We start from the raw sequence: 57671 nt of genomic DNA, 5'->3' as shown, positions 1-57671 counted from the left end.
CACCAGGAGTTCCAGACAGGGGAAGAACTGGCTGAACTTGATACTATCTCGAAGGAGGGGGGACTGGAAAGGGAAGGCAGGGTGGATGTGGCTGGAGTACGGGCCAGACATGCTCCCATATCAGTTGAAAAGGATTTCAGGCGGGAGCAGGAGCTTAAAGATGTTCGGGCACAGATTGAAAGAGAGCAGCGAGAGGACGAGGCAGATATCAAGGCGGCCCGTGAGGCATTGAAGCTAAAGGAGGAGATGCACCTTTCAAAGGCCAGGGGTATGCGTGCCGAGCTTGAGGTTGAGCAGGATATGAAGGATAGAGAGCACGGCCGGGATATGGAGTATATGAAGACTGTTACTGAGGCGGACGGTGCCGATGTTGCGAAGACTATTAGTGAAGGGCGTGAGTTGAGTAATCTTTCGGCGGAGCAGATCGAGGCGCTGGCTAAGGTTAGGGAAAGCGAGGCAAAAGCGAAAGATGAAAAGGTTGAGTTTATGAAGGGGGTTGAGGACAGGGAGCGCAAGGATGCTTACCGAAGGCAGGAACTGGATGCTAAATTGATGGATGCGGCCAAGCCGGTATCGGCAGGGGTAGGTGCAAGTTCTGGTGCGAAGTTGAGGAAGTGTCCACACTGCGGGGCTATGGTGCCGGTGCAGGCGAAGTTCTGTGGGGAGTGTGGGGGGAAGATGGATTGAAAAAAAAAGGGTATTGATATTTGGAAATAAATCTATATATTGGTAGTAAACACGTGTTTTTAAGTAAAATATACGACATCTAACGGTTAAATATTGGTATGGGTGTCCGCAAGTGTATAAACTGTGGGAAGAACATAATAAGACTTGAAATTAAACCAACTTCATGGGGTATTATGAATATGTCATTAAGTAAAAAATCACTATTTTTTTTAATTCTTATTATTTGTCAAGTCCAAGGTGTAGTAGCTACAGAGCCAATAGATTACTTCGATTGGAATTATGAACTTGATCAGATTGCTTGGGATGTCGCCATGTCTGCTGACGGTTCCTATATTGCGGTTGGTAGTGGTGATAGCTATGGTGAACAGATGGGTAATGTTATCCTCCTCAATAATAATGGTGAAAAATTATGGAACTATAAAATGGAATATGCTGTTTGGGATGTCGCTATATCCGACGATGGTTCTTATGTGGCAGCGGGAGTTGGTTGGGATAATAACAATGTTTATCTGTTTAATCTTGATGGTGAGAAACTATGGAACTATAATATATCTGATAAAGTTAATGGCATCGCAATGTCCTCAGATGGAGCCTATGTGGCAGTCGGTAGTGGTGACTGGCGAAACCATCCAAATGGGACCATCTACCTTTTCAATCTCAATGGTGAAATACTTTGGACTTATGATACAGTTCATGAAGTAGACGACATCGCTATATCTGCAGATGGTTCTTCTATCGCCGCTGTAATGGATTCTGATATATATCTCTTTAATGGCGATGGTAAAAAACTCTGGAACTATGATTTATATGCTATAAATGATGACAGAAGTGTCCAAAAAATTTCCATATCTGCTGATGGTTCCTATGTGGCAGCAGGAGGTACGAATGGAAATATCTACCTATTAGACCATAATGGCGCTGAACTCTGGAATTATAATGCGAAGAAAGATTTCTGGGGAAATATAAAGCATGAGGATATCTGGGGAGTTTCTATCTCAACAGATGGCTCCTTTGTGGCAGCAGGAGGCAATGGCGGCTTAGTCCACTTCTTTAACCGAAATGGCAAAAAACTATGGACTTATAACACACCTTTTTTTGTCCATAGTGTTTCAACCTCTCCTGACGGATCTTTTCTTGCAGTTGGGGGCAATGGTGTCCATCTGTTAAACGTTAATTCCATACCAGCCACAAGTGATATAAATGATACAAACTGGTTATTTATTGGGGTAGGCGCTATGATTGTATTAGGTGGCATTGTCGCTGTTGGAAAAAGAAGGAGAATGGCGCCGGAAGTGATACAAACTTCATCCCAAAAGTCACATAAGCCAGCAAAACGTTCAGCATTAGAACCTAATTTTATACCTACTAAAAACTATTCACCGCTAGAAAAAGCAAAGTCAGCCATTCAAGATGTAGAAATTGATTTACAGGATGCGATGAACAGAGGCGTGAATATTCAACAGAGTATTCAACAATTGTTGCAGGACGCACGAAAAGAAGTTGATGCAGGACATTTTGCAACTGCTAAAGAGTATGCACACAAATGCAGTGAAAATATAAATATTGCAGTGAAGGATTATGAACAACAAAAAGCAGAACAGGCACGCAAGCAGAGAGAGTTAGAGCAGTTGCGAACTGATACAGCAGAAAAAATAAAAATTGCGAAAAATTCACTGGAAAAAGCCAAAAAGCTTGGCGTCACAGTGCAGAGTGGTGAAGAACTAAACACCAAAGCACAGTCTGCTTTTGATGCAAATGATTACAACAGTGCGATAAGTTACGCTAATAAGAGTAGGGGCACAACTGAACAATTAATTGACGAAAGCAAGCCTTCAATTAGCATAGAACTGCCACCAAAGATGGAGTACAAAGCCTGGAAACATCGGGATTTAATAGTAACAAACAAGGGAACTGCTCATGCCGTAGCCATAACGATTACTTTCTTAACAGCTCTTGAGGTGCGAGACTTTAAAATTATCAAAAGACTTGAGGCTGGTAAGCAAAAAACTATAAATGTTAACATAAAACCAACTGAAAAAGGAGAAGTTCCAGTCGACTACGTTGTAGAATTTAAAGATATTTTGGATAGAGTCTACAAGACTGAGGATACAGCAATAATCCAGATAAGTACAGACATAGAGACGGCAGGGGAAAGTGTTACGAGTCCAAGTGAAAAGGTTATGACTGATTCCAATAAGTTTGTGGTTCTCCGAAAAGATGATTTCTTCAATGGGTTTATCCGTCTTAAAATATCAGTACAAAACAAAATGCAGCTTACAGCCACAGATGTCTCCCTTGATATCGAGCATGATGAGAACGTCTTGAGATTCGATCATCACGAACCAAATACTTATGCTATGAAAAAGGAAAAGATTCAGCTTGGAAATATAGCATCAAATGGCGATAAAACAATCGTATTGTATTTTGAGGGCTTAATCTGCTCGAAGGGTGGGGTAATTAATTGCAGGATTGACTACAAAGATGCTTATGGTAAACCTGATTTGGTTAGAATGGAACCTGTAAAAATTCCAATCGTATGCCCATTGTTCAAAACCGAGCAGGACATAAATATTGGCAGGCTGAAGGAACTTGTTGCCTCGCTTCCTGCCCAGAGCAGTAAGGAATTTTTACTGCCCAGTGGAGTTAGTATAAATAAGGCACTGACACTGTGCCGCGAGGTCATCCAAATGCATGATGTGCGCCATGTGAGGACTTTTAAGACTACTGATGACAAGACCTATGAGACATGGTACTACGGAAAGACAAAGGTTAAGATGATCGATCTTGTAATCAAGGCAAGTGTAAGCAAAGAGACTGAAAGAATTGAAATCTTTGTGGCAGCTCCGGATCAGGAAGATATAATAGGTTTGTTTGCTGAGCTTGGACGAAATTTTTCAAAAAGAGGAGAAGCTCTTGGAAAACTCGCACCTGTATTCAATGTCTCCATCAAAGATTCCCAAATAATGCGGAGCAACCTTTTAGGCGCCTGCGATATTAATGGAATATGCGATGGAAATGTGGTAATAGAGGATAGCTGGGTGCGTAGGAGTAGTATTGCAAATAATGCCAACAATGTAAGCATCCACATTAAGGATTCTAATGTCGAGCGGTCAACTATTGGCGCAGGTACGAAGAAGTGCCCAAACTGCGGCATAGAGGTTGAGGATGAACAGAAGTTCTGTCTTGAGTGCGGGGCAAAATTGTGAAAAGAGGAGATTATACTGAGTATGAAAGGAGGACAAGATCATATTTATGAAGGATAGGGAGCGCAAGGATGCCTACCGCAGGCAGGAGCTGGATGCTAAGTTGATGGATGCGGCTAAGCCGGTTTCGGCAGGGGTAGGGGCAGGTGCAAAGGTGAGTAAGTGTCCACACTGCGGGGCTATGGTGTCGGTGCAGGGGAATGCCGGGCTTGTCGCAAAGTGGCATTTCGATAAGGGTCAGGGAATGATTTGGTGGATAGTTCAGGGAATGGGGATAATGGGGTGATCCATGGGATGAGCACGCCCGGATTCGTGGTGGTTGGCGCGATCATCGGGTTGCTGGCGGCATACATGAGGAGGGAAAGAATATGAGACGAATTGAATTTTACGATAGGGAAAAGGAGACGAAAGAGATCATGGATATTCTGAATGCAGAGCCATCCCTGATAACGTTTGTCTACGGTCCGATCAACAGCGGAAAGACCACAATGATTAGCCATCTGGTTAAAGAACTGCCAGATGATTATGCCCCTTTCTACGTCAATCTGCGTGGGAGGTTCATTACTGACTATGAAGACTTCTTAAACATCCTATTCGAGATCGACGAGAGGGGCGGGGTTGATAACGTTTCCGAGTATGCGAAATCGATAATAAAGGATCTGGGAGCAGTCAGTGGAATTCCGATACCAATAAATCTGTTTGAGCGGATATTTGAAAAGAAAGATAAAAGCAAAGATATGTTCAAATACATCGAGCAGTTCTTTACAGAGATATCAAAAAACCGCATTCCGGTGTTGATCATCGATGAGCTGCAGGTGATTGGAGACATAAAGATCAATGAATTATTGATGTATAAATTATTTAATTTTTTTATCAGACTGACAAAGGAATTACATCTGTGCCACATTTTTGCTGTTTCATCGGATTCACTCTTCATCGAGCAGGTTTATAGTGAGGCGATGCTCTCCGGGCGGTGCAGATATCTGCTGGTGGACGATTTTGATAAAGATACGACAATGGGTTTTTTGGAGAACTATGAATTTAGCGAGAAAGAGAAGGAACTTGCATGGAATTATTGCGGGGGTAAGCCAGTTTACCTTGTAGAACTAACAAGGGTAGAAGATGTGGAGAAAATGGTTGCGAAGATGCTAAAGGTCAGAATGAGCCAGATAAGCGAATTATTAAATTCTCTTCTGGCTTACGGAGAGGAGATCGAGTTTCGAGGAGAACTTCACGAAGTTGTCTATGATAACTTAGTAGAGGAGTTATCAAAGTTAAAAGAGAACGTGAACCATGCGTATGGGCATATTACGCCAGAGATAAGCTATCTTGTAAGAAATAACATTATTTTCGTAGACCCATCAGAGAATATGATGAGGGCCCAGTCGAGACTGGATTTGCTTGCGGTGCGAGAGGTGATTGCGGATACGTAGAATTGGGGTCGCAGTCCGGTGTTTATTGACATCAAAAAGAAAATGATAAGCATTGTCTGCCCGGTCCTGAAAAGAAAAGATATCGACGAGGACAGCTGGAGAAATGCAACCGAAGAACTGATAAAAGCCGAAGAGAACACCAAAGACCTTGACATCCCGGCAGAGAACCTGTTCAATATAGCCACCCGTATACTGAAAGATATGAGCATGTACATGATACCGCCGGAGATCACATCCACACCCCAGTTATTCACAGGCGTGGGCATGTTCTATGCCGAAGGTGCTGCCGGACTGCGTTATGCCGCCTATATTGAAGTAGTAGGCGGGCGCAGATCCAGGATGATACTCAAGGCATGGGCTGAGAAGGAGGAAGCTCTGACTGGCTTTTATCACAGGATTCTGGATGAGATCGAGAAAAGGCTTGACATCAAGATATTCATTGAAGAGGGGATAATCCAGTATCATGTACACAAGACTGAAATAAAAGATAACATCATCCAGCGCTCAAACATCGACCTCGGTGCAAGGGCACAATGTCCCGAATGCGGCAGGGAAGTGGAAGCTAACGAGAAATTCTGCCTTGGGTGCGGGGCGAAACTTGGAGGAAATAGCTGATGGAAATGCAAAAATACAGGAAGCTATACGAAAAGGAAATGTAAACATCTCAGACCATGCAGATGATGAGCTTGCAAATGATGCTATCGAAGATAATGACCTGTATTTTTCAGTACTGCATGGTGAAGTGATAGAAGACTATGCTGACGATAAACCATTTCCAAGCTGTCTTATATGTGGTAATGATAAAAATAACAGGCATATCCACAGTGTTTGGGCACATTCAGAAAAGCATGAAATCGCAGTGCTTATAGCTGCATATATACCTGACCCTGAAAGGTGGATTAATTATAAAATGAGAAAACCAAAGAGGTGAAATAAATGAAAAAGATAATCCCGGTCTGTCCCCACTGCGGAGGCGAGGTGGTCGAGAAAACAGTAGAAAAGGTCGTTATAGGAGGCTGTAATTCAGCAGTACTCACGATCGAAGCTGGTGTATGCACGAAATGCGGAGAACGTTACTATGCAAAAAAAACTAATGAGAATATGCAGAAAATCCGAAAAGAGCTTGAGCAGGGATTTACTGAAGCATATCGCTTGATCGGGCATACCTACGCATACGAGGAGGTTGTTGCCTGAAATATATGGTGAACCGATCTGGAATCACGGTGGTGAATGGATTGTTTCAGAGAAAGTCGAAGAAAAGGGTGCTATTATCCAGTACAAAGTTAAAATAATAAACCAGACCCCATGGGCTGAAAAGTAGGTAGATATGGCAAGATTAAAAAAATGTCCTGATTGCGGTGGAAAAATGGAACGAAGTAAAACCAAATTCATCACCGAATCTGAACAAGGATTAATTGCGATTGAAAATGTTGATGCAGATATTTGCACGATCTGCGGCATGGAATACTTAACAGCAGAGTCGGATGAGTACATAGAAAAAACAGTGGAAGAAATATCTGTAAAAAAAATAAAATCTCATCAAGAATCGGTATTTCGAATTGCTGCGAAAGCATAGTTCGTTAAGTAGCGGTAGTAGTAGATGCAAACCTTATGGATCATGGCAAAGAAGATCAACCACGGAGAACACAGAGGGCACAGAGCGTTATTGTTTTCTCTGTGCTCTCTGTGCACTCTGTGGTTATAAACCGTTCCAGGAAATAATAAAAACTATCTGAGTATGAAGCGAAATTAAGAGCGGTGAAATATTATGACAATACGAATGCGTTCTGCGGTGCACACCTTTGCGATAGGGATTATTGCGTTGGTGCTGATAGCAGGTCTCATAAGCACGTGGCATCTCCCACATTGTCGAATTCGGGAGGTGGATCATGGGAGGACTATGAGGAGATAAGCGTACAGGAAAATAGTGGAAAAACCCTTGTAGATTTTCAAGTGCTTGTAGAACTTTCAGGAACGAATTTCCCACTTGAAGCAAAACCCGATGGTATTGACATAAGATTTGCAGATGAAAATAGTAAGGAACTCACTCACTGGATCGAATTGTGGGATTACAGCAGCAATAAAGCAATAATTTGGGTAAAAGTACCAAGAATCCCGGCAAATGGTGAAACCAAATTGCTGATGTACTATAACAATCCGTCAGCAATCGAAGTAAGTAATGGCGAAGCAACATTTGATTTCTTTGATGATTTTGGCGGGACCGGAATAGACGAATCGAAATGGCATATAAATTACGGAAAACCTTCAGTTTCTGATAGTGTTTTGAGTTTAAATGGTGATTGTATTGTATCTGAGAAGGTCGAAGCCTTTGGATATGATCATATTTTCGAATCATTCTCAAAAATAAGCGATACTGGCAATCTGCCAAAGTCCTTGCTGCGTTCAACGAATGACTATAATATACTTGATGCAAACGACAGATTTGAGTTTGGTAGCTGGGAAAATACTGATGAAATGCTTTTGGTAACACTTAATGATAAGATATTTCATTCGAATACAAATAACGAAAGATTCCCAACTTCCTTTGAAGTTCTCGGAATGACAAGGTCATCAGAAAAAATAGAGACATTCCGGCAATATGATCCTAAAATAACAGTTACAAAAAATATACCAAATGATCAACTCTATTTGCAGTTATATTCATGGGGTGGCGAAATCCATTATATAGATTGGGTACGTGTCCGTAAATATACTTCTCCGGAACCTACAGTTATAATTGGAGCTGAAAATCCACTAGGTTCAACACCTCCCGGAACTTTGTCAATACCACCCGGCTGGGTGTTGATCGGTAGTATAATAATTATTTTACTGTTAATCGGTTTACTTCTTCGATATAAGCGAAAGCCTGAAGCAATTGAGAAACCTGCGACCAATGGCACAGTACAATATATTCATATAGGCGATAAAATCGGGAGTCAAGTAAGTGATTCCGTAATCCAGCGTTCCAATTTAGGAGCAGGTAAGATCACGTGTTCAAATTGTGGTAAGGAGGTTGAAGGTGATGAGAAATTCTGCTTTGAATGTGGAGCGAAATTGTAAGAAAAGGAGATTATATGGCCAGTAAAGCTCGACAAGGATGAAATACTAAGTATAGCACATGAATCGACAGTCAGGATCAAGTGTGATCACAATATCCAGGTCGTTATTGATAAGGGAGAGATTGGAGAACTTCTTAAACGAGGCGGAACATTTTGATTAAAATAATAGAATTTCAATGGGATGAAGAAAATGAAAAACACATTCAGTGGAGGCATAACGTAACCAAATTCGAAGTTGAAAGTGTGTTCATTGGTGATCCATATTTCAGGATCGGGAGGGATGGGACGCGGTATGTTTATGGTCAAACAAGTAGTGGGCGGTATTTGTTTGTTGTATATTTATATCTCGGGACAGGAGTTGTCCGGATAATTACTGCAAGAGATATGACAAAACGCGAAAAAAAATTATATCTTAAGAGGTGAATAGTATAATGATGAAAAAAATTCCACAGTTCAAGACGGAACAGGAAATGAGGGACTTCTGGGACACCCACGATTCAGCTGATTATTTTGAAGACATGGATGATGATGAGATATCTGTTGAATTTAAGCGGGATAAAGGTGTTCTGGTCATTCCACTGGGTGAGGAACGTGCAAGGTCAGTGCGGGGAATTGCGCTTGAAGAAGGTATCAGTTCAAATGTTCTTCTGAAAAACTGGATCGATGAATGTATAAAAGCAAGGGAAAAATTGAAAAAATATTCCCGGATCACATAAGGTGTTTTTAAAATGACCTATGAAGCACGAAGTATGCTCCACGGATTAGCAGTAAGGGTACGGCAGACGGCAGGACATGCAAAAAAGCCGTTCGAAACGCCCTTATTGTAATTGAAGAATGGATAGAAACAGCCAAAGAACTGGGATGGAATATTCCAACATCAAAGGGCAGATTGATCTACGCCTGATAAAGACAGGCAGTCATAGCATGCGAATAGGTGGCAGGATTCTATCAGCAATGCTTAATGAAATCTAAAAGGGCATGCAGGTCAAATAATACATTGATAATGGCATCATGCAGAACATATTGCATCTGGTTCCCAGGTCGCACATAGGGATGTAGATGATAATCCAAACATTCTTGCCAGCAACACATCAAGCAAAGGCTTCAAAGGTTTTATCTTGAATGGGGGTGAAAAGTTGAAAATTTTAAAAGTGGAGGGTGAAATTATGCAAGATAATGCCCCGGAAATAAATTCACTTGTAAATGTCCAGGCTGTAAATACTGAATGTGTAGTGAAGAATATAGAATTATCAAATCAAATCCTTTATAAATTGATCCGGAGTTTTGAAAAACCGCATGAACTTCGAAAGTTACGAAAAAAACTATCAAACCTATCCGCGGAAGTTCAAGATAAAAACCTTACAGCATTTAAGAAAAAAATATATTCATACGACAATTTCATAACTGCTGAAAACCAATTACAACAAGCATCTTATGAACTTATTTCCGGATTAGAAGAACATTTGAATGGGAAAATTCATGTTAAAAGTATCTCAATTTTAGTTGATAATCTTGAAAACAGCATCAATTCAAGGCTCATTCCAACCGATGAACTGAAAAACCAATCCCAGGCATCCACAAATAAAGAGGAGTCCCCTATTGGATTGATACCCCGGGATCTGAAGAACGAATTACATCTTTATCTGAACATGCTTCAGACTAAGTACAGCAAGAACAGGCCGGAAATCCTGTTTGGCGGGGATTATGCCGGAGATTTGAACTGGAAATATATCCAGGAACATGATAACATAAAAGCAAAATTAAGTTCATTACTTGAGGTTCCGCTGGTATTGGAAGCCCGCTATCAGAAAAAGGATGTTCGGTTGATCGAGCTGATACAAAAAGATGCAAATAAATTGAAAAAAGGCCAGCATAAATGTGTATGCCTTTTCAGCAGGTCATGGGATGAGGAAATAAAAGATTTTACTCTCAGATTTGTGCATCCGAATTTTGTCCTGTATCTCTATGACCTGAATGAGGAGCTAACTTTTAATAGGAAAAATGAAATGGCACAACATTATGCCTGCTGGTTCAATACAGAACATGACAAACAGAAACTGGACGAGATATTCGAAAGTTTCCTGGACAGCCATGAACATTTCACTGTGCAGGAACTGGAAGATGCACTTGGTTTGAATTATAATGGGGCTGAAAAACTTATCAAAATACAGCTTAGGAAAGGTACTATCCTGGATGTGACCTTTGGCGAGAAAAATCCAAAATATATTAAGGCAAAACCAAAAGAGACAAAAAATAACAATATATAGTATGTGTTGAAAATGCTGATACAAACTCATAAATTAATTTCAATTGCAATACTCATTTTGTCCCTTATTTTTCTCAGTCAAGCCAGCGGGCAAGACAGCATTTACATGCTTTATGAAGGGGATTCAATCGAGATCGCCCAGGGGTATTACCTGAATGTGGTGGATATCGATACATATTATGGTGAGGTTACTTTTTCTTTAAAAACAAACAGCGGAGAGGTTCTATATCAGACTTACAATCTGGAGTCTGAGTTTTATTATGATGACAGTTATTTAACCCTCAGTTTTGATATCGAGAATATATTCACAGGCATTTCAGGTAATGTTGTTAAGATCTCCAATGTTCACCAGTATGTCATACCGATCAACTACGGTACTATTTCCATTTATACAGACCCTGCTTATGTGGATGTGTACCTGGACGGTGAATATCAGGGTGTAAACACCGGCTATTTGTGGATTGATAACTTGAATGAAGGTTACTATGAAGTAGAACTGGTAAAGGACGGCTTCTACACTATTACAGAAGATATCTATGTGTATGCAGGGGAGACCACATACTATACAAAGTACCTGACAACAGTAGGTGAAACTGCTATCAGTGACGATTATTATGTGGATAACGGGGATGAAGATTTTTTTGTTACCATCTTGAGTTTGATCTTTCTGGCAACCATTATACTGGTACCATTATTCTTCCTGCTCATTCTGGTACTTTTATTGCGGAAGAAAAAATCCAGGAAAACAGCGTCCAAATCGGAGCCGCTGCCGGCCGCCTCCCAACCGCCGGCACCACCAGCATCACAACTCAAGTCAGGGGAAGAGCCTATTGAAGTTAAATCAGCTTTTGAATACCCGGGCGCTGTAATCCATTATAAGGTTAAGGTGGAAAACCACGGTCCTGAACCTATCGGGGATATTAAATTTACATTATTTGTCCCTGATGTTTTCTTTATGAAAGATAGGAAAAAATCCATCTCAATGCTTGAATCAGGTGAGGGGAAGACCGTTACCTTTGAGATCAGGCCAACAGGCGAATGCGGTGATTGCATAGTCTCAGGCAGCATCGATTATTACGATTACAGCACAAAGAAACGAATCAAGATGGATATGGAGAATAAAATGGTCAGTATTGTGTGTCCCGTTCTCACCAGAAAAGAGACTGATGAGAAAGCATGGAGGGAGGCAGTCAATAAAATGATCATAGCTGAAGAGGATTCAAAGGATCTGGAGATACCTGCCGAAAACCTGTTCGATATATCAACAAGAGTGCTCAAGGACATGAACCTGTTCATGCTACAACCTGAGACAACTTCAACCCCCCAGTTATTCACAGGTGTTGCCAGATTCTATGCAAAAGGGGCGACCGGATTGCAGTATGCTGCTTATGTTGAGGTAGTGGGTAAGCGCAAGTCACGGCTTATCCTCAAGGCATGGGCAGAAAAGCAGGAGGCACTGATTGGTTTTTACCATAAGATGCTTGAGGAGATCGAAAAGAGGACTGATATTAAGATATTTGTGGACGATAGTATTACTCAATATAATATCAGGAGTACTACCATAAAAGACAGTGTTGTCCAGCGCTCGAACATTGAGACCGGTATGGATGCAGGTGGGCGCACTTGTCCAAATTGCGGCAGGGCTGTGGAGGAAGGGGAGAAGTTCTGCATGGAATGCGGGGAGAAGTTACAGTAAACAGGAAATGCCAAAAAATCGATATATAGTAACCGGGACGGTGCGAGCTGATGCAAAATAGTGGTGATTTCTCGAACTCCTTAAACGCAGGCATATCACGAATCCCTTCAACCCCATTACCAAATGCATCCAGCATAGAAATGTAATACCATGCAACCGAGTCCTTTAATGCATTGAATATATCCCACACACCATCTCCCAGCCTATCGATAAAGTCAATGCTATGTGCCTTGCACTCATTCCAGGTATTACTTATTCCCACGTCCGCATTTATCAGTTATTCCGGCTCAAAAACCACATCTATCAGGGTCGCCACCTCAACCCCTAACTCATCTTTAATATCGGGGAGTGTGTAATCCTCATCTTCTATAACATCATGCATCAATCCCGCGATAACCACATGTTCTGGTGCATTATTTTGGTGCATTATTCTTCATGAGGGTGGAGGCAACATCCAGAGGATGGACAATATAGGGTGTATTGGAGGGGTGGGTATTCTTATTCTATTTTAATAAACGGCAGAATTCCTTCTACATCTCCCAGCTTCTCGGCAAGATCGTCCTCATCCCAGTAAGGTCTTCCCCTGATAATATTCCTGGTACGTTTTTTCCCCACACCCGGAAGCTGGCTTATGAGCTTGGCCCCTGCACTGTTGATGTCAAGTGGATACGGTATTGCGGTTATTGACCGGTGACCGTGACCGGTAACTGTAACATCAATGAACTTGCCGAGTGGCAGCCTGTCAGGTATACCCACCAGCAGGGGATATGATGCCATCTGCCTGCCAAAGGTGATGCCGTCATGCACCTCGCACATAACTTTCTTAAGCACTGTTCCTACAGGTACTAATCGCTCAAGCATGGGCAGGTCTATCTCCTTGCGGACCTTGTCCTTGGATCTCATAAACAGGTCATGATATTTGCCTGTTCCTTCATCCTGCCACATGGAAGTGCCGGGAAATGCCATGACCTGCCTGATATTGATCCTCCTGACCATAAGACCGCTATCCAGCAGCATCTTAAGGAACCGGAAGTTATGGTCGAAGGTCTCTTTATTCTCACCCTTTAATCCGTGGATGATATTCAGGCCCGGCAGTAGTTCGGGCAGGCCGTTATCACCACGCCGGTCCCCTACCCGGTTGACCAGCTTGATTGCTTCCAGCACATCCTCAGGCATGGCCTTCAGGCAGTTTGCCCTGACCACAGCAGGGTCGGCAGATTCCATACCCATGGCCGCCACATCCCCGGATGTGTGGTATTTCACGATAATCCGGGCGATCTGTTCTGATTCCACAGGATAGGCGGCAATGGTACCGGGATTTGCATTGTCCATATGCAGGACTTTCAGTCCCGGCGCAGAATTACGGATACCCCTGTACAGCTGCTCGATGGCATCCGGGTCTGGTACAAGCAGTTCCCCGCCCCAGTCCCTTGCATGATAGGAGAACAGGTCTGGCTGCCTGCCTATCCTGAAATACCTGGCTCCGTGATGGTACAGTGCCCCAACCTCGGATACTACATCCTTGATGTCCCTGAAATTAGGTTCACCATAGAAGGGTTCGGTGCAAAAGGAGCAGTGTTCTGGCCGGGCGCATCCCCTGTAGGTCTCTAGTTCACACATAACATTGGGGTAGTCCGGATGCTGCCTGATCATGAATGCACCTTTGACTCCCCACCGTGCAATCTCCTGTGTGGTGCGCTCCCTGTGGTCTACTGAATCCGGGTCTTTCAATCCCCCCACCGGAGCGAGCATGTCATAGACGAAAGCCTCGATATCTGACTGTGCCAGGGTCAGCCCGGCAAGTTCGAAGCCTGATGCCCGCATGCCGCCCTGACTGCCGTATCCCAGCCTGATCGGGCCGCCGAGTATGACGGGAGTGCCAGCTGCTGCCCTGGTTATATCGCTGATCTCGGATAGGTTGATAGGGGTTCCCCGCAGGTACTTTCCGGGCACGGTCATGCCTGCGATAATGACCATTAATCCGGCGGCATTGAGCATGTCATGGCCCTGGCCTTTGCGTATCTGGTCTATGGTTATGTAATGGATATGTGCCTGGGGGATGCCCTGGTCGATCATGGCGCCGGCAATGTATCTCGGGTAGGGTGAGATGTACGGGGGGACGCCTAAACATGCGGGCTCGTCTACGTATCCGTCGATGATCATTGTGTTAATGGTCAGTGTGTCAATGGTCAGGTACCTCCAAATTTAACGTGTTGTGAATATTTGTGATATTTATATAGTCGTACAATCTATATATTTCACAGTGATTGTCATGGAAATCATTACAGAATATATAACATTCGATACCAAGGGTCACTCAGATATCATCGATATCACCCAGCAGGTGCAGCAGAAGATCAGAAATTCAGGGCTGAACAATGGTTCAGTATTGATATTCGTGCCGGGCGCCACTGGTGCGATGACCACCATTGAATATGAATCGGGCCTGGTAAATGACCTGCAGGATGCACTTGAGAGGATCGCGCCCAAGGGACTGGAATATGCACATAACCTCAAATGGGGGGACGGCAACGGTCATTCTCACGTAAGGGCATCACTGATGGGCCCCAGCCTCACCGTTCCTTTCGTGGACGGGAAGATGACACTTGGAACATGGCAGCAGATCATATTTATTGATATGGATAACAGATCACGTTCAAGGAAACTGGTAGTCCAGGTGACAGGTAAATGAGGACGAAATGGATAAGGGGCATGTATTACGAAAATACATTATGTATAGTTAGAAGCCAAACAATATTGACTAATAAAATTCAAATTCCAACAAGTGATAAGCAATAAACCACAGAGAGCACAGAGGGTACAGAGAGTGAAATCAGATACAAGCTCTGTGTTCTCTGTGGTTAAATTAAAATTATCTGAAGATCAAAATGTCAAGACATTAGTATTAAATATTATGATCTTGACTATAATTACCTCTGGCACATAAGTACAAAAATATATATACTGTATGTATAATATCGGCATCAGTGATTCAATGAACCCTAATATTTCCGGCAAAGTATGGAAATTTGCCGACCACATCGATACTGATGTGATAATCCCAGGGAAATACCTGCGCACCACAGATATGAAGGTATTTGCAGAACATGCCATGGAAGGCATTGACCCTGATTTTTCAAAAAAAGTAAGTCCCGGTGACATCATAGTTGCGGGTGAGAATTTCGGGTGTGGTTCTTCGCGGGAACAGGCTCCCCTAGCTTTGAAATATGCCGGCATATCATGTGTAGTGGCCAGGTCGTTTGCCAGGATATTTTTCAGGAATGCCATAAATGTAGGCCTCCCAATTATCGAGGCAGATGTCAGGTGCGAGCAGGGTGATATATGCACCGTCGATCTGGGGCAGGGCAGGGTTCAGTGCAATGGGAAGGATTATAGAGGCACAAAACTTCCTGATTTCCTGCAAGAGATACTATCTGACGGCGGCCTTGTCGCACACAGGAAAAAACATGCAAAGAATTGAGGGCGGAAAAGTACAATGATGGTATTTCCGGAAGATTACAAGGTGGTAGGCATCTCATATGAGGACCCCATCGAGAAATTGAAAAAAAAGGCTCCAATCTATTTTGCAACAAAATACATGGTCGCTTATCTACCTGACGGGAATATCAAGATAATAAAGGTAGAAACCGAACCGACAGAAACCCTGCTCACAAAACCCATAAAGCTGGAGATTATTGCAGAAGGTAAAGAGGTAATACTACACAAGGCCGAGCATGATGCCCATAACAGGACCAAATTGATACTACTTGCAATTGAGGATTGTAAAGGTCCGGTGAACACAGTGATCTTCACAGGCAGGGACAAACACATAACTTTTGTACACAAACCCACGATGCTGGATGTCATAAAGATCGAGATCATCGATCTCATCCCGCCCGAACCCCCATGGTTGTCATTTGCCATCCAGCGTCTTGTAGATAGTGGCATCCTGGGTGAATTGAATATTGTCTTTGAAAGAACATTCATTGATATACGGCAGTTCGAAGGGGATAAAATAGTGTACCCCTGTAATGCATCTGAATTAAACGGCAAGTACCTTGACTCCGACGATGATATTGAAGACGGTTCGTTATTGGTGGGCTGCGATATATCCAGGGAGCTATTTGAACTGCGGTTCCCTGATTATACATACAAACAGATCAACATGTGTCCACTTAGGACTGAATTTGTCAAACCTTCAAAACCTTTTATTACAAGATGCTGCCAGACAAAAAAGACCGGACTTATCAATATCAACGGCCATGATGGTGTGGTAGTCCACTGGGGGGCATCAGAATATGATATTGTGGATGCCATACGACTGCTGGTAAGTAGACTGGACGAGGACCTATGAAAATAGCAGTGATTGAGGGCGACGGTATAGGAAAGGAAGTAATTCCTGCTGCTGTCGATGTATTGAACGCTGTGAACCTGGATTTTGAATCGGTACCTGTAGAAGTTGGATCTGGTAAATGGGAGCGCACCGGCCTGGCAATGGATGATGCTGACCTGGAATTAATGCGCAGCTGCGACTGCATCTTGTTCGGTGCAATTACCACACCAAATGACCCAAATTACCAGAGTGTCCTGCTGCGTATCAGGCAGGAACTTGACCTGTATGCCAATATCAGGCCTTTCAGGCCGTTGGGTATTACCATGGACATTCCCTACCACCCCCTGGAACCATTTGATATCATTATTGTCAGGGAGAATACCGAAGGACTTTACGCAGGCATAGAAGATGTGACCCAGAACAGGGCCTGCAGTACCCGTGTGGTAACCAGGAAGGGATGCCTTCGTATTGCAAAGACTGCATGCAAGCTGGCAAAGGGGAGAGGGAATAGTATAACCATCGTCCACAAGGCAAATATACTGAAATCATGCGGCTTTTTCAGGGAGCTTTGTATTGAAGTGGCCAATGAGAACAGTGTATGCTATAATGAGATGCTGGTGGATGCCATGGCTTACAGCCTGGTCCTTAACCCTGAAAGATATGACGTGGTAGTAACCACCAACCTGTTCGGGGATATACTCAGTGATCTTTGCGCTGCACTGGTGGGCAGTCTCGGCCTGTGCCCCAGTGCAAATATTGGTGATAAGTATGCCCTGTTTGAGCCTGTACATGGCTCGGCACCCGACATTGCAGGCAAGGGTATAGCCAATCCACTGGCAGCCATCCTGAGTGTAAAAATGATGCTGGAATGGGCAGGGGAATTTGAAAAAGCTGGACTTGTGCAGTCAGCAGTTGATGATGTACTTCATAAAGGTTTAAGAACTGCTGACCTGGGCGGTTCGGCATCCACAAATGATATAGCAAAAGCAATTGTGGAATATATCAGGTCAGTGCAGTAGAAGCTGTTTTGCAGTTATGGCCACGCTCTCAAAATAGCAGACACCAGTATGCAAATAGGCGGAGTTAATGGTCTGGTTATCGAATATGCACAGCATATGGGAATAAAAGGAATAGTTCTATTAGGCGAGACTGCTTTTCCCGAAACACTGGACATAAAAGCATGCTATGCTGGATTGAAAAAAGCTTCTGAGTCGCTTGGAATTGAAATAGACCTGAGAGGAATCGAGATGTTCTAATATTCAGAACATTTATGGATTCGTATAATTATTAAGCACTTGAAAAAGTGTAAACGATGTATTGAGCCTTTCAAATTAAGGAAGTAAAAAGTATCTCAGAAATTTGTTTATGAAGATTTTAATTTTTATTTCGACTCATGACTATTGTGCTGAATACCAGTAAAAGACACAAAATTGCAGTTGATCCATGGAATCCCGGAGTTTCTGCATCTGCCGGAGTGGGCACAGGTGCTTTGCCTTCCTCGACGATTCTGTAGGTCATGGGAGTATTGAACATTATTTCATTAAGTCTTATTTTCTCATCAACGTTCCCACTGACAACTGTTTTTCCATTTTCTTCTATATTTATGGAAAATGAATACTCACTATTTTTCGGAAGGATAAATTGGACATTGCCTCTGACCCGGCCGGAACCCTGGATCATACCCATTTCATCGCTCTTTGTATAAACAGAATAAGGATCGACCATTGCCCTGACCTCCATAGTGAGAGGTCCGGAATCCCCTCCCTGGTTATATATGCCAGGGGAAACATCCACTACAACTTTCGATACACCGTCCACATATTGTTTGATCACCAGGTTCATATCAGTAAGCAGAATATCTGCAGGTTCTTTCGCATCTTTCCCGGCTTTGACGGTTATAAATTCTCCGTTACTGCTAAGGACATTCCCGTTTTCAAGCAGTTCAACTTCTATTAAGTATTCACCAGGTTCCGGAACACTCAGGGATACACTGTAGTGTGTTTGCGATTTGCTTTTAATGTACCCGATACCTGTTTCCTTTTCAGCCACATTGAGATTAGTGGAAGGATCTTCTACCGTGACCTTCAAAAAAAGAGAACCGCTATCAGTGTTCTGGTTATTCTGTATGTAAGAGGTAATTGTCAGTTCGGCCCCTATGTCTTTTGGAACAGACATTATATCCATATCTGTTATGTGGATTTCATCATATTCCCTAAGACATCCGCTAAAAATGAGACATATAAAGATAAATATTAAAATTAAAATTGAAAATTTCATATGTCTCATAATATCTACTTCACAGTTTTACCTTAAGTAGCAGCACTTCAGTATCTATCAAAATATCTCCATACAGAAGTGATACAATAACATCTGTTTCGCCATTGGGTGCATCCTTCATCACAGGAACTAATAATCCACGTGTATAGGATGTCCCGCCCTTTGCCATCGCCTGTTGAATAGTAAAGCTGTCATTGCCGCCGATTCTTTCATTTTCCACATTGTAATGTACGACCAGGGTATTTTCGTCTATCGTGGTCTGTCCATTGTTCTTCACAAAAAAGGATATTGTGGCATTTTCACCTTTTTTAAGTTCCCATTTTTCCACAGGGGAATCAAGCAGGTTTTGCATATCCTTTACAAAACCAACGGACTGGAGTTCAGCATCTGGAAACACAATGGTTTCAACAGGAACGGTTTTTGTTTGAACTATAGGCTTTCCTTTCCCATCCCTCCCGGAAGCATAGGATATGGTAAGGTCATTGGTATCTGAGGCTATTTGATAACCAGGTGACTCGATATTAAAACCTAACGGTAATGCAACTGTAACATCATCTGTTTTTCCAGGAATATTTAACATCCCGCTATCAAGGACCTTAAAATTTCCAAACGAGGTTACTGTAACAGAATCAATGGGTTCATTGGCGGTATTAACAATAGTCACACTAACATACTGTTCCTGGTATTCTGCCATAGATATATAAATGCTGTTTACTGTAATGTTATCCGGATTAACAGGATCAACAGGTTGTGTACCTGATGTGCAACCTGAGATTAAAATTACTGATAAGATCATAAGACCGATATAAATTCGATTCATAGTAGACACCTAAAAGGTAAATTACAATCATACAATATATACTTTTTTAATCTTATGTGAAACTAACCGTGAAATATTTGAATTTCTTTTTGTATAAAATAAGCTGAGGCTGGTATATATGCTGCTCAGGAGGGAGGTTATAGAGTGAACCTGGCTGAATCTCCAAATCCATATCCCCCATCCTTAAATACTTCCTTAAACAATTATGTTTAATGGCACAAACTAACAACCCGATCATGAGTCCCACCATCGCAAAGATCCTCTCAGGATACGACCGGGACAACCTCACCATTGCTACAGTAACAAGTCACACCAGCCTTCAATTATTCGACGGCGCACGCAAGGAAGGCTTAAAGACCATCGGCATCTCCATCGGTAAACCCCCTAAATTCTATGACGCTTTTCCCCTTGCAAAACCCGATGAATTCATAATCGTGGACAGCTATGCCGAAATCCTGGATAAAGCCCCGGAACTGGCAGAGAAAAACGCTATAGTCATCCCTACCGGCTCATTTGTGGAATACCTGGGGCACGAGAAATTCATGGACCTGGAACTGCCCACCTTCGGCAACCGGCACGTACTTGAATGGGAATCGGACCGAGACAAAGAACGCCACTGGCTGGAAGGCGCAGGCATATCAATGCCAAAAAAGATCGATGACCCAAAGGATATCAAATCCCCTGTCATGGTCAAGTACCACGGTGCCAAAGGCGGGCGTGGCTTCTTTGTAGCCAAGAACAAATCAGAGTTCTACCAGCGTCTTGACGAATCCCAGCCCTACACCATCCAGGAATTCATTGTGGGCACCCGCTACTACCTGCATTACTTCTACTCCCCCTTACCGACCGAAGGATATACACTGAGCAAAGGCACCCTTGAGCTAATGAGCATGGACCGGCGTGTGGAATCCAATGCCGATGAGATATTCAGGCTGGGCTCGCCCCGTGAACTGGAGGATGCGGGTGTGTATCCCACCTTCGTGGTAACAGGCAACATACCACTGGTCGCCCGCGAGTCCCTGCTGCCCAAGATATTTGAACTGGGCGAACAGGTAGTGGAAAGTTCCCTTGACCTGTTCGGAGGCATGATAGGACCGTTCTGCCTTGAGACCGTGTGCACAGATGAACTGGAATTCCGCATCTTCGAAATATCGGCACGCATCGTTGCAGGCACCAACCTGTATATGTCAGGTTCACCCTACTCAGACCTGATAGGTCCCAACTTTTCCACAGGACGCAGGATAGCCAGGGAGATCAAAAAGGCAGTGAAGCACGATAAACTTGAAGAGGTACTGTCTTGAATAAGACGCATGATACAATCCATGATATTATCAATGCAGCAGTCACTGGCGTACTGGCTGCCAGGGGGTTAAAGAACAATATGCAGGGATATTATGGAACTTAAAAATTTTTTACAGCAGAACGGTTTTGATGCCTACCTGCTGCATGCCGACAGCCACCGCAGCCCGGATATATACTATGCCACCAGGTTCCTGGCACCTGACGCTTTCACATACCTGCATGCCGGAGGGGATATCCTGCTGGTATCAAGTATGGAAAAAGGCCGGGCTGAGAAGGAATCCGGGATAAACGATGTCAGGTCTTCGTCCGATTACGGACTCATGGATGAATTGAAGTGGCACAATGACAGCGGCGTAGTATACTGCAAAGTGCTGGCCAGGCTGCTGGAAAAAGAAGGGTGCAGCACCATTGCAGTGCCCAGGGACTTTCCACTGTTCTTTGGTGAATGCCTGAAGGCTGAGGGTTTCAAGATCACAAGTGTCAAGAGCCCTATTGCAAGGTTGAGGGAAAATAAGACCGGATCAGAGATCCGGGCCATCACGGCGGTCCAGCGCATATGCGAACAAGCTGTGGCACTGGCCATTGAATTTATTAGCAGGGCACAGGTCAGTGATGATGAATTGATCCATAATGGCACCCCCCTCACTGCCGAAGCAGTCAGGGCAGTCATACACCACTCTTTGCTGGATCACAGCTGCGAGGCTGATGACACTATTGTGGCCTGCGGACCCGGTTCTGCTGACCCCCACTGGCAGGGAAGCGGAGTACTGAAGGCCCACCAGCCTATCGTACTGGACGTGTTCCCCCGTCATATGGTGAGCCGGTATTACTGCGACATGAGCAGGACCGTTGTCATTGGTGAGCCGGATCCCAGGATCGTAGAAATGCATAGCGCAGTAGTGGAAGCACAGGAGACCGCATTTGGGCTTATCAGACCCGGGGTAAATGGCAGTGATGTGCACCAGGCGGTATGCGATACACTGGACGATGCCGGTTTTAAGGTTGGGGATGATGAAGGTTTTATCCATTCTACGGGTCACGGCGTGGGGCTTGAAGTACATGAAAAACCGGGCCTGGGTTTGCAGGATGTTGAACTGGAGGTGGGGAATGTGGTGACAGTGGAACCCGGACTGTATTATAAGGACGTGGGTGGCGTACGTGTGGAGGATATGGTAGTGGTCACTGATGTCGGATGCAAGAATTTAACTATATTTGATAAGAATCTACAGTTATGAATAATCACAGGTGATGTTAGTAATGGACGAAAACGAGTTGGTCAAGGAAATCAATGAAATAGTCACGAAATACACAACTGCCGGTAAGATACTTGCCCGTGTCAGGAAAGAGACCGCAAAACAGGTTCAGGTGGGTGCGTCCCTGCTTGATGTGGCAAACTTCGGCGAGAACATGATCCGTAAAGAAGGGGGTGAGCCGGCATTTCCAATAAACATATCCTGCAACGAGGAGGCTGCCCATGCCACACCCACAAAGGAAGATACTGATGTGTTCGGCGAGGATATGGTCAAACTGGATATCGGTGTGCATATCGATGGATACATTGCCGATACAGCCATCACTGTGGACTTATCAGGGCACCCTGAACTGGTTGATGCAGCCGAAGCAGCCCTTGAAGCTGCCATCCAGGCCGTACATGCAGGAATTAACACAGCAGAACTGGGAGTGATCATCAATGATACCATTACAGGTTTTGGGTATAAACCCGTGGCTAACCTGACAGGGCACGGTCTGGCCCAGTATATGCAGCATGTGCCGCCTACTATACCCAATATCCCTGTTGATTCCGGTGTTATCCTTGAAGTGGGGCAGGTGGTGGCCATAGAACCTTTTGCCACCGACGGCAGGGGATATGTGAGTGAGGGGGCAGGTACTGAGATATATAATAAGGTTGGCAACAAGCCCATCCGGGCTCCCGCTGCCAGGGCCATCTTAAAAGAGATCGAACCATTCAGGACACTGCCCTTTGCAAAGCGGTGGCTCAATTCAAAGCACCTGGACTTTGCAATGCTGCAGCTTGAAAAGAACGGGAACATTTCCTCTTATCCGGTACTGAAAGAGGAAACTGGGAAACTGGTCTCCCAGGCAGAACATACCTTAATGGTCGAAGAGGACGGCTGTACGGTAATAACCAGGTGATCATGGTACGTCTTAGAATAATTGCAGGACTATTTGGAATAACAATATTTGCAGCCCTGGTTACCGGAAGTGCCAGCGCCGAATATAACTGGAGCAACCAGGTCATTATTCATTTGGACGGCATGGAATGGCAGTACACAGAAGAGCTGTCTGATATGGATTCCTTTGTATTCAAATACGATATCGATAACAAGCAGGGGAACAAGGACGATTTTGTCAGTACATCGGAACTGATGAAGGCAGACAAGCGGATGAGGGAACGTTTCAGGGATGCTATTGAACGTGAAACGGATGTCAGGATAGACAATTCTTCACTTGGTATTGAGGTACTGGATATCGATGCTTCACTTTCTAAAAATGCACTGGGCCCCGTCAAGAGCATGACAGAATTGACAAACACCTACAGGGTAACATACTCATTTTCGGGAGGACTGCTGGAAAATGGCAGTACCATATGGTTCCTTGGAGAACCCGGGTCGCTGCTGTCAGTTAGTTTCCCTGAAGGTATGCAGATCATATCGACCAAGGGTATTGATAATGTGAGCATCAGGACATCTGATCTTTCTGGTAGGTTCGGTGCAATAAATGAGAGTATTGATGCGACTAACAATGTAAGTGCAACTGTTGAAGGTGCGACTGACAATGTAAGTGCAACTGTTGAAGGTGCGACTGACAATGTAAGTGCAACTGATGAGGGTATGACTGACAATGTAAGTGCAACTGACAATGAAGGTGCCGATGCAGAGGGAGCAGAAATAACTTACATTATAGATATAGTTCCGCCACCGCAAAACAACCTGTCAGAAGAGCCGGGAGAGAACGAGTCCACAATCCCTGTTCCCACTGAAATGCCATTCATGGGGGCCGTTTACGTGCTATTGGTGATAGCAGCCGCGGTATTATTATTAAAAGATTGAATACATTTAATATTGATGAATATTGATGTAGTGGCGGGTAGTTGGAATATAATGAAGCGAACGACAGATATGAAGAGTATTCAGCCGGATGAGGTACAGAGCATCCAACCAGATGAGGTTTGCATCTTCATCCCCACAATGAATGAATCCCATACCATAGGTGATCTGGTCGACGAATTCATGTCAATGGGATTTTCCAATATCCTGGTACTGGACGGCCACAGCAAGGATGGTACGGCAGATATTGCCAGGGAGAAGGGTGCCAATGTCGTAATGCAGACCGGTAAGGGAAAAGGACAGGCTGTTATGCAGGCCTTTGACATTATCGACAGCCCGTATCTGATCATGATAGACGGTGATGGTACATACCTGCCTGGTGAAGTTAACCTCATCATGGATGCACTTGCAGAAGGGGCCGGACATGTTATAGGTAACAGGTTTGCAAACCCGGGTAAAGATGCCTTCACCAGATTGAACAAGATAGGGAACAGGATCCTTAACAAGCTCTTTGGATTCGCTTATGGGGAATGGCTCAGTGATATATTATCCGGATACAGGGGTTTCACAAGGGAGACAATCTCAAATATGGTACTGAACCAGACCGGGTTTGAGATAGAGACCGAGATCACTGTTGAATGTGTCAGGCAAGAGGTTGATATCAAAGTGGTACCCATTACTTACCTTGCCAGGCCCGGAGGGGCAGCCACTAAGTTAAATCCTATAACCGACGGGTTCAGGATAGGGAGGACGATATTCAAAATGGCAAAAATGAATAATCCTTTATTTTATTTCAGTGTGATGGGAGGAGTGACCATTCTTATCGGATTGGTCATCGGTATATACGTTGTGAACGAGTGGATGGCCGGGGTCACACATGTTTTGCTGGCGATGTTGACCACACTTATCATAATAGGCGGGATACAGATGTTCATCTTTGCTATGATGGGTGATCTTATCGCTTCTCTTCACAAGGAAACAATGAGGGCTCTTAGAAAACAGAAGTAACAATAGGAGTTGTGGGGACACCATCACTATATCTGGCAAGTTGCATCAAAACACTATCATTGCATCCACAAATTCATCAGCAAGAAAAACATATTAAGAAGTAGTTGAATATTGTTTTAATAGGATAAGATCCCTCAGATGGGATTTATCAGTACATTAACAGGAGGTTAAGAATGGTAGTAAAAAAGTATGAAGCTAATGGTATTACGCTCGAGATAGATAATGACAAATGTGTAGGTGCTGGCGAATGTGTGGACGTATGTCCGGTAGAAGTATTTGAACTGGTTGACGACAAAGCCACAGCGCCCAATATCGAAGAATGCACTGAATGCTGCCTGTGCGTGGACTCATGTCCGGCAAGCGCCATTAGTCATAATTCTTGTTGATCTGCTGTAACTTTACCGGAACATGTTCATTCCGGACAATTTCCTGTATTTCCGGATAGCTTTGAGTTTTACGGGTATTCAAGGGTATTGCCGGATCTAAACGTAACCGTTAGTTATTTTGTGGGAATAAATCATCATCCGATCAAATCACCAAACTTATCTTTTCTAATGCTGTAACTACTTCAGGTTTTAAGATGGAAAGAAAAGAGTTCAGGGAACTGATATCATCACAGCATGCCAGGCAGGTTATCAGCCAGATACACCTTGAGCCCGGGATATTGGAACTGGGATTGAAAGAAGCCCTGGGTAGAGTGCTGGCTGAGGATATTACTGCAGAGGTGGATGTCCCGGGTTTTGACCGTGCCTCTATGGATGGATATGCCGTACGTGCAAAAGATACATATCTGGCAAGAGAGGACAAGCCGGTAACACTAAAACTTGCAGGCAGTGTTGATACAGGCTCTGTTCCTGATGTTAAGGTAAGCAAAGGTACGGCAGTGGAGATATCAACCGGTGCCATGATGCCTGTCGGTGCCGATGCGGTAGTGATGGTAGAATACACCAGGACTGAAGGCAGCAGCGTCCATATTATGCGTCCGGTCTCTGTTAATGAGAATGTTATCCATGCGGGCTCGGATATCATGGTGGGAGAAAGAGTGCTGCAGGCAGGTACCAGGTTGACACCAAGGGAGATCGGTGTGCTGTCTGCAGTAGGAGTGCAGCACATTAAGGCCAGGAATCTGGTCGTAGGAATAATATCAACAGGGTCGGAACTTGTCCCGCCAGGCAGCAAACTGGGGTCGGGTATGGTCTATGATATCAATTCATATTCTATTGGTGCAGCAGCCAGGGAATGTGGTGCAGAGGTCAAGTACTATGGTATTGTCAGGGACAACCGTCCCTATATGGAAGAGATACTGGGCCGTGCCGTGGATGAATGCCAGCTCGTAATAACATCGGGCAGCACTTCGGCTGGTGCAGGTGATATGATGTACCGTATCATAGGTGAGCGTGGCAAGGAACTTATCCATGGTATCGATATCAAGCCAGGAAAACCAGTAATAGTTGGCATAGTGGATGACACACCAGTCTTCGGGCTGCCAGGTTATCCAACATCCGCACTCACAATTTTCAATGAATTCACTGCACCTCTTATCAGGCATACCCTGGGATTATCCAGCTCAAGGTCCACGGTAAGGGCACAAATGGCAGTGGATTATCATTCACCAGGGCGGCGGCAGTTACTAACAGTGGGTCTTGTAAGAGGCCAGGCATATCCGGTAGATAAGGGGTCCGGTGCCATAACAACACTGGCAGATGCAGATGGTTTCATTGAGATAGACCCCAGGGTAGAGATGCTTGATGCAGGTGATGAAGTGGTAGTTACCCTGATGGGGGATGTAAAATCCCCTGACGTGCTTTTCATAGGCAGCCATTGCCTGGGTTTTGAGGCACTGATGCGCCTTTTGCCCTTTAGTGTGAGAATGATAAATACCGGCAGTACAGGAGGAATGATAGCGGTAAGGGATGGGATCGCTGACATGGGCGGAGTGCATCTGATGGACGAAACAGGGAAGTACAACCTCTCGTTCTTCAAGACCTTTGGACTGGATAATGCCGTGCTTGTCAAAGGTTACCTGCGGGACCAGGGACTTATTGTAGAACCTGGCAGTGACATTGTGGGATTTGAAGACATTGTGGGCAGAAGGATGATAAACCGTACGCGGGGTTCGGGCACAAGGGTGTTTACGGATATGAAACTAAAGGAAGTGGCCAAAAAGAGAAAAACAGGATTTGATGAACTGTGTGCTGCAATCGAAGGATATGATACAGAGGCCAGAACACACAGTGCAGTTGCGGCGTCCGTTCGTTTGGGAAGAGCTGATGTGGGTGTAGGGATCAGGTCGGCGGCTGAATTGAACGGGTTGAAATTCATCTATATTGCTGATGAGGAATATGATTTTGTCGTACAGGAAAAGTTCATTGAAAGTGAGATGGGCAAGATATTCCTTGAAGTACTGCAAAGTGACGAATTTTGTGACAGTTTGCCTGCAGGTATGAGGACATATAACATGAGCGGTAAGGTCATGGATAATGATATGTAAATCATACATTATTACAGTCGAAAACATTCTGAACTACACGATTACAGCAAGAAAATGCTCCCTTCGGTCACATTTGCTTGGAGTCATAATCTTATAGATTAGATACAGCAGAAAACCGCAAATTTAATCTTAAGGGCAGATAATGGCATACAATCAATTAATATAATACAGGGGCAATTGTTTTATCTCTTTGTGCTTAAATAACCATATCAGGTAAACTTTATGTACATATGAATTATTAATAAAAGTTTGAAATTCTATTGGGCTGGATGTATCTCCCCTTTGAACAAAGTAAAAAATGGTGGAAACTACGGATGGGAAATATTAAAATCGGGATTGTAGGGATCGGTAATTGTGCAAGTTCATTGATCCAGGGCCTTGAGTACTATAAAAACAGGGACAGCAATGATTCAAATGGATTGATGCACTGGGATATCAGCGGTTATAAGCCTTATAATATCGAAGTAGTTGCTGCTTTTGATATTGACAAGCGTAAAGTGGGTGTGGATGTTTCCAAAGCCATTTTTACATTGCCGAACTGTACAACAACATTTTGCAGTGAAATCCCAAAAACAGGTATCAGGGTAAGTATGGGAAAGGCACTTGACGGCTATTCTTCCCATATGGCGGATTATGACGAAGATCGTACATTCATACTGTCCGATGAGAAAGAACCATCAAAAGAAGACGTAGTAAGGATATTACAGGAATCCGGTGCTGAGATGCTCCTGAACTACTGCCCGGTTGGCTCAGAAGATGCTTCAAAATTCTATGCTGAATGTGCCCTGGAAGCAGGTGTGGGTTTTATTAATAATATTCCTGTCTTTATTGCCAGTGACCCTGTGTGGGCGGCAAAGTTTGAGGAAAAGGGTATCCCAATAATCGGGGATGACATAAAGGCCCAGATCGGTGCCACTATCACACACAGGACACTGGTGGACCTGTTCGAAAAGAGGGGAGTTAAACTGGATAGAACCTACCAGTTGAATACAGGCGGCAATACTGACTTTCTTAATATGCTCAACAGGAACAGGCTTGCTTCTAAGAAGACATCAAAAACAGAAGCAGTCCAATCAGTACTTGGTGAAAGACTTGATCCTGACAACATCCATATCGGGCCAAGTGATTATGTTCCCTGGCAGAAGGATAACAAGGTTTGTTTTATCAGGATGGAGGGCAGGCTTTTCGGCGATGTTCCCATGGACCTGGAACTGCGGTTGTCTGTTGAGGACTCCCCTAATTCGGCAGGAGTATCCATTGATGCCATCAGGTGCTGCAAGCTGGCGCTCGAAAGGGGCATTGGTGGTGCACTTTTATCTCCTTCATCCTTTTTCATGAAGCATCCTCCGGAACAATATACTGATGATGTGGCATACCAGTACACAGAGGATTTCATAGCAGATAAAAGAGAGAATTAACTTTGGTACACATCTGAATTAGTATACATTTTGTCCCATGGCATAGAATTCATATACATTTTATCCCATGGCATAGAATTCATATACATTTTATCCCATGGCATAGAATTCATATACATTTTGTCCCATGGCATAGAATTCATATACATTTTATCCCAAGGCCCATGGAATTCGCATATTTTTTATAGTGAAATCATATATTAGTATGCATGAGCGAGAACCTGGAGAATATCATAACCAAGGGATTCCATTCCTGGACCCATAATCTTAACATCTGTATCCCACTGCTCATCAACTATGTGGTACAGTTCACTGTCATGTTCTTTGCTGCCATAGCAGCAATGTTGTTATTTTTCGGCCAGAACCTCTCAGGTATGGCTTCCATGACAGAGGATGAATTATTTGACCTGATGTCGGTTTCCATTATGGAGAATCTCACAGGCGTAATAATCATAGCCTTTTTGGTCTTCCTTATACTGGTACTGTTCGATGCATATTTCTTTGCAGGTGCGGTGGGTATGAGCCAGAACGCAACTTCAAGGGGTGATACCTCTATTACAGATATGTTCAATGCAGGCAGCAGCAATTTTATCAATATCTTTTTGGCTAATTTCCTGATAATGCTGATGATGATCGCAGGGATCATTTTCGTGGTGCCAGGTGCCATTTTGACCAGGAATTACATGGAGGTTGTGGAATCCACCCAGTTCACATCCGGCATACTTCTACTGCTCATGGGCATAGTAATATGGGTTATTTACCTGCTGGTCCTGAATGTGGTCCTTGCAATCGTGCTCTATTCCATAGTGATAGAAAGAACCGGGGCCATGGATGGGATCATAAGGGGATATGAGTTCTTCATGGAGAACAAGCTTAGTGTATTTATCCTGTGGCTGGTCATCTTCCTACTTTCCACTGTGGTGACAGTTATTTTCTTTTTTGCGGGTAAGGTAATTGCCCTTATTGGCAGTGATGGGTTGAACATGATCTGGTCACTGGGCAGCCAGGTATTGATACTGGTGACCATCCAGCCGTTAATAGTGATCTGGTGGACCCGGCTGTATATGGTCAGGACCGGAAAGGACATTCATATTGATGAACTCCTGACAGGTGATTGGGAGTGATCAGGGTAAATAATATTTAACCTCCCGACATTACAAATCAAATCTTAAACAAACATCTGATAGCAAGCAAGTGATAAACTATGGATATATATGACAGTGTTATCGAACTGGCCAAGAGGCGCGGCTTCCTCTGGAACTCGTTCGAAATTTACGGCGGAACAGCCGGGTTCTATGACTACGGGCCTCTGGGCGCCATGCTTAAGCGCAGGATAGAAAATATCTGGCGCGATATTTATGTCATTAACGAAGGTTACTACGAAATTGAGGTGCCTACCATCGGTATAGAGGACGTGTTCGTAGCTTCAGGACACGTTGGTGGGTTCTCAGACCCGCTGACCGAATGTGTGAAGTGCCACGAATCTTTCAGGGCAGACCATCTCGTAGAGGATTTTGCCCGCAATCCTGACACGCTAACCCCGGATGAACTTTCTGTTATTATCAAGGAGAATAATATCAGATGTCCTGACTGCGGTGGCGAACTGGGCGGCGTGTACGAGTTCAACCTCATGTTCAGCACATCCATCGGTCCCGGCTCCAAACGTGTCGGTTACCTGCGTCCTGAAACCGCACAGGGCATGTTCGTGGATTTCCCCAGGCTGCTGCGCTTTTACAGGGAAAAACTGCCCTTTGGCGTCACCCAGATAGGAAAAGCATACCGCAATGAGATATCACCACGCCAGGGTGTCATCAGGTTGCGGGAGTTCACCCAGGCAGAGGCTGAGATCTTCGTAGACCCCAGGGACAAGAGTCATCCCGGCTTCGACAGCATCCGGGATAATGTGCTGATCCTGTATTCAGACCCGGCCCAGTCATCAGGCAAGGACCAGATCGAGATGAGCCTGGGCGAGGCAGTGGAGCAGGGTATAATCGCCCACCAGTTCCTGGCATATGCACTTGCAATGACCCACCAGTTCCTGGTGCGGGTGGGCGTATCCCCTGAACGGCTGCGCTTCAGGCAGCATATGAAGGATGAGATGGCCCATTATGCAATAGACTGTTGGGATGCCGAAATACTGTCGGACAGGTTCGGCTGGGTGGAGATCGTGGGTATAGCCGACCGTACCGACTATGACCTTAAAGCCCACAGCAGGGTGAGCAAGGCCGACCTGTCAGTGTACGTGGAATATGATGAACCCAGGGTTGTGGAAAAAGTGGTGGTCAAACCTGATATGGGTAAGATAGGACCTGCATTCAAGGGCAAGGCAAAGGCCGTAATGGATGCATTGAAGTCAATGGATGCCGGAAATAAATTAGATTCAAAAAGCAATCAGATGATCAGTATCCAGGTTGACGGAGAACAGGTGGACATACCTCCTGATATGTACGAGATACAGCAGGTGACCGAGACCATACACGGTGAGAACATCGTGCCCCATGTTATTGAACCCTCATTCGGTATAGACCGTATTATCTATGCGGTGCTCGAACATGCTTTCAGGGAAGAGGAAGTGCATGGCGAAGACGTGGTGAAGGGCGAGGACGAAGTACAGGGTAAAGACAAGGTGAAGAGCGAGGATGAAGGTAGGATCGTACTTGGACTGAAGAGCGAAGTAGCGCCGGTACAGGCTGCCGTGCTGCCGCTGTTGACCCGTGAGGAACTGATAGAGCCTGCACGAAATATAGAATCCGCGCTCAAGCACAAAGGTGTGATGGCGGCCTATGATGATTCGGGCACTATCGGCAGACGTTACCGCAGGAATGACGAGATCGGCACGCCGTATTCCATTACAGTAGATTACGATACCCTGGAGGACGGTACGATCACCATCCGTGACCGCGATTCCATGAAGCAGGTCCGCGCCCCTGCTGATACCATCGCAGACACCATACATGACCTGATACAAGGCTATACCAGATTCGAGGATGCCGGTACCCCAATTGCATAATAATTGATAATATTACATAATTATGTCTGTCATTCTCTCAAAAGAGCTGCTCCGTAAATCCATTCATTTAGCAGGGATGCTCATCCTGGTGATCTATTATTTCACAGACCGTTTTACTGTCCTGTTCTGGCTTGTCCCGCTCGTATTCGTAACACTGCAGTTAGAATGGATGAGACTGAGCGGATCTTTCAGGTATCCGGCAGTCCTCCTGCGCCCATCCGAAGAGCATAGGGTGGCAGGGTATGTCTATTCTATTACTGCAGCCTGTATTGTTATTGCACTGTTCCCGAAGACCATTGCCATAACTGCGCTGACCATGGCAGTCCTGGGTGATTTTTCTTCGGGTATTGCTGGTGCCATGTGGGGTAAAAAAGCCGATGTGAGGCAGATGCGCCTGCCAATAAAACCTGTACCGATTTTGCTGGTAATGTTGCTGGTAAGTTTTTTTACCGGTTACCTTGCAGCCCATGCGCCCGGACTGGCACCGCTGCCAGCTTATTCAGTGGCACTGGGCGCCCTGGGTGCGACACTGGCCGACGGCGTACCCTGGCAGATACGCGGGCGCGTGCTGGACGATAACCTTACCATACCTCTGGTATCTGCGTTATTGATGCTGTTATCTATGGGAATTTAGACGTTTAGCATTGCCTGGGTATTCTCGGAATTTCAAGCAACAAATTATTTAAACTATACCACATAGAACATATCCTATGCGGTATATAATTAAAAGCATCTATCCCGTACAAGAGCGAAGGTATTTTACTGACAGGGAAGCTGAACTTGCCATGCTTGCCAGAAATAGCGAGAGGATCTTAGACGGCTCTGGCAAAAACATATGCTTCATAGGTCTTCGCAGAATTGGTAAAAGTTTGATACTTAAGGAATACATTTCAAGGGAAAAAGATAAACCTATCCTTCCGGTTTACATGGACCTTGAGCGCCTGGACACCACACCTGAATTTTTTGCAGTCCAGTATGTGGGCCAGATCTTGCGTTGGTTCCTGGACGACGTAGATATAGTCCCTTATCTTGATATTAATGGTCTTGTCAAAAAAGTAGCAGACACTAACAGTAATACGGCTGTAGAAACGGTTCATTCGATATTCGATGAACTCAATAAAGCGAAACCAAATCAGCGCTTGTTACTGGAACTTGCATTTATTTTTCCAGAAAGGTTTGCGAATGAACAGGACATTCATATCATACTTATGCTTGATGAGTTCCAGCGAATACATGAGATTGATAATTTTCCGCAAATACATGACATAATTGGTCTGCTGCGTTCCATAATCCAGACCCAGTCAAGAACTCATTATGTAGTCGCCGGTTCTGCGATAAGGATGCTTGAGAAGGTGTTCGGGGAAGCAGACTCCCCATTTTTTGCCCAGTTCAGGGTGGAAAGGGTGGCATACTTTGAGAAAAAAGCAACTTTTGACCTGGCGCAAAAGATAACAGGCATTAGCGATTCAAAGGTCCTGGGGAAGATACATGACCTGACATTCGGGCATCCATATTACATTTATTCCATTTGTGAGCGCCTGAATGAACTTGGTGAGATGAATGTAAACGGGGCCAGAAAAGCCTTTGCACTTGAAGCGCTGCTTAAAAATGGCAGTATAAATCTTATGTGCAGGTATTTTTTCGAGAACAGCATGTCCAGGGTTCGCGGGGATGCGCTTATGAGGACAATACTTCACCAACTGGCAAAAGAAGATGGAGTAAGGCTTACAGATATCGCACAGTCTATCAAACGCAAAGACGGGGTCACAAGGAACATGCTTGAACGCCTGATAGATATTGACCTGATCGTGAAGGAGGATAAACGCTATTATTTCCGGGACCCGGTCTTACGATACTGGATAATGAATGTATACGAAGGTGTTGAGTTTGATACCATGCCCGGCAAAAGGGTTATTGAAGATATGGTGCGTGACATTGAAGAGAAGTTCGAGAAAGCATCTACTGAACTCGGTATTGCAAAAGAATATGAATTGAAGTATGCTCTTGAAAAGTACCTTGGATTTCATCTTGACAAATATTTAAAAGATGGTATTGAGTTCGACCTGGTAGGTGTAAATGACGATATTGTGCATATCTTTGAGATCAAATGGCGCGCTAAAGAAACAGGTTACAGGGAAATCGAAAAATTCATGGCAAAGACCACAGCATCAGAATTTGCACAACATCCCAGGAAACTTATATTGATAAGCAGGCGCGGGTTTACCAGGCAGGCCACAGAGTATGCCAAAAGCAAGAAAATAATATTGGTTACACAAAGTGAGATTCCAGCGATCAAGGAACTTATCAGGTAAAACTGGTTGGAAACTACATCACATAGAATATATTCTATCTGGCATAATTCGTTTTAAAATTCTGTAATAGCCCAATAGTGTTCTCTACCCCCATTGCCACGCCTTCCACCTCGATACCGCCCTTGCCCTTGGCACCGTCCCCCACGATGTAAAGTCCCTTAATGGGCGTGGTATTGCCCAGGTCTGACCCCGAACCTGCCCGGTTCACAGGCCAGCCGTTCCGGTAGGTCTGGACCATCAGTACCTCATAGTCATCTTTGTGGAATATATCTTCAAGGTCTTTCAGTCCCAGTTCTATCTCAGACTGGATATCATCAGATTGTAATGCCTGATGTGACATGATCAGATGTTTTCCAGGCGGTGCCAGGGACGGGTCTATAGATGTAACCTCGTTGATGCCGTTTACCCGCCTGGCATAAGGCGTGAGCAATATACCGCTATGCCCTATCAGCGGCATGTTTGCGCCCAGGCATATCTTGATACCTGGCGCTGGTCTGGCCGAATTCAGTGCTGCTGTGTATTCTTTGAACTCATCTGTGTCAGGGTGGTCATATAACTGTGCTGTTAACTGGTGCCCGATATCGCTTATGACTACATCCCCCGGTATTGTCTCGCCACCGGCCTCAACTCCCACTGCCCTGCTGTCCACTATCAGTATCTGGTCGACCTGACTATTGGTATGTATTATGCCGCCGCCTGAGAGTATGACCTGTTCCAGGGCATTGATGATGGCACTGCACCCCCCCATAGGCACGCCTGGACCGCCATAGCGGCGCATATTGTCAATTATTGCAAGCATTTCCCTGACAGATACATCATCACAGCGCATGCTCAATGCCCATCCACAATAAGCATTTGCAAATTTGATGAGCCAGGGGTCCTTAATGAAAGGGAAGAACCAGTCTTTAAAACTTTCATCACCAGGTTTTACGAATCTGGATTTGGTATTGAGGTAGAATAGTTTCAGTTTGTCGGTCAGGGAAAGGGGGCTGGAGAAATTTTTAAAGGGTATGTCCCTGACACTGCCGTTATCAGGTATCCTGAGCATGGCCGGGGGCGATGAGGTGACTATCTTAACATCAGCACCTACCTGCCTGAGCATGGATGCCAGCGGGCCCCTGGAGCCGTGAGGTATCATGTGCAAGGCGCCGGATGTCAGTTTATAGCCTTTGTAGTCAAGGTTTATGAACCGCCCGCCGATAAGGGCCTGGCGTTCAAAGATTTCAATCCTGTGCCCTGCCTTTACGAGCCGCGCTGCTGTGAGCAGGCCGCCTAAGCCCCCGCCTATTATCAGGGCTTTCATGCCTCATCCTCCCTGATGGCACCCAGCGGGCAGTATGGTACACATACACCGCACCGGGTGCAGTTGTCACTGATACTTGCTCTGCCCCATACTGAAATTGCCTCGCTGGGACAAAATACTACACACTGGCCGCACCCTACGCATTCTGCATTGACTATCATATTATCCAAACCGTTGGAATAGTTTGGAAATTATCTTTATTGTACCTTAAAGTTGTGTAGATAATGCCATTTTCTTAATTGCCTGGATGAAAAGAATTATTTACTATAATGTATATTTACAGCCACCTAAGCGCCAAGGTGGCGGAGCGGCTACGCAATCGCCTGCAGATATGCACATTATCATGTGCTGGCAGTAAGCGGTTTTATTCCGGTTCGAATCCGGACCTTGGCTTATTTTTAAATTTTTATTATTATCTTCAACACTGGGTGAGTATCGATAATCCTGGTGCAGATGGATGGTATCCGGGATATTGTGGGTTGGGGGTCGGGCGCAGGTCGTAAGTCGAGTGTAAAAACGCAATTTTCCTGGCAAAAACATAGCTGATAAATAGATTATATATCCTAAAGAGTAGTAAATACAGTGATACTATGATAAAAGCAGGGATTATCGGAGGTTCGGGCTACACTGGTGGCGAATTGATGCGCCTTATGACCAGCCACCCGGATGTAGAAGTGGTATGCGTGACCTCACGGCGCCTGGATGGAAGTCCGGTGAGTGACACACACCTGCACCTGAGGGGTTTTAGTGACCTGAAGTTCCAAAACCTAAGTGCAGGTGAAGTGGCGGGCCATTGTGATGTGGTCTTCACAGCCGTCCCCCACGGCAGTGCCATGGATGTGGTGCCGCCGCTACTGGACGCTGGCACAAAGGTCATCGACCTTAGCGCAGACTACCGGCTGCCTGTTAGTGTGTTCGAAACGACCTACAACCTTAAACACAAAGCACCAAAGGAGGCCGTTTACGGCCTGCCTGAACTGCATCCTGAAGTTGTCGGTGCCTCAATGATCGCCAATCCCGGATGTTATCCGACCGGCGCAACCCTGGCAGCCGCACCATTGACAGCCGCCGGGCTGGTCGAGCGTGTGGTCTTTGACTCCAAGAGCGGAATATCCGGTGCCGGTGCCGAACCAAGTGGGGTATCCCACTACCCGAACATGGCAGAGAACGTGCAGGCGTACAAGCTCACTACCCACCGCCACGGTGTCGAGATGCAGCAGGAACTGGGACGGCTGGATAATAATACCAGGGTCAGTTTTACGCCCCACGTAATCCCGTCTGTCAGGGGTATCCTGACCACAGCCCACCTGTTCCTGAAAAAAGATATGGATACAGGGCAGGTTGCCGATATCTACAACCGGTTCTACAAGGACAAACCATTTATCCGGCTTATGGATGGCATTCCCATGCTGGGTCCGGTAAGGGGTTCCAATTTCTGTGATATAGGTTTTGAGATGGATGCAGAAGGACAGCGGTTGGTAGTGGTATCTGCCATTGACAATCTGGTTAAAGGAGCATCTGGGCAGGCGGTGCAGAACATGAACCTGATGTTCGGACTTGACGAAACGGCAGGACTATGGAATCCTGCAACTTTTCCCTGAGGAGTGCCCTAAGGAGTTACAATTATGCAGATAAATGAGATTATGACAAGGAATGTAGTATTTTGCAGTCCGGACGACCCGGTCAAAATTGCTGCCCGTTTACTCCGGGAGCATAAAATAGGCGGGATACCAGTGGTACAGGATAGGAAAGTGACAGGTATGATCACAGAAAGTGATATCCTCAAATTGCTGGAAGTACCGGAAAGGGATAGCCAGCTCTGGCTGCCAAGTCCCTTTGAGATCATTGAGGTGCCGCTTAGGGAACTTATCGGATGGGAAGAGGCCAGCCATGCACTGGATGATGTGGGCAACAAGAAGGTCAGCGATATAATGAGCCATCCCGTGGTCACCGCAGATGTTTCTGAAAGCCTGGAGACTGTGGCATCGAGAATGGTCAAACATAATGTTGTCAGGGTACCGGTGATCAAGGACAGTGAACTGGTTGGTATTGTGACGCGCCATGATATTATTGCCGGGCTGGCATTATCGGCTTGATGGGAGCTGTTGCAGTTGAAGTTCATAGACGGCGGCATCTGTGCTGTAAAAGGTGTGTCTGCCTGGGGTGTAAAGCAGGATAAGTACGGCCTGGCACTTATAAAGGCAGACGGCAGTGCAGCAGGCGTGTTCACTCGCAACCGGGTCATAGCCGCACCCCTGATACTTACAAGGGAGCACCTTGAGATGGGCAGGTTATCTGTAGTGATAGCCAACAGCGGCAATGCCAATGCATTTACCGGGCAGGAAGGAATAGAGGATGCAAGGGTTATGGCGAAATTGGCTGCCAAAGGTCCCGGCCTGGATGAGAGGACAGTGGCAGTGGCATCCACAGGTGTTATCGGTCACAGGCTTGATCTTGATATTATCAGGTCACAGGTGGTGGAGGTGACAGGGGGTTTGACTGATTCGGAAGAGGGCAGTACAGCCGCTGCCAGTGCCATTATGACCACAGATACCTTTGCCAAGGAAGCGGCAGTTGAACTTCCTGACGGCACGCGCATCGGCGGGATAGCAAAGGGTAGCGGCATGATCGCCCCGAATATGGGTACTATGCTGGCTTTCCTGTATACCGATGCTGCGATGGATGCCTGGGAACTTGGAAAGCATCTTAAGCGGGCAGTAGATAAGAGTTTTAATATGGTAGTGGTGGACGGGGATACCAGCACAAATGATATGGTATTGATAACCGCCACCGGACAAATGGATCACGCAGTGGGTCACGCAAAGAGCCATAAAGTGAGCCGCACAATAGGCCACACTGACCCGGAAGAGTTCGGACAGGGTCTAAAAGCAGTTTGCACAGCACTTGCCAGGATGATCGCCAGGGACGGTGAAGGTGCCACACGCCTGATCGAGGCAAGGGTCACAGGGGCAGCAAGCGAAAGTGATGCCATACTGGCTGCAAAGGCCGTTATCACATCACCCCTTGTCAAATCCGCAATATTCGGCCGTGACCCAAACTGGGGCAGGGTAGTGGCTGCTGTGGGATATTCGGGTGCAGAAATGGAACAGGACCGTATCAGCCTGACATTTGCCAGCAATCACTCATCGGTAATGCTGGTGGAAAAAGGCAGGATCGCCAGCACCTCTGAAGATACGCTTAAGGAGATCATGGGTTCTAAAGAGGTTATTATCAGCACAGACCTTGGAGTGGGCAGCGAATGCGCTACGGCTTGGGGATGCGATCTGTCCTACGACTATGTGCGGATCAATGCAGAATATACTACCTGATACGAATTCTGGAATATGCGGTTTCATGCTTACCATTGTCCCATAACGAAACAATGAAGTTATAATACTCATATTACTTTTCAGATTCAAGATAGAATACTATTAATCATCGGAGGATATGACATGAAAGTTCTTGTTAGCGATTCATTATCTGAAAAGGGTATAGAAATACTGGAAAAAGGAGTGGAAGTTGATGTAAGAACGGGGATGAGCCCGGAAGAATTGAAGGTATGCATAGGAGAATACGATGCCCTGGTAGTCAGGAGCCAGACCCAGGTGACTGAAGATGTCATCGAGGCTGCTGAAAACCTTAAGATCATAGGCAGGGCCGGCGTGGGTGTGGATAATATCGATGTTGAAGCAGCCACCCAGAGGGGTATCATTGTGATCAACGCCCCGGAAGGCAATATGATATCTGCTGCCGAGCACACCATAGCCATGATGATGGCCATCTCCAGGAACATCCCACAGGCAAACCAGTCCATGAGAGCAGGGAAATGGGACCGTAAACTCTTCATGGGTGTTGAAGTAAGGGGCAAGACCCTGGGTGTGGTTGGACTTGGACGGATAGGTACGGAAGTGGCCAAGCGCGCACAGGGAATGGAGATGAATATCATGGCCTATGACCCGTTCATCAGTGAAGAACGAGCAGCTGACCTGGGTGTCAAGCTTACCACTGTGGAGGATATTGTGTTAAATGCGGATTACATCACTGTGCATACACCCCTTACAAAGGACACCAGAAACCTCATCGACAGAGAAGAATTCGAAAAAGCCAAACCCGGGGTCAGGATCATAAACTGCGCCCGCGGCGGGATAATTAATGAGGAAGCCCTGGCTGAGGCCGTGGCCAGTGGTAAAGTGGCCGCCGCCGCCATTGATGTTTTCACCAGCGAGCCGCCAATCGGCTCACCGTTGCTGGAACAGGATAATATTATAGTCACGCCACATCTGGGAGCATCCACAAAAGAAGCCCAGGTAAATGTGGCAGTGGATGTGGCCGAGCAGATCATCAACTTTAACCAGGGGCTGCCTGTAAAAAACGCCATCAATATGCCATATGTGAAACAGGAGGTCATGAAAGTGCTGCAGCCCTACCTGCCGCTGGCAGAGAAGATTGGCAAACTTGCCGCCCAGCTCATGGAAGAAAAATATGAGAGGATAGAGGTATCATACAGCGGTGAGATCGCTGACTGGGATACAGGACCCGTAACTGTAGCCGCCCTTAAGGGGCTGCTTGAGTTCGCTATGGGGTCATCAGTGAACTATGTAAATGCTCCTGTCATTGCCAAAGAGCGTAAGATAAAGGTGGTAGAGAGCAAGTCAAAGACCACAGAGAGCTACTCCAATCTGATCATGGTGAATATTTTCAATAATGGAAAGGTAAAGACCGTGGGAGGTACCATGGTAGGTACAAATCCCAGGATCGTGCAGATCGATGAGTTCAGCATTGATGTGCTGCCCTTAGGGCATATGATAATCGCCCTTCATGAGGACCATCCGAACATCATAGGCCCATGCTGCATGTTGCTGGGTAAACATGACATCAATATTGCAGGCATGCAGGTCGGCCGCATAAAAGCAGGTGGGACCGCCATTATGGCTCTTAATGTGGATTCAGAGGTGAATGAGGAGATATTAAACGAGATAAGGGCTGTGAAAGGTATACTGAATGCGAAGATGGTATATCTTTAGATAGTTCTTCCTGTGCTACAGCCTGGTACTGCCAACATAAACCAAATCATTGGCCCATCTGGTGTAAAATGATTTACTTCTCATCAACAATCAATAATTATAAATAGTTGAATCCTATACTCTTACATATTATGGAAGTAGTATTTCGTATAATCGGTTCGGAAGAAGATATGGCCAGCCTGCAGTCTGATGAGGAATATGTCCACTTCTGTTTCAGACCATCAGAAAAAGAGATATTCAATGTGGTCCGTACCTGTCCTAATATTAAAATGATCCAGCTTCCTGTTTCTTATTTCAACACATTATCAAATACAACCAAAACATTAATGTCAATGAACAATATTGAAATAAGGGTCGGCAATGTGTGGGGGCACAGGACTGATATTGATACACATAAGACCTTAGATATATAGGCAGTCAGGCATGCAGATTTTATAATAAAATCATATCATACGTCTGAGTCTATCTATTTACTCCCTTTTAGTACAATCAGTTGTTCAAAAAAGTGCCTGGACTCTGACATAAGTTCCACAGCCAGGCCGGCATCCTGCATCGATCTGCTAACCTCACTGACACCTGTGAGCGATGAAACCAGCAGGAGCACCCGTCCAACCGGGGATAAAAGTTCCCATATTCCTTTAAGAAAACGTGCAATGGTCCTCCTCCCGTCCGGCCCACCGTCAAGCATAAGGTCATCCCACCCACCCAGGCGCTCGTTTTTTGATGTGGGCAGGTAGGGGGGGTTGAATAGTATCAGGTCAAAGGTGCCTTTCAACCCTGCGTACAGGTCGGTCCTGACCACAGTTACCCCGTTACCTGCTGCACATCTCACAGCACAGGGATTACGGTCAGTGGCAACCACCATTGAAGCAATGTCGCTGGCAAATACAGATATTATCCCTGAACCGCACCCCACTTCAAGTACACGGTCACCATTTCGAATATTTTCAAGTAGTGCATCAACAAGCAGGAAACTATCTTCTGCCGGTTCATAGACATGGGACGCCAGTTGTATGGTCTTATTCCTGTAAGTGATCGAAGTCATGTGCCTGCCTGAATCCGGTTTGCCAGTCCGGCCAGTTCTTCGGGGGTAAGGGATTCGGGGCGCATTTCCAGTATCCCTTGATCTACCTCTTGTAGGTTTTCGGGTGCGATACCCAGCATTGGTGCTGCCGAGCGTAAGGAATTCCTCAACATCTTCCTGCGCTGTCCGAATACGGCCTTCAGGAAATTTTCGAAAAAATCAATATTATTGACATGATAAGGCGGTTCCCTTGGTGTGAGTTTCAATATTGCGGACCTGACAGCAGGCTGGGGTTTAAAAGCAGAAGGTGGTACTGTTTCCAGCAGTTCGATAGCGGCAAAGTACTGGGCCATTACGGAAAGCCGGCTATAGTCTGGTGTGCCGGGTGAAGCAAGCATGCGGTTTGCAAATTCAAGCTGGTACATAAGGACTGCATGATCAAAAGAATGCCGCAACAGCCTGAATGTGATCTTTGATGATATCTGGTAGGGAAGGTTTGCAACTACTTTATTAAAACCGGGAAGCGGAATTTCCAGTGCATCCCCCTGTATTACTGTAACATTGGAGTCCCTGGTAATCTGTGTAAGTCCTACAGCCAGTTGGCGGTCAAGTTCAATGACTATGACCTTGCCTGCTGCTTCCTTAAGTTTTAATGTCAGGTTGCCTGTTCCACCGCCGATCTCAAGAGCGGTATCAGCTTTAGTTAACCCTGCATATCCGATAATCCTATTAATAACCCGCTGGTTTATAAGAAAATGCTGTCCATGTTTTGGCTTCATTTATGGTGGCGGCTTTTGGCAGGCGTTGTGAAAAGGCGGTATTTGATATTCTCATCCTTCAATTCATCGATGATCCTGTGAACTATCAATTTCTCTGGTGTATGAAGACCTTTGACCCGCTCAACAAGGTTATTGAAGTTCAGGAATTTGCCTTTTTTATGCTCATCTATGATCGCCCACATCAATTTCTTGCCGATACCGGGCAGGAGTTCGAGCATGTGAAGCCTGTTGGTAATGGGATATGCATCATTGAAGAAATCAATATATTTGGACTCGTTCTCAAGTATAATCTTTTCCATGATGAATGGTAGCTCCATCTGCGAACCGTGCGTGAGTTCATCATAAGTGATCCTGCGTTTGACATGATCGATCACATTCCGGTCCCCTTCGCCAATGTATACTCTATCCTGTGTCTGGGGAACAATGTTATCTTTAAGCATCAATTCCATTATTACAAAATAGGATTCACCTACAGCCTGCACAAGTGGTTTTTTTTGATACACAGGCCTGTTATCTTCCGGACTTCCATATGGTAAAAAGTCCAATACCAATCCCCACTCTTCCTTTTGAGGTTTTTTTCCACTTACCATACTTATCCACTCACAACCTTAATAATCCAATATTTCCAAAATACTAAAAAGGAAGCCCTATGCATCCTTTTTTCAAGATAACATAATACCGATTACATATAAAGTTTTATATTGTTGAAAGCCGCATTTCAATATGCATCGGTAATACTGTCAAGAATAGTAATGAGTTCTTCTTCAGATAGGGTAAACCTCTCTTTTGCATATATTGAACGTATCTCATCAAAGCTGGCAGGCATAATATCTGCCAGGCGATATGCAATTTCCGGCTTCATTTTTTCCAGTTTTAACAGTTCTTCCACCAGCTTCCTGGATTTGGAAGCATCGGTCTTGGAAAATAACTCGGCATGGTTTATGGCCCTTCTCAGTTCATATCCCAGTTCCATATCCTCTTCTGTGCGTTTATCTTTAATATCGAGCAGGATCTCCTTTGCCTCTGCAAGGGTGATCATTTCCTCGTTTATGATTCCTTTTACTATCATAAATTATATCCTGGATACTGGTTACAATATTCAATTATTCATACCTGCGGTCGCAGGTGCTCCGGGTACAGGATAGCCTGCTTAATAGCATTTCCGTCCCTTACTGCTATCAGGTATGCCCTGCCACGCTGCCCGACAACTTTTCCTGTCTTGCCATGGAACTTGGGGTTTGCCATTCCCCTATGTACACTGGGGTCCAGTTTTATATGGACTGCCTGTCCGATCTCAAATTCCTGGATGGCACGTGATATGGGGCTGAGTCCTCTCTCTCGCGGGCTTTTCTTCAATTTGTACCTGGTCTTCCTTCTCTCACCGTGTGATGTTGGCAATGTTCAATCCTCCGATAAATATTAAATGATTATTCCTTCAATTTTTATTACGTCAAGTTCAGCAACTTTTGCTTCTACATTGAGGTTATCTGCAAGGTTGGGTTTTGTGCGACCCTCGTCTCCTGACACCAGTTCTTTCACATATAATCCACCCTGGCAGCCCACTGCGATCGTGGCTGACAGGCCGTCTGGTGAAAGTTCTTCCAGTTTGGTATAATGCACTTTTCGTTCCCGTACCAGGTCAGCCCTGCGATGGGCCACCCTGGTGGGCGTGCTCTGCATTATCGGTGCCCGGACTATTATGTCGAGAGCAGATATAAGACTTTCCTCTGATATCTTTGCACTGAATGTCACTCTTACTCTATAAACTTTATCTGCTTTTGCCTGTTTGATGGCTTCTACAGCCGGATGCTCAACATATTTCAGCCCCAGTACTTCGACTTTACCGGCAGCATAACGGTTGATCCTGTGTTGAAGCCTGGTTAGGTCAATACGCCGCTTGAGGGGTTGCACAGCCTCTACTATGAAGGGCCTGCCGTCTCCCAGCATCAGGGCATCAATATCCTCCCTGCCCGCTCCGTGGAACACGGTATCTTTTGCATCCGCAGCCTTCATGACTTCGGGTCCGATCAGTTCATCCACTGATTCGAGGTACATCCGGCCGGTAAAGTTACAGCGCGGGCAGCCTTTACCCCTACACTCCCGGCATGGCCAGCGGGTCTGGGGTATACCTCTTATGATTTTGCGGTACCTGCCAAATATGTACAGTGACCGTACTTCCAGTTCTACATTGTTCTTTGCAATATCCAGCAGGGCAGTGATATGGGGGCGGTTCAGGTTGGCCCGTTTACCAAGCCTTTCCTCTACCCGCCTGCCCACTTCCCTGTTCATCTCGGTTTTCAGTGGTTCGGCCCACTGGGTCCCTGATTCGGCCCAGAGTATTTCTTCGTTCTCAAGCAGCAGTCCCGAGGGGCGTGTGCCGATGAGGAACGTATCAAACTCGTATCCTATAAGGGCATCAACTACTTGGTCGGCCCAGTGGTCAAGCCGCTCAAAAAGGCCGTTGCAGACCCAGCACCTGCCCTGCTGTACGTCCTGCCCCAGGCTCTTCTGTGCATGGACGCTGCTGGGTGCCAGGTCCTGCAATAGGGAATCGTCAGAAGTTTCCCTGCGCGAGTTATCGGCTTCCATGGCAAGTGCCAGTTTTACGGCAGCACCTCTCTGGTCGTTGGTCAGGCCTGTGGAGAGTTTGGCGAACAGGCGGCCTATGCAGTGGTCGCATATGGGGCCTTCTTTTAATATCCTGGTTGCAGTTTCAAATGTGTGGTAAGTTATATTACTCATGATCGTAAGGGACTAAATAGCGCAGTGGTATTCTAAAAAGGTTTCGGGGCTACACAGGATTATATAGGACTATAAAAAAAACACATATATAAAATTACTTATACTATTGGTGTTGACACGAATTGTCGGGAATTTTCATAAAGTTTAGTCAGGAGGATTCCAGTTCAATTCAGTACTAAAAACATTATCGGTGAGTGTATACATAAAGTTTGAGGTTCAGGAAAGGGATAAGTATCTGGCAAATTCCAATCTAAACTTTGGATTCACCAGCCAGTAAAGAGAGTTGGGATTGTCTGTATAAAACTTGCTTTAGTTACATGAATATTTGTGGAAGTCATTGTTCAGATTGTAATGTTGACACTCAATAAGAGTTGATAGGGATATCCATTTCAGGCAATGGATATATGATTATAACTTAAATAAAACTGTTCATTTGATAAAATTAAAGGTGTAATAATATGAAATCAATAAATCATTTTATGGCTTTGATATTTTGTTTGTTTGTCGGGACAAGTATGTTATTAGTGGCAAGTGCAGGTGCTACTGATGTAACTAATCACTATTACTATTCTGGCCAAGGTGACAATCTTTCGAATTATATGTATATGGATCTGGATTTACAAGATGATGACACAGCAACTCTTACTTTTTCAACTAAATATGATATAGAAGAAACGGGAGATTTTGCTATGGCATTCATATCATATGATCCAAACGTCAAACAGCTATTTGGATGGAAATTGAATGGAACCCAGACGGATTGGACAACAAAGAGCTATGATTTATCACCTTTTAGCGATGTTTTATACATTGGTTTTTATTATGAAACAGATGACTCTGGTACTATTAAGGACGGATTCTATGTTGATAATATAGAAATTACAGTTAATGGCGCAACAATATTGGATGATGACGGCACAAATACAACTTGGAAATTTGTACGTTTTTCTCGAGAGCCCACCACGATTATTAACCAACCTATTGATATTTGGATCGAGCAGGATGCTACAGAAAACATTACATGGATTGTAACTGAAACATCAGGATTTTACAAGGTATTAAATGACAGCACTGAAGTTGTTTCTTCCACACAATATACAAATGGAGATGAACTTCAGGTACCGATCAACACCACTACTTTAGGAACCTGGAACTATATTATCATTGCAAATGATACTTCAGGCAATGAGACAAGCGATGAGGTAAAAGTTACAGTTGTGGAAAAAGTACAGCCAACTATCAGCATCACATCTCATAATGATGGAGACTCCACTACTTCCAGTTCTATTACTATTCGTGGTGTTGTTGATGGAACTAATTCAACTCCAACAGTAACTGTAAATGAAATACTTGCAGAGGTCATATTGAAAGATGGTTATGCAGGAACTTTTTCATTGCCTGTTTCCTTGACGTTGGGGGATAATACGATAAATGCAAATGTAACTGATGCAGCAGGTCTGAAAGGAAAACGTTCAATAACTGTAATACGAAACAAGGATGATAATAGCGATAGTAGTAGCAGCGGTGGCAGTGGCGGTGGAGGTGGTGGCGGCACCTCTGGTGAAGACTTTAAGAATATATTGATCTCAGAGACTGAAAGAGAATATGTAAATAAAGATTCAAAAGTAAGTTACAGTTTTGATCTGGAAGGCAACATAATCAGATATGTTAACTTCACTGGTAAAACAAGCTCCGGAAGGATTGCAGCAAAAATTGATATATTGAAAAGTACTTCAACATTGGTAGACCATGCCCCTCCAGGTGAAGTATTCAAGAACATGGGTATCTATGTAGGAAATCTTGGCTGGGCAAGCCCAAATAACATTGCCAACCCGACCATCAGCTTTATTGTGCATAAATCGTGGGTAAATGAAAATAAGATAGACAAATCCACGATCAATTTGAACCGCTACAGTGATGAAAAATGGAATCCTTTGGAAACCGATCTGATAGATGAAGACGAGGATTTCCTGTATTTCGAGTCAAAAACACCAGGTTTTTCCCAATTTGCGGTAACTGGCATCGAAGCCTCTGTTGATGCCCAAAGTAGTGAAGAGGAAGTTGTCGTAGAGCCAACAGTTGTCGTAGAAAGGAAAGAGCCCGTAACTGAGCAAACACCAGACGAGAAAGATACAGGCATCCCGGGTTTTAGTCTACTGACCGGTTTTGCCATCATGCTGGTTGTAGTGCAGCTATTGCGCAGGAAAAAATAGTAGGGCAGGTATTTATGCCCTATTATTTCCTTATTTTTTTCTAACATTTTTTTAAATATTTTTTTTTAAAAAAAGATGCGAACAAATTCGAAAACCTTTAATATATAAAATCCTTATGTAAAAATAGTACAACGATCGTCGTAATTGGTAGTATTTGGGAATAATATATTTCATCTTAGAAAAATTTGGTTTTGCAAAATGTACAATAGGTAAGTTATTGTCCGAAACCGTAAAGTGTGTCGAAAAATGTAACCAGGGCAAATAATTATTCTGCTAATACAAAATGCAGCGGTCCAAAATATTAATATTAATGGAGGAAAATACATTGGTAAGAAAAGGACTTATTTATTTAACGACAACTCTTATGATTTTACTGTTGGTCAGTTTAGCTATGGCTAATGTCCCGCCAGCACCAGCTAATCAAAATCTAGGATTATATGACACTGTATTTACTGGTTTTACTACAGAAGAATGCAAGAACATAGAATGCCACGGTGATGAGAATCTTCCAAACAGACATCACTTGCTTATAGCGAACGAAGGCTATAATTGTTTGGACTGCCATGCATTAACCAATGGCGCTTTCGAAGCTTTCAGGAACTGCTCGGATTGTCATTCAATCTCTCCACACCATTTGACAGATGATGCTCAGAATTTCAATTGCAGTGAGTGCCATGGTAGTTTCGTTGATGACTATAATGATGGACACGTAATACCAACCTATGCTAAAACCATAATTACACCTGATTCCAGCTATAAGTACATAGATGATTCCGGAGTGAAAATTGGTGGCTGTGAAGCCTGTCATGAACCAGATTTGACAGCTGATCCACAGATTGGATCAAACTCAAATACCCACCACAACCTGAGCGGATTTACAGCGTACAATTGTAATCTTTGCCACTCATCCGATGACACAACAGGAACGCCAGGAGAAGGAGGTGCAGTCCTTGATATCAGATATTGTGAAAGATGTCATGGTATCAAGTCACTACATAGTATCCAGTATGAGAATGATGATATCTCTGGAGAACTTGGATATGGTCACATTGGTAACAGTTGGGACTGTTGGGGATGCCATGGATTCCAAGAGTCAAACGCCCTAAGTTCGCTGGATGATTCAGTAGGGTCAAGCTCTGAAGGAGGATATCCAGGTGAAGCTACTGTCCCGTCAGTTGACGAAGTTATTCCTAATGAAATAACAGTGGGTCAGGATACGGTCATAACAATCTATGGTACTAGCTTCGAAAATGAATATAATAAAACAATCTATACTTCCAATGTTACCCTGGATAACGGGACAGTAACAATAGAACTAGAACCGGATTCCATAACTTCTACCGTAATCGAAGTGACAATCCCAGGGACACTCGAACCAGGTATATATGATTTAAGGGTAGTAAAGGACGGGGATATGAGTAGCAATAAAGTTACATTAACCGTCATACCTGACGTACAAATCGAAATGGTAACAATACCAGGATAACTCACTCAGGGTATTGCTGAAGAATAATGTAGGGATCTGACACCAGACCCCTACCTTTTTTTTATAAAAAAATGTATAACCTCAATTTTCATGCTAAAGAAAATCCAAATAAACAAGGGATTTTGCAAAAACATAAGCAAATCAGTATTGATGCGAAGTAATATTTTCATAGTCCTGACTTTCCTGCTGATATTATTATCAGCCAATATTGACAATTCCCAGGCAATAGTAGAAGACGACTGCAGGTTTTGTCATGGTCCTAGCTTGTCAAACATACACCATTGGCAGTTAAATGCGAATAGTGACTGCACTAAATGCCATTCCACTAAACCAGAGGATGAACTTAAAACCGAGGACTGCCTGGTCTGTCACCTACCAGAAGAAATAAATCATGGAAATAATTGTACGGATTGCCACATGGAAGGCGGCAACTATACAGCCCTGAACAGGAATGGTTCCATAATCAGCAAAACAGGTTTTTCCAATAGTGTTCATTATAACATTACAGGAGACTTTAACAGCAGCAACTATACAGAGATTTCAAAAGTCTGTTGGGGATGCCATGTAAATTATTCTGACCAACAGACCAATCCCTTTCATTCGAATATTTACTCCCAGCTACCTTTATGTGAAGATTGCCACGATGCTTACATGCCACTGAACAGTAATAATTTACGAATAAATCCAATACAAATACCTGAACATCAGCCCCTTGGCGAGGATGTCCGGACTGACACTTCAACCAGTTGTTCATTCTGCCATAACAATTCATTATCTATTCCAGTTCCAACTTCAAATGTCACACATAATACGGCAAGGAACTTTGTATCTCATTATCTCGATACCGCCCATTTAATGACAACAACAAATAACACCACTGAATGTATGTGGTGTCATTATGAAAATAGTGAAAATGTATCATGGGGCAAACCCATAAATCCAAACACTTCCAGTAAGATCAACCACACTTTCCTGAATATCACTAACAACAACAACTGCTACCCATGTCACTTCTTTAAAAGCGATGTTGTTCTGCCATTTACATTCCATGAAATAAATATGACTCCAGGCGCTGGAAAAGATTGCCTGGGCTGCCATGACCTTAATACAACGATTGAAGTTCGTGAAGAGTACCGGATAGATGTACCTGCTATGAACGAATCAGAAACCATTCATTTTGACCTGAACCGGGGATCAGCAGTAACAGTTAGTGAAAATAACGTACGGTGCTGGGCATGTCATGGTGATGGGGATGGTTCAGAAGCCAGTCAGCCACGAAGTCACTCGTCTTTAGTCCACAATCGAACCCCCAGGAACTGCAGCAATATGGACTGCCATAATGTTAATCAGTCCGTCTTCAATGAACCCATGGTGCATGAGCATTTCAAGAATGTGGATGAGATCGACGAAAATGTTAGTACGGCAGTAGATTGTCCGGCGTGTCATTTAAACAGTGTCGCATCTCATCAGGATAACATCATCCCTTCCGATACATCCCTGGTATCCCATTACGGTTCCACTTCGGATCTGATCGATACAACGAGTTGTATATATTGCCACCTTGATGAGGACAATGCAGAAGAATGGGGTGATGCACCTGATCCAACAGATAATATTTCCAGATTTTCAGATACAGATTGGGAAATAAAATTGTATGTTGGTGATAAATGGCACCTCGCTAATCGTTACTTCCTGACATTTGATGATATTGCTGTCGATGGCGACAGTGCTCACCTTCGGTTATATCAGGGTGATATTTTACTTGAGGATATTGTGATTAATGATGGACAGAACTATACCTATGAAGCCGATTTCCTTGATTCGGATGATGCGAAGGTAACTAGCGATGTATTTGAGTTGAACTTCACTGCCATATTCAGGGGTTCCAGGACAAAGATGGTAGAAGTTGAAGCAAGACTCTGGAAGCGTATTCATCCGGAGGATGATGATGCTACCTGTTGGGCCTGCCATATGGATGATTATGTAATTAATAAGAACAAATATCTTGTACTTGATGAAGATGAAGACCAGATTTATTACGTTGAAAAATTATTAGATTTCTCAGACGACGAAACTCAAGATAAGGAGTTTCTCTTCCCAAAACACCTTGTGTTCGAAGAAGGAGTCAATATGAGTCTTGAAGTTGATGGGGATTATACACTTACTGCTAAAGAAGTAGACATCAATGGCAAGAGTGCATTCATGACACTGACCAAATCAGGGAGTTTGGTAAAGGAAGGGGTCTACAAAGAAGGAGAGTATCTGGAATATGAGGAAGACCTATCCTTTGACGGACATGAGATCAACGATGTAGTTACTTTTTCTGTCTGTATAGATAGTGTATTTCACGGACAGAATTACGACGCTGTGATTATTACTGATGTTAAAGTTATCTCAGGACTCATGGGAATGGATGATGATGAGATATTGGGAGGGTACAATACCAGCCAGCTACATATCAATGATACTTTTTCAATTGGCGGAATCCCGGATACATTCCATGTGCCATTATTGAACGAAGGACTGGATGGCGGTTCTGATTGTATCTATTGCCATGATGCCAGTAATGGTTTTGGCGTATCATCAGTCAATGCAATACAGAGCCGGTTGGGAGGTCACAGCCAGCTCAATTCCGGCAGACAAACATACCTTGCTAATAATAATATCAATAAAGCTTGCTGGGCCTGCCATGGTGATGGAGCTGACCCGGGCAGACATCCTGCTGATTACCTATATCCAAGACAGTGTGAAGATTGTCATGTTGAACTGGAAATACCAACTTATATTGCAGTAGATCTAAGCGACGAACCCCACGGTCAGGCTGAAGATTGCAACCGCTGCCACGGAGGAGATTATCCTGGATTGCATGTAATCAATATCTTCGAACCATTGACACCATATATCGAGAAGATAAATGCCAGGCCAGAAGTGGTTAAGCCAGGTCAACCAGTGGAAGTGGATATCACTGTCACAGCCGGTTGGAACATGAAAGTAAGGGGCATAGAATATTTCATAGATAATGATGGTTTGCCAGGAAACGGTACGCAGGTTTTACCGAGTGATGGAATATTCGACGAACAGGTGGAAGAATCTGGATTTATCATTAATACCACCGGACTTGAATCAGGCAACCATACTGTATATGTTCACTCGATGGAGCGAGATAATAAATGGGGCCCGGTCAACAAGGTTGAATTCTCAATATACCAAACAGCTAGTTTGGCAGGGCAGCCAATTGAGAAAAAAACAAATCTGTTGGGATTAGTGTCAATATTATTATTTGTTGCTGGGTTTACATTTTTCCGTAAAGCAAAACCTTCCTTCAATACTTTGAAAATCCTGCTTGTGATTACCATTATATTGTCAGCTATCATTGGATTAGGATATATTTTCCAGATGGATGGGTCTAATCAACTTTCCTCAATACGAGATTACCAGGAGTTAGGTATTTCCGGAGATGATTGTGATGAATGCCACATTGAAATAATCAATAGTAGATCCCTGGAACCGGGCAGGCATTCAGATCTAAAGTGTGTTTACTGTCATCCTGTGCATACACATATCGAATCATGTATCAACTGTCATGCACCGCATGGCATTGGTTTGACGTATGAGGACTGTTTGAATTGTCATCCAGCTCATATTCCACATGAAATTGATTATCCTGAAAGTGTTTCAAATAACAACTGTGCTTTATGCCATGAAGCTGTGAGTATAGCACTTGAGTCAAGCACCACGAAGCACAGTACTCTTCAGTGTGCATATTGCCATTCAATTCATGAAGACATCCCGGAATGCAATGCATGTCATGAACCCCATACTCAGGATATGAGCAATAATGATTGCCTGGAATGTCATCCTGCCCATGACCCTGTTGTCATTGAAATGCCAGCAGACTCCCAGGATAGTGTCTGTGCAGCATGCCACAAAGACATTAATTCCACCTTATATGAAAGTGAAACAATACATAAAGAACTGGGATGTGTTTATTGCCATCCAGATCATAGATATTTGCCAACTTGTGAATCATGTCATGGATTACCGCATCTAAAGGCAATACATGAAGATTATCCAGTATGCATGCAATGCCACATTATTTCACATGATGTGAAAAATATCATGTTTACAAAATAAACAAACATAACCCCACTGTTGGGATTACCTAATTCCCAACCCTGAAAAAAAAACGGTAAAATAACGTATCTATTTCAAAAAGTAGAGTAATAATATTTGTATAAATCATTGTTTATATTTATCTGCCACATAGAGCACAGAGGATACAGAGAAGAAATCCTCTGTGTTCTCTGTGGCTATTATTTTTGCCCTCGGATTTGAAGTGGATACAAAACAACTGTAAAAAAAAAGTACATGGGAAGCCTTTCACAACTCCCCCATCCAGCCTTACACTTCGTAATCCCTAAGACCAGGTGCCTGTTTCGGTCCTTTTTGTTCCTTGGTGGCTGCAATCACATCATCGATACGCAGTATCATACTGGCAGCCTCTGATGCCGAATCAATTGCCTGCAGTTTGACCTTCAGGGGCTCGACAACACCCGCAGCTTTCATATCCTCTATTTTATTAGCAAACACATTAAGCCCGGCATACTTATCGCCTGCTTCGTGCTTGCTCTTAAGTTCCACAAGTTTGTCAATATGGTCAAGACCGCTGGTCTCTGCCAGGGTTGTGGGTATCACCTCAATAGCCTCAGCAAACTTATTCACAGCCAGCTGTTCCCTGCCCTTCAATGAAGCAGCATATTCCCTCAGGCGCAGTGCCAGTTCGATCTCAGGCGAACCTCCGCCTGCAACTACACGCCCATCCTCCAGTACAACACCCACTACCATGAGGGCATCGTGCATGGCCCTGGCAAGGTTGTCTACCACCTGCTCGGTACCGCCTCTCAGGATTATGGATATGGTCTTCTTGTCAGGGCAATCACGGATAAATATCATCTCGCCGTTGCCAACCATTACCTCTTCCACAACACCGGCAGTGCCCAGGTCGTCAGGGGTAAGTTCATCAAGATTAGTAATTATACGGCCGTTGGTACACTCAGCTAGTTTTTTCAATTGATTGAAATTCACCCTGTGGATCACAAAAAGACCAGCCTTGGCAAGATAATGTCGGGCAAGATCATCCACTCCTTTCTTGCAGAACACAGCAGTCGCGCCGCTATTTATCACTTTGTCCACAACTTCCCTGATCATTTCTTCTTCACGATCAATAAAAGCCCGCCGCTCGGTCACACCTGTGAGGGTTATTTCACTCTTGAATTCCATAGACCTTACCTCGATGGGTGTGGCAAGTATGGCAATCCTGGCATCTTCAACCCGCTTGGGCATGCTCTGGTGAGTTCGCGTCCTGTCGATGATCAGGCCCTCCACTATTTCGGTGTCCTCCATTTCACCCTCTACCCTGCGCTCTATCCGGATATCCTTAATATCCACGGTATCTTTACCGTCCACTCCTTTCTTGACAATGGATTTGACAGCCCTGACCACCAGTGGTGCCAGTATATCCTTGGAAGATTCAGCACCTTTACCGGTAAGAGCAGTGCCTGCGATATTGATAAGAGTATCTTCATCATCCCCTGAGATATCAGATGTAAGTCCTTCAAGTATCTCATGGGATTTACTTGCAGCCAAAGCGTATCCTGCAGTAATGGTCGTGCTGTGCACATTCAGATCCAGCAGGTCTTCCGCCTTTGCCAGCAGTTCCCCTGTCAATATGGCGGCTGATGTGGTGCCGTCCCCTACTTCGTCGTCCTGGGTCTTGGCCACTTCCACCACCATCTTGGCTGCCGGGTGTTTAATGTCCATCTCATCCAGGATGGTAGCTCCGTCATTGGTGATGGTTACCTGACCTGCCGAGTTCACAAGCATCTTATCCATGCCTTTGGGGCCCAAAGTTGTTCGTACAGCAGATGCAACCACCTTGGCCGCCATGATATTGCCCCTTTGGGCTTCGCTGCCTGTAGTTCTCTGTGTTCCCTCTCTGAGTATTGTAATTGGCTGACCGCCTAACTGTGCTGCCATTGATATTCTCCTGAAATATTTTATTGAAATATTCTACTGATAATTGTAAATCAAGTATCGGAATTCGATTTTTGTATGTTTGAACTTCTATATTTAGATTGTGGTACGTTCTATTTCCACACCATATATCTGTTCGGGGTTTTCTTTGTGTATCTTCCAGAATACGTCGTCCCCCGACTCACCAGCTAACGCAAGGGTCTTGCGGGGTATTGTCCTCGGTCCAAGCACCGCACCCGGACGTTGTGGGTCGTCAATATAGTCGGTTTCCATCATGAACCTGTCCCCTTGCAGAAGTGATTCCTTTATCATGCCCTTGCCAGCAAGCACTCCCGGCCATAAGCCGCACCTGGCAAATTCTTCCACCATCGGGGGTGAAAAGTGCTTGATAACCTTGCCTGGTGTAAGCCCGGATTTCCTTGCCATATCAGCGATCTCCCTGATATTTTCCGGTGTGGCACTCTCGGTATGCAACTGCAGGGGACAGCCCACATCCCTGGCCAGTTCCATGGCATACATAAGTATTTCATTGGACGCTTCCCACAATGCTGGTTCCACTTCATAATGGGGACGACCGGATTTCATACCTACTGCCTGTCCTTCTTCCACATACTTTGCCGCCAGTTCCAGGCCAGACTTCATCAATTCGACGGTCCTGTCAAGTCCCACCCTGCCATACATCTTTGTAATAGCAGCAGGATGTACCCCAAGTACGGGAAAGGCAGTTACACCAACCTTTTTCACTTCTGCTGCCATCTGTACGGTCTCATCGAACACTTTGTGGTAATCGTCAGGATGATCTACAGTCACACCTATGGTCCAGGAAGGTTTTGAAACTAAAAAAATATGTGTGCCACCAGCACGTTGGAACGCTTTGGCGGCTTTTACACCCTGACACCTGTGGTCAAGGTGCATATGATGGTCAGTGATGGGAAAAATCGAGTCAGTGTTCAAAGCAGTCCCAGGCCGTCCAGTTCTTCAACAATCTTGTCAACTGCCGCATCTGCGTCGGCTGGTTTTTTTCCGCCTGTAACTACAAGCTTGCCAGAACCGAACAGCAGCATTACCACTTTTGGTTCTGCGATCCTGTAGACCAGTCCTGGGAACTGTTCGGGTTCATATTCGATATTCTCAAGTCCTAGTCCGATGGCTATGGCATTCAGGTTCAGCACAGCACCCAGGTCTGCCGATGCCACGATATTCTGGACTATGATCTCAGGATTGTCCATGACATCCACACCCATACTCTTCAGTTCGGAAAAAACCTTTTTCAGGCCGTTGTGTACGTCATCTATGCTTTTGGCACCAGTGCATACGATTTTTCCACTTCCGAATATCAGGGCTGCTGTTTTTGGTTCTTTTGTTCTGTAAACTACACCTGGGAAACGTTCTTTATTGTAATCTGCACCATCCAACTGCAGTGTGATCTTGGGAAGGTCGAGAGTTGCACCGATAGCGGTAGAAGCAACAACATTCTCAATTTTAATAGTTTTTTTAGGATCATAAATTTCGGGCATTATTATCACTACACTGTTAAGGGTATTCAAACCTTTAAATACTTTAAGTAGAGCTGCAAGTGGTTTGGCTTTTCTATAATGGGGGGCAGGGGTTGCTGCAATAGTTTTTGATTGCTCCAAACTCATAAAATGAGATGTTACTTTGGCTGCATTCCTTCAATTGCTGTTATTTTGGTTTTATCAATCCATCCTGGCTGATCGAATAATTTATAATAATAATAGAAGCATAGTCATCATTATTATGATGCTAATGAAATATATAAATACTATTAAATTAATGTTTAGTTAACGTAATAATAGAGAAAAATCGTGTAGGAAAGATTATTGCTTCCTATATAAGTTGTAGTTCAAATTTTTCCTATTAGTCTAAAAAAAGAAAAGGAGAATAAAAAAATGAGTGCAAAAATGAATAAATTGGTACTGCTATCAGCGCTTATGATAGCAATTATCGGTACCTTTGGAACTGTATCGGCTGAAGAATTCAATTTGACTGCTGATGGTGGTGATGCAATGACATCTGATGGTGATGGTGCAATGGGTGCTGATGGTGATGATGCAATAACTGCTGACGGTGCTGAGGTTGAAGTAACGAATGATGCAGAATTATTTGGCGGCTGGGCCAGTGTATAAACTGCCAGCAAAGTCGGTGATGTTGAAGTAACGAATGATGCAGACTACCTTTATGTTACATATAGGATTACGCATGAGGATGACTGGTGTATGACAGAAACGCATCTGCATATTGCAACAGATGAAAGTCCAATTCCCCTGACAAAGAAGGGAAATCCAAAAGTAGGCAAATTTGATAATTCCACAGATTTCACCGATCCCGGTTGTACTGACAAAGTGGAATATACAATACCTATACCAGATGGGTGTAATACAGATGATAATGTAACTATTGCTGCTCATGTAGCAGTACAGGAACCCACATTTAGATATGAATCTGCATGGGGCAACGGCTATGACTTCGAAGGTAAGAGCTGGGCAATGTACTTCACATATACAATATAAGATCCAACAACATAATGAACCAGTAATTCAGCATTACAGGACGAAGCAAGATTTATCTGACTGTCCATAATTGGTTCGATAGATTTCTGCTTCTCCTATTTTCTTTTTCTATAAATCAGCTCTTTAAAATTGGCTATTAACCCGTTAATCCTT

General features: G+C 44.4%; 55 protein-coding genes and 1 tRNA gene (1 of these 56 running past the window's edge). 41 read left to right on the top strand and 15 right to left on the bottom strand.

All coding sequences use genetic code 11. The features are described from left to right. The 13 genes from HF974_15090 to HF974_15030 all read left to right on the top strand — a co-directional run. On the top strand, nucleotides 1–687 hold the 3' portion of the coding sequence (locus HF974_15090; GenBank protein MBC2699623.1) for a hypothetical protein. It extends 621 nt beyond the left edge of the window; only the last 687 of its 1308 coding nucleotides appear in the window; its start codon lies off the left edge, out of view; the stop codon is at nucleotides 685–687. A 98-nt stretch (nucleotides 688–785) separates the two neighbouring features. Beyond that, nucleotides 786–3893 (top strand): PQQ-binding-like beta-propeller repeat protein, encoded by a 3108-nt coding sequence (locus tag HF974_15085; GenBank protein MBC2699622.1) that lies wholly within the window; start codon nucleotides 786–788, stop codon nucleotides 3891–3893. A 46-nt stretch (nucleotides 3894–3939) separates the two neighbouring features. Further along, entirely contained in the window at nucleotides 3940–4176 is a 237-nt protein-coding gene (locus HF974_15080) for a hypothetical protein (protein MBC2699621.1), read from the top strand. 82 nt (nucleotides 4177–4258) lie between these two features. Beyond that, the gene (locus HF974_15075) at nucleotides 4259–5323 is read left to right on the top strand and encodes an AAA family ATPase (GenBank protein ID MBC2699620.1); all 1065 of its coding nucleotides are present in this window, start codon (nucleotides 4259–4261) and stop codon (nucleotides 5321–5323) included. Nucleotides 5324–5341: 18 nt separating this feature from the next. Next, nucleotides 5342–5938: a zinc-ribbon domain-containing protein gene (locus tag HF974_15070; protein ID MBC2699619.1), complete on the top strand. Its 597-nt coding sequence runs from the start codon at nucleotides 5342–5344 to the stop codon at nucleotides 5936–5938. Continuing rightward, nucleotides 5922–6254: a DUF4258 domain-containing protein gene (locus HF974_15065; protein MBC2699618.1), complete on the top strand. Its 333-nt coding sequence runs from the start codon at nucleotides 5922–5924 to the stop codon at nucleotides 6252–6254. Before HF974_15070 ends, HF974_15065 begins: the two co-directional genes overlap by 17 nt. Nucleotides 6255–6259: 5 nt before the next feature. After that, nucleotides 6260–6517, top strand: a complete 258-nt coding sequence (locus HF974_15060) for a YgiT-type zinc finger protein (protein ID MBC2699617.1) — start codon at nucleotides 6260–6262, stop codon at nucleotides 6515–6517. Nucleotides 6518–6650: 133 nt separating this feature from the next. Further along, nucleotides 6651–6899, top strand: coding sequence for a YgiT-type zinc finger protein (locus HF974_15055; protein MBC2699616.1), 249 nt, complete (start codon nucleotides 6651–6653; stop codon nucleotides 6897–6899). Nucleotides 6900–7174: 275 nt separating this feature from the next. Next, nucleotides 7175–8383 carry a DUF2341 domain-containing protein gene (locus tag HF974_15050; GenBank protein ID MBC2699615.1) on the top strand — a complete coding sequence of 403 codons (1209 nt, stop codon included), beginning with the start codon at nucleotides 7175–7177 and terminating at the stop codon, nucleotides 8381–8383. 155 nt (nucleotides 8384–8538) lie between these two features. Beyond that, nucleotides 8539–8805: a BrnT family toxin gene (locus tag HF974_15045; GenBank protein ID MBC2699614.1), complete on the top strand. Its 267-nt coding sequence runs from the start codon at nucleotides 8539–8541 to the stop codon at nucleotides 8803–8805. An 8-nt stretch (nucleotides 8806–8813) separates the two neighbouring features. Next, nucleotides 8814–9098: a hypothetical protein gene (locus HF974_15040; protein ID MBC2699613.1), complete on the top strand. Its 285-nt coding sequence runs from the start codon at nucleotides 8814–8816 to the stop codon at nucleotides 9096–9098. A gap of 450 nt (nucleotides 9099–9548) precedes the next feature. Further along, entirely contained in the window at nucleotides 9549–10649 is a 1101-nt protein-coding gene (locus HF974_15035) for a hypothetical protein (protein MBC2699612.1), read from the top strand. A gap of 57 nt (nucleotides 10650–10706) precedes the next feature. After that, complete coding sequence (locus tag HF974_15030; GenBank protein MBC2699611.1) at nucleotides 10707–12344, top strand: PEGA domain-containing protein; 1638 nt, start codon at nucleotides 10707–10709, stop codon at nucleotides 12342–12344. A gap of 277 nt (nucleotides 12345–12621) precedes the next feature. Here HF974_15030 and HF974_15025 read toward each other — a convergent pair whose 3' ends face one another. Continuing rightward, entirely contained in the window at nucleotides 12622–12771 is a 150-nt protein-coding gene (locus HF974_15025) for a hypothetical protein (GenBank protein ID MBC2699610.1), read from the bottom strand. Nucleotides 12772–12842: 71 nt separating this feature from the next. Continuing rightward, nucleotides 12843–14516: a radical SAM protein gene (locus HF974_15020; protein MBC2699609.1), complete on the bottom strand. Its 1674-nt coding sequence runs from the start codon at nucleotides 14514–14516 to the stop codon at nucleotides 12843–12845. A gap of 100 nt (nucleotides 14517–14616) precedes the next feature. On the opposite strand from HF974_15020, the gene HF974_15015 reads away from it, so the two are divergent. The 5 genes from HF974_15015 (at nucleotide 14617) to HF974_14995 (ending at nucleotide 17933) form a co-directional block, all read left to right on the top strand. Further along, nucleotides 14617–15036 carry a YjbQ family protein gene (locus HF974_15015; GenBank protein ID MBC2699608.1) on the top strand — a complete coding sequence of 140 codons (420 nt, stop codon included), beginning with the start codon at nucleotides 14617–14619 and terminating at the stop codon, nucleotides 15034–15036. Nucleotides 15037–15339: 303 nt separating this feature from the next. After that, complete coding sequence (locus HF974_15010) at nucleotides 15340–15825, top strand: 3-isopropylmalate dehydratase small subunit (protein ID MBC2699607.1); 486 nt, start codon at nucleotides 15340–15342, stop codon at nucleotides 15823–15825. Nucleotides 15826–15843: 18 nt separating this feature from the next. Then, complete coding sequence (locus HF974_15005) at nucleotides 15844–16698, top strand: hypothetical protein (GenBank protein ID MBC2699606.1); 855 nt, start codon at nucleotides 15844–15846, stop codon at nucleotides 16696–16698. Beyond that, nucleotides 16695–17696, top strand: a complete 1002-nt coding sequence (locus HF974_15000) for an NAD-dependent isocitrate dehydrogenase (protein ID MBC2699605.1) — start codon at nucleotides 16695–16697, stop codon at nucleotides 17694–17696. Before HF974_15005 ends, HF974_15000 begins: the two co-directional genes overlap by 4 nt. 48 nt (nucleotides 17697–17744) lie before the next feature. Further along, complete coding sequence (locus tag HF974_14995; GenBank protein ID MBC2699604.1) at nucleotides 17745–17933, top strand: hypothetical protein; 189 nt, start codon at nucleotides 17745–17747, stop codon at nucleotides 17931–17933. A gap of 118 nt (nucleotides 17934–18051) precedes the next feature. Here HF974_14995 and HF974_14990 read toward each other — a convergent pair whose 3' ends face one another. Next, entirely contained in the window at nucleotides 18052–18861 is an 810-nt protein-coding gene (locus HF974_14990) for a hypothetical protein (GenBank protein MBC2699603.1), read from the bottom strand. A gap of 112 nt (nucleotides 18862–18973) precedes the next feature. Beyond that, nucleotides 18974–19774: a hypothetical protein gene (locus tag HF974_14985; protein MBC2699602.1), complete on the bottom strand. Its 801-nt coding sequence runs from the start codon at nucleotides 19772–19774 to the stop codon at nucleotides 18974–18976. 236 nt (nucleotides 19775–20010) lie between these two features. Between HF974_14985 and HF974_14980 the strand changes: the two genes are divergently transcribed. From HF974_14980 to HF974_14925, 12 genes are all read left to right on the top strand, one after another. After that, nucleotides 20011–21075 carry a formate--phosphoribosylaminoimidazolecarboxamide ligase gene (locus HF974_14980; GenBank protein ID MBC2699601.1) on the top strand — a complete coding sequence of 355 codons (1065 nt, stop codon included), beginning with the start codon at nucleotides 20011–20013 and terminating at the stop codon, nucleotides 21073–21075. Nucleotides 21076–21168: 93 nt separating this feature from the next. Then, the gene (locus HF974_14975) at nucleotides 21169–22311 is read left to right on the top strand and encodes an aminopeptidase P family protein (protein ID MBC2699600.1); all 1143 of its coding nucleotides are present in this window, start codon (nucleotides 21169–21171) and stop codon (nucleotides 22309–22311) included. Nucleotides 22312–22333: 22 nt separating this feature from the next. Beyond that, the gene (locus HF974_14970; GenBank protein MBC2699599.1) at nucleotides 22334–23230 is read left to right on the top strand and encodes a type II methionyl aminopeptidase; all 897 of its coding nucleotides are present in this window, start codon (nucleotides 22334–22336) and stop codon (nucleotides 23228–23230) included. A gap of 2 nt (nucleotides 23231–23232) precedes the next feature. Beyond that, nucleotides 23233–24147 carry a hypothetical protein gene (locus HF974_14965; protein ID MBC2699598.1) on the top strand — a complete coding sequence of 305 codons (915 nt, stop codon included), beginning with the start codon at nucleotides 23233–23235 and terminating at the stop codon, nucleotides 24145–24147. A gap of 102 nt (nucleotides 24148–24249) precedes the next feature. Next, on the top strand, nucleotides 24250–25152 hold the full coding sequence (gene aglJ, locus HF974_14960) for an S-layer glycoprotein N-glycosyltransferase AglJ (protein ID MBC2699597.1): 903 nt from the start codon (nucleotides 24250–24252) through the stop codon (nucleotides 25150–25152). A gap of 173 nt (nucleotides 25153–25325) precedes the next feature. After that, nucleotides 25326–25538, top strand: coding sequence for a 4Fe-4S binding protein (locus HF974_14955; GenBank protein ID MBC2699596.1), 213 nt, complete (start codon nucleotides 25326–25328; stop codon nucleotides 25536–25538). A gap of 194 nt (nucleotides 25539–25732) precedes the next feature. Next, the gene (locus HF974_14950) at nucleotides 25733–27643 is read left to right on the top strand and encodes a molybdopterin biosynthesis protein (GenBank protein ID MBC2699595.1); all 1911 of its coding nucleotides are present in this window, start codon (nucleotides 25733–25735) and stop codon (nucleotides 27641–27643) included. A 314-nt stretch (nucleotides 27644–27957) separates the two neighbouring features. Then, complete coding sequence (locus tag HF974_14945; GenBank protein MBC2699594.1) at nucleotides 27958–29061, top strand: inositol-3-phosphate synthase; 1104 nt, start codon at nucleotides 27958–27960, stop codon at nucleotides 29059–29061. A gap of 209 nt (nucleotides 29062–29270) precedes the next feature. Further along, on the top strand, nucleotides 29271–30185 hold the full coding sequence (locus tag HF974_14940; GenBank protein ID MBC2699593.1) for a hypothetical protein: 915 nt from the start codon (nucleotides 29271–29273) through the stop codon (nucleotides 30183–30185). 80 nt (nucleotides 30186–30265) lie between these two features. Continuing rightward, nucleotides 30266–32071: a glycine--tRNA ligase gene (gene glyS / locus HF974_14935; protein ID MBC2699592.1), complete on the top strand. Its 1806-nt coding sequence runs from the start codon at nucleotides 30266–30268 to the stop codon at nucleotides 32069–32071. A 22-nt stretch (nucleotides 32072–32093) separates the two neighbouring features. Beyond that, on the top strand, nucleotides 32094–32705 hold the full coding sequence (locus HF974_14930; GenBank protein MBC2699591.1) for a hypothetical protein: 612 nt from the start codon (nucleotides 32094–32096) through the stop codon (nucleotides 32703–32705). Between the two features lie 76 nt (nucleotides 32706–32781). Further along, nucleotides 32782–34383 (top strand): ATP-binding protein, encoded by a 1602-nt coding sequence (locus HF974_14925; GenBank protein ID MBC2699590.1) that lies wholly within the window; start codon nucleotides 32782–32784, stop codon nucleotides 34381–34383. A 34-nt stretch (nucleotides 34384–34417) separates the two neighbouring features. Here the strand turns inward: HF974_14925 and HF974_14920 are convergent, their stop codons facing one another. Further along, nucleotides 34418–35686, bottom strand: a complete 1269-nt coding sequence (locus tag HF974_14920; GenBank protein MBC2699589.1) for an NAD(P)/FAD-dependent oxidoreductase — start codon at nucleotides 35684–35686, stop codon at nucleotides 34418–34420. Next, nucleotides 35683–35847, bottom strand: a complete 165-nt coding sequence (locus HF974_14915; GenBank protein MBC2699588.1) for a 4Fe-4S binding protein — start codon at nucleotides 35845–35847, stop codon at nucleotides 35683–35685. Before HF974_14915 ends, HF974_14920 begins: the two co-directional genes overlap by 4 nt. A gap of 132 nt (nucleotides 35848–35979) precedes the next feature. Between HF974_14915 and HF974_14910 the strand changes: the two genes are divergently transcribed. The 6 genes from HF974_14910 (at nucleotide 35980) to HF974_14885 (ending at nucleotide 41123) form a co-directional block, all read left to right on the top strand. Next, a tRNA-Cys gene (locus tag HF974_14910) sits at nucleotides 35980–36079 on the top strand. A 197-nt stretch (nucleotides 36080–36276) separates the two neighbouring features. Then, nucleotides 36277–37287: an N-acetyl-gamma-glutamyl-phosphate reductase gene (locus HF974_14905; GenBank protein MBC2699587.1), complete on the top strand. Its 1011-nt coding sequence runs from the start codon at nucleotides 36277–36279 to the stop codon at nucleotides 37285–37287. A 24-nt stretch (nucleotides 37288–37311) separates the two neighbouring features. Continuing rightward, on the top strand, nucleotides 37312–37782 hold the full coding sequence (locus HF974_14900) for a CBS domain-containing protein (protein MBC2699586.1): 471 nt from the start codon (nucleotides 37312–37314) through the stop codon (nucleotides 37780–37782). A gap of 15 nt (nucleotides 37783–37797) precedes the next feature. After that, the gene (gene argJ / locus HF974_14895; protein MBC2699585.1) at nucleotides 37798–39015 is read left to right on the top strand and encodes a bifunctional ornithine acetyltransferase/N-acetylglutamate synthase; all 1218 of its coding nucleotides are present in this window, start codon (nucleotides 37798–37800) and stop codon (nucleotides 39013–39015) included. Between the two features lie 123 nt (nucleotides 39016–39138). Next, entirely contained in the window at nucleotides 39139–40710 is a 1572-nt protein-coding gene (locus HF974_14890; protein ID MBC2699584.1) for a phosphoglycerate dehydrogenase, read from the top strand. Nucleotides 40711–40841: 131 nt separating this feature from the next. Beyond that, nucleotides 40842–41123, top strand: coding sequence for a DUF1699 family protein (locus HF974_14885; protein ID MBC2699583.1), 282 nt, complete (start codon nucleotides 40842–40844; stop codon nucleotides 41121–41123). A 53-nt stretch (nucleotides 41124–41176) separates the two neighbouring features. Here the strand turns inward: HF974_14885 and HF974_14880 are convergent, their stop codons facing one another. The 6 genes from HF974_14880 to HF974_14855 form a co-directional block, all read right to left on the bottom strand. Continuing rightward, complete coding sequence (locus HF974_14880) at nucleotides 41177–41755, bottom strand: methyltransferase (GenBank protein ID MBC2699582.1); 579 nt, start codon at nucleotides 41753–41755, stop codon at nucleotides 41177–41179. Continuing rightward, nucleotides 41752–42513: a ribosomal RNA small subunit methyltransferase A gene (gene rsmA / locus HF974_14875; protein MBC2699581.1), complete on the bottom strand. Its 762-nt coding sequence runs from the start codon at nucleotides 42511–42513 to the stop codon at nucleotides 41752–41754. Before rsmA ends, HF974_14880 begins: the two co-directional genes overlap by 4 nt. Further along, nucleotides 42510–43103: a DUF655 domain-containing protein gene (locus HF974_14870; GenBank protein ID MBC2699580.1), complete on the bottom strand. Its 594-nt coding sequence runs from the start codon at nucleotides 43101–43103 to the stop codon at nucleotides 42510–42512. The genes rsmA and HF974_14870 overlap by 4 nt, the downstream gene beginning before the upstream one ends. A 128-nt stretch (nucleotides 43104–43231) precedes the next feature. After that, nucleotides 43232–43582, bottom strand: coding sequence for an RNA polymerase Rpb4 family protein (locus HF974_14865; GenBank protein ID MBC2699579.1), 351 nt, complete (start codon nucleotides 43580–43582; stop codon nucleotides 43232–43234). Nucleotides 43583–43620: 38 nt separating this feature from the next. After that, nucleotides 43621–43911 carry a 50S ribosomal protein L21e gene (locus tag HF974_14860; protein MBC2699578.1) on the bottom strand — a complete coding sequence of 97 codons (291 nt, stop codon included), beginning with the start codon at nucleotides 43909–43911 and terminating at the stop codon, nucleotides 43621–43623. A 21-nt stretch (nucleotides 43912–43932) separates the two neighbouring features. Next, a complete protein-coding gene (locus HF974_14855; protein ID MBC2699577.1) occupies nucleotides 43933–45255 on the bottom strand; it encodes a tRNA pseudouridine(54/55) synthase Pus10 in 1323 nt (440 codons plus the stop codon). A gap of 458 nt (nucleotides 45256–45713) precedes the next feature. Between HF974_14855 and HF974_14850 the strand changes: the two genes are divergently transcribed. The 3 genes from HF974_14850 to HF974_14840 all read left to right on the top strand — a co-directional run bounded on the left by HF974_14850 (nucleotide 45714) and on the right by HF974_14840 (nucleotide 53088). Then, the gene (locus tag HF974_14850; protein ID MBC2699576.1) at nucleotides 45714–47468 is read left to right on the top strand and encodes a PGF-pre-PGF domain-containing protein; all 1755 of its coding nucleotides are present in this window, start codon (nucleotides 45714–45716) and stop codon (nucleotides 47466–47468) included. 391 nt (nucleotides 47469–47859) lie between these two features. Continuing rightward, nucleotides 47860–48954, top strand: coding sequence for a hypothetical protein (locus HF974_14845; GenBank protein MBC2699575.1), 1095 nt, complete (start codon nucleotides 47860–47862; stop codon nucleotides 48952–48954). 90 nt (nucleotides 48955–49044) lie between these two features. Then, nucleotides 49045–53088 (top strand): hypothetical protein, encoded by a 4044-nt coding sequence (locus tag HF974_14840; protein MBC2699574.1) that lies wholly within the window; start codon nucleotides 49045–49047, stop codon nucleotides 53086–53088. A gap of 267 nt (nucleotides 53089–53355) precedes the next feature. Here HF974_14840 and HF974_14835 read toward each other — a convergent pair whose 3' ends face one another. The 3 genes from HF974_14835 to HF974_14825 form a co-directional block, all read right to left on the bottom strand. Continuing rightward, nucleotides 53356–54990: a thermosome subunit gene (locus HF974_14835; protein MBC2699573.1), complete on the bottom strand. Its 1635-nt coding sequence runs from the start codon at nucleotides 54988–54990 to the stop codon at nucleotides 53356–53358. 93 nt (nucleotides 54991–55083) lie between these two features. Continuing rightward, nucleotides 55084–55902 carry a metal-dependent hydrolase gene (locus tag HF974_14830; protein MBC2699572.1) on the bottom strand — a complete coding sequence of 273 codons (819 nt, stop codon included), beginning with the start codon at nucleotides 55900–55902 and terminating at the stop codon, nucleotides 55084–55086. A gap of 35 nt (nucleotides 55903–55937) precedes the next feature. Beyond that, nucleotides 55938–56495 (bottom strand): TATA-box-binding protein, encoded by a 558-nt coding sequence (locus HF974_14825; GenBank protein ID MBC2699571.1) that lies wholly within the window; start codon nucleotides 56493–56495, stop codon nucleotides 55938–55940. A 402-nt stretch (nucleotides 56496–56897) separates the two neighbouring features. On the opposite strand from HF974_14825, the gene HF974_14820 reads away from it, so the two are divergent. Beyond that, entirely contained in the window at nucleotides 56898–57134 is a 237-nt protein-coding gene (locus tag HF974_14820) for a hypothetical protein (protein ID MBC2699570.1), read from the top strand. 90 nt (nucleotides 57135–57224) lie between these two features. Further along, nucleotides 57225–57518: a hypothetical protein gene (locus HF974_14815; protein ID MBC2699569.1), complete on the top strand. Its 294-nt coding sequence runs from the start codon at nucleotides 57225–57227 to the stop codon at nucleotides 57516–57518. Nucleotides 57519–57671 lie beyond the last annotated feature (153 nt).

It is taken from the genome of ANME-2 cluster archaeon, from assembly GCA_014237145.1.
GTDB lineage: Archaea > Halobacteriota > Methanosarcinia > Methanosarcinales > Methanocomedenaceae > Methanocomedens_A.
The sequence above is the reverse complement of the archived record's forward strand: the minus strand, read 5'-3'. Positions and strand labels throughout refer to the sequence as shown.

Excerpts from the sequence above, each read along its gene's own strand:
- HF974_15085 (MBC2699622.1), top strand. The coding sequence starts at position 786 with ATGGGTGTCCGCAAGTGTATAAACTGTGGGAAGAACATAATAAGACTT.
- HF974_15080 (MBC2699621.1), top strand. The coding sequence starts at position 3,940 with ATGAAGGATAGGGAGCGCAAGGATGCCTACCGCAGGCAGGAGCTGGAT.
- HF974_15075 (MBC2699620.1), top strand. The coding sequence starts at position 4,259 with ATGAGACGAATTGAATTTTACGATAGGGAAAAGGAGACGAAAGAGATC.
- HF974_15060 (MBC2699617.1), top strand. The coding sequence starts at position 6,260 with ATGAAAAAGATAATCCCGGTCTGTCCCCACTGCGGAGGCGAGGTGGTC.
- HF974_15055 (MBC2699616.1), top strand. The coding sequence starts at position 6,651 with ATGGCAAGATTAAAAAAATGTCCTGATTGCGGTGGAAAAATGGAACGA.
- HF974_15040 (MBC2699613.1), top strand. The coding sequence starts at position 8,814 with ATGATGAAAAAAATTCCACAGTTCAAGACGGAACAGGAAATGAGGGAC.
- HF974_15035 (MBC2699612.1), top strand. The coding sequence starts at position 9,549 with ATGCAAGATAATGCCCCGGAAATAAATTCACTTGTAAATGTCCAGGCT.
- HF974_15025 (MBC2699610.1), bottom strand. The coding sequence starts at position 12,771 with ATGCACCAAAATAATGCACCAGAACATGTGGTTATCGCGGGATTGATG.
- HF974_15015 (MBC2699608.1), top strand. The coding sequence starts at position 14,617 with ATGGAAATCATTACAGAATATATAACATTCGATACCAAGGGTCACTCA.
- HF974_15010 (MBC2699607.1), top strand. The coding sequence starts at position 15,340 with ATGAACCCTAATATTTCCGGCAAAGTATGGAAATTTGCCGACCACATC.
- HF974_15005 (MBC2699606.1), top strand. The coding sequence starts at position 15,844 with ATGGTATTTCCGGAAGATTACAAGGTGGTAGGCATCTCATATGAGGAC.
- HF974_15000 (MBC2699605.1), top strand. The coding sequence starts at position 16,695 with ATGAAAATAGCAGTGATTGAGGGCGACGGTATAGGAAAGGAAGTAATT.
- HF974_14995 (MBC2699604.1), top strand. The coding sequence starts at position 17,745 with ATGCAAATAGGCGGAGTTAATGGTCTGGTTATCGAATATGCACAGCAT.
- HF974_14990 (MBC2699603.1), bottom strand. The coding sequence starts at position 18,861 with ATGGATATAATGTCTGTTCCAAAAGACATAGGGGCCGAACTGACAATT.
- HF974_14985 (MBC2699602.1), bottom strand. The coding sequence starts at position 19,774 with ATGAATCGAATTTATATCGGTCTTATGATCTTATCAGTAATTTTAATC.
- HF974_14980 (MBC2699601.1), top strand. The coding sequence starts at position 20,011 with ATGAGTCCCACCATCGCAAAGATCCTCTCAGGATACGACCGGGACAAC.
- HF974_14975 (MBC2699600.1), top strand. The coding sequence starts at position 21,169 with ATGGAACTTAAAAATTTTTTACAGCAGAACGGTTTTGATGCCTACCTG.
- HF974_14970 (MBC2699599.1), top strand. The coding sequence starts at position 22,334 with ATGGACGAAAACGAGTTGGTCAAGGAAATCAATGAAATAGTCACGAAA.
- HF974_14965 (MBC2699598.1), top strand. The coding sequence starts at position 23,233 with ATGGTACGTCTTAGAATAATTGCAGGACTATTTGGAATAACAATATTT.
- HF974_14955 (MBC2699596.1), top strand. The coding sequence starts at position 25,326 with ATGGTAGTAAAAAAGTATGAAGCTAATGGTATTACGCTCGAGATAGAT.
- HF974_14950 (MBC2699595.1), top strand. The coding sequence starts at position 25,733 with ATGGAAAGAAAAGAGTTCAGGGAACTGATATCATCACAGCATGCCAGG.
- HF974_14945 (MBC2699594.1), top strand. The coding sequence starts at position 27,958 with ATGGGAAATATTAAAATCGGGATTGTAGGGATCGGTAATTGTGCAAGT.
- HF974_14940 (MBC2699593.1), top strand. The coding sequence starts at position 29,271 with ATGAGCGAGAACCTGGAGAATATCATAACCAAGGGATTCCATTCCTGG.
- glyS (MBC2699592.1), top strand. The coding sequence starts at position 30,266 with ATGGATATATATGACAGTGTTATCGAACTGGCCAAGAGGCGCGGCTTC.
- HF974_14930 (MBC2699591.1), top strand. The coding sequence starts at position 32,094 with ATGTCTGTCATTCTCTCAAAAGAGCTGCTCCGTAAATCCATTCATTTA.
- HF974_14925 (MBC2699590.1), top strand. The coding sequence starts at position 32,782 with ATGCGGTATATAATTAAAAGCATCTATCCCGTACAAGAGCGAAGGTAT.
- HF974_14920 (MBC2699589.1), bottom strand. The coding sequence starts at position 35,686 with ATGAAAGCCCTGATAATAGGCGGGGGCTTAGGCGGCCTGCTCACAGCA.
- HF974_14915 (MBC2699588.1), bottom strand. The coding sequence starts at position 35,847 with ATGATAGTCAATGCAGAATGCGTAGGGTGCGGCCAGTGTGTAGTATTT.
- HF974_14905 (MBC2699587.1), top strand. The coding sequence starts at position 36,277 with ATGATAAAAGCAGGGATTATCGGAGGTTCGGGCTACACTGGTGGCGAA.
- HF974_14900 (MBC2699586.1), top strand. The coding sequence starts at position 37,312 with ATGCAGATAAATGAGATTATGACAAGGAATGTAGTATTTTGCAGTCCG.
- HF974_14890 (MBC2699584.1), top strand. The coding sequence starts at position 39,139 with ATGAAAGTTCTTGTTAGCGATTCATTATCTGAAAAGGGTATAGAAATA.
- HF974_14885 (MBC2699583.1), top strand. The coding sequence starts at position 40,842 with ATGGAAGTAGTATTTCGTATAATCGGTTCGGAAGAAGATATGGCCAGC.
- HF974_14880 (MBC2699582.1), bottom strand. The coding sequence starts at position 41,755 with ATGACTTCGATCACTTACAGGAATAAGACCATACAACTGGCGTCCCAT.
- rsmA (MBC2699581.1), bottom strand. The coding sequence starts at position 42,513 with ATGAAGCCAAAACATGGACAGCATTTTCTTATAAACCAGCGGGTTATT.
- HF974_14870 (MBC2699580.1), bottom strand. The coding sequence starts at position 43,103 with ATGGTAAGTGGAAAAAAACCTCAAAAGGAAGAGTGGGGATTGGTATTG.
- HF974_14865 (MBC2699579.1), bottom strand. The coding sequence starts at position 43,582 with ATGATAGTAAAAGGAATCATAAACGAGGAAATGATCACCCTTGCAGAG.
- HF974_14855 (MBC2699577.1), bottom strand. The coding sequence starts at position 45,255 with ATGAGTAATATAACTTACCACACATTTGAAACTGCAACCAGGATATTA.
- HF974_14850 (MBC2699576.1), top strand. The coding sequence starts at position 45,714 with ATGAAATCAATAAATCATTTTATGGCTTTGATATTTTGTTTGTTTGTC.
- HF974_14845 (MBC2699575.1), top strand. The coding sequence starts at position 47,860 with ATGGCTAATGTCCCGCCAGCACCAGCTAATCAAAATCTAGGATTATAT.
- HF974_14840 (MBC2699574.1), top strand. The coding sequence starts at position 49,045 with ATGCTAAAGAAAATCCAAATAAACAAGGGATTTTGCAAAAACATAAGC.
- HF974_14835 (MBC2699573.1), bottom strand. The coding sequence starts at position 54,990 with ATGGCAGCACAGTTAGGCGGTCAGCCAATTACAATACTCAGAGAGGGA.
- HF974_14830 (MBC2699572.1), bottom strand. The coding sequence starts at position 55,902 with ATGCACCTTGACCACAGGTGTCAGGGTGTAAAAGCCGCCAAAGCGTTC.
- HF974_14820 (MBC2699570.1), top strand. The coding sequence starts at position 56,898 with ATGAGTGCAAAAATGAATAAATTGGTACTGCTATCAGCGCTTATGATA.
- HF974_14815 (MBC2699569.1), top strand. The coding sequence starts at position 57,225 with ATGACAGAAACGCATCTGCATATTGCAACAGATGAAAGTCCAATTCCC.